Origin of the sequence: Curtobacterium sp. MCBD17_023, assembly GCF_003224415.1 — a bacterium.
In the GTDB taxonomy this organism is placed as follows: Bacteria; Actinomycetota; Actinomycetes; order Actinomycetales; family Microbacteriaceae; genus Curtobacterium.
The window spans coordinates 279,870-335,225 of the sequence record NZ_QKLJ01000001.1; the positions used below are offsets into that span (position 1 = coordinate 279,870).

Annotated in this window: 57 protein-coding genes (2 of these 57 running past the window's edge); 17 read left to right on the forward strand and 40 right to left on the reverse strand. The window is 69.8% G+C overall.

Annotated features, from left to right (window positions below):
- The 9 genes from DEI84_RS01345 to DEI84_RS01385 all read right to left on the reverse strand — a co-directional run.
- Window positions 1–473 carry the beginning of an ADP-ribosylglycohydrolase family protein gene (locus DEI84_RS01345; RefSeq protein ID WP_110889389.1) on the reverse strand. It extends 553 nt beyond the left edge of the window, so 473 of the gene's 1,026 nt are visible here — the first part of the coding sequence; its start codon is at window positions 471–473; its stop codon lies beyond the left edge, outside the window.
- Window positions 470–1,180 carry a GntR family transcriptional regulator gene (locus DEI84_RS01350; protein WP_110889390.1) on the reverse strand — a complete coding sequence of 237 codons (711 nt, stop codon included), beginning with the start codon at window positions 1,178–1,180 and terminating at the stop codon, window positions 470–472. Before DEI84_RS01350 ends, DEI84_RS01345 begins: the two co-directional genes overlap by 4 nt.
- A 62-nt stretch (window positions 1,181–1,242) precedes the next feature.
- Window positions 1,243–1,740, reverse strand: coding sequence for a hypothetical protein (locus DEI84_RS01355; protein ID WP_146236266.1), 498 nt, complete (start codon window positions 1,738–1,740; stop codon window positions 1,243–1,245).
- Between the two features lie 109 nt (window positions 1,741–1,849).
- Window positions 1,850–2,629, reverse strand: coding sequence for a hypothetical protein (locus tag DEI84_RS01360; RefSeq protein WP_146236267.1), 780 nt, complete (start codon window positions 2,627–2,629; stop codon window positions 1,850–1,852).
- Window positions 2,630–2,707: 78 nt separating this feature from the next.
- Window positions 2,708–3,430 carry a hypothetical protein gene (locus DEI84_RS01365; RefSeq protein WP_146236268.1) on the reverse strand — a complete coding sequence of 241 codons (723 nt, stop codon included), beginning with the start codon at window positions 3,428–3,430 and terminating at the stop codon, window positions 2,708–2,710.
- Window positions 3,421–5,373, reverse strand: a complete 1,953-nt coding sequence (locus DEI84_RS01370; RefSeq protein ID WP_110889394.1) for a hypothetical protein — start codon at window positions 5,371–5,373, stop codon at window positions 3,421–3,423. Before DEI84_RS01370 ends, DEI84_RS01365 begins: the two co-directional genes overlap by 10 nt.
- Window positions 5,374–5,452: 79 nt before the next feature.
- On the reverse strand, window positions 5,453–6,175 hold the full coding sequence (locus tag DEI84_RS01375; RefSeq protein WP_146236269.1) for a hypothetical protein: 723 nt from the start codon (window positions 6,173–6,175) through the stop codon (window positions 5,453–5,455).
- A gap of 47 nt (window positions 6,176–6,222) precedes the next feature.
- Window positions 6,223–6,624, reverse strand: coding sequence for a hypothetical protein (locus DEI84_RS01380; RefSeq protein ID WP_146236270.1), 402 nt, complete (start codon window positions 6,622–6,624; stop codon window positions 6,223–6,225).
- Between the two features lie 126 nt (window positions 6,625–6,750).
- A complete protein-coding gene (locus DEI84_RS01385) occupies window positions 6,751–7,788 on the reverse strand; it encodes a zinc-binding dehydrogenase (RefSeq protein ID WP_110889397.1) in 1,038 nt (345 codons plus the stop codon).
- A gap of 39 nt (window positions 7,789–7,827) precedes the next feature.
- Between DEI84_RS01385 and DEI84_RS01390 the strand changes: the two genes are divergently transcribed.
- Window positions 7,828–8,295 (forward strand): hypothetical protein, encoded by a 468-nt coding sequence (locus DEI84_RS01390; protein ID WP_110889398.1) that lies wholly within the window; start codon window positions 7,828–7,830, stop codon window positions 8,293–8,295.
- Here the strand turns inward: DEI84_RS01390 and DEI84_RS01395 are convergent.
- A complete protein-coding gene (locus DEI84_RS01395; protein ID WP_181420296.1) occupies window positions 8,273–8,890 on the reverse strand; it encodes a TetR/AcrR family transcriptional regulator in 618 nt (205 codons plus the stop codon). The genes DEI84_RS01390 and DEI84_RS01395 overlap by 23 nt on opposite strands.
- A gap of 94 nt (window positions 8,891–8,984) precedes the next feature.
- On the opposite strand from DEI84_RS01395, the gene DEI84_RS01400 reads away from it, so the two are divergent.
- Together DEI84_RS01400 and DEI84_RS01405 are read left to right on the forward strand one after the other, a co-directional pair.
- A complete protein-coding gene (locus DEI84_RS01400; RefSeq protein ID WP_110889400.1) occupies window positions 8,985–10,055 on the forward strand; it encodes a zinc-binding alcohol dehydrogenase family protein in 1,071 nt (356 codons plus the stop codon).
- Between the two features lie 219 nt (window positions 10,056–10,274).
- Window positions 10,275–12,191: an IPT/TIG domain-containing protein gene (locus DEI84_RS01405; protein ID WP_258371671.1), complete on the forward strand. Its 1,917-nt coding sequence runs from the start codon at window positions 10,275–10,277 to the stop codon at window positions 12,189–12,191.
- A 151-nt stretch (window positions 12,192–12,342) separates the two neighbouring features.
- Here DEI84_RS01405 and DEI84_RS01410 read toward each other — a convergent pair whose 3' ends face one another.
- The 5 genes from DEI84_RS01410 to DEI84_RS15545 form a co-directional block, all read right to left on the reverse strand.
- Window positions 12,343–13,065, reverse strand: coding sequence for a hypothetical protein (locus tag DEI84_RS01410; RefSeq protein ID WP_146236273.1), 723 nt, complete (start codon window positions 13,063–13,065; stop codon window positions 12,343–12,345).
- An 88-nt stretch (window positions 13,066–13,153) separates the two neighbouring features.
- On the reverse strand, window positions 13,154–13,378 hold the full coding sequence (locus DEI84_RS01415; RefSeq protein ID WP_110824414.1) for a hypothetical protein: 225 nt from the start codon (window positions 13,376–13,378) through the stop codon (window positions 13,154–13,156).
- Window positions 13,379–13,549: 171 nt separating this feature from the next.
- Window positions 13,550–14,386, reverse strand: coding sequence for a hypothetical protein (locus DEI84_RS01420; protein ID WP_110889403.1), 837 nt, complete (start codon window positions 14,384–14,386; stop codon window positions 13,550–13,552).
- Between the two features lie 94 nt (window positions 14,387–14,480).
- Entirely contained in the window at window positions 14,481–15,668 is a 1,188-nt protein-coding gene (locus tag DEI84_RS01425; protein WP_110889404.1) for an adenosylhomocysteinase, read from the reverse strand.
- A 111-nt stretch (window positions 15,669–15,779) separates the two neighbouring features.
- Window positions 15,780–15,923, reverse strand: a complete 144-nt coding sequence (locus tag DEI84_RS15545; protein WP_181420297.1) for a hypothetical protein — start codon at window positions 15,921–15,923, stop codon at window positions 15,780–15,782.
- Between the two features lie 98 nt (window positions 15,924–16,021).
- Here DEI84_RS15545 and DEI84_RS01430 point away from each other — a divergent pair, with 98 nt between their 5' ends.
- Window positions 16,022–16,516, forward strand: coding sequence for an ASCH domain-containing protein (locus DEI84_RS01430; RefSeq protein WP_110889405.1), 495 nt, complete (start codon window positions 16,022–16,024; stop codon window positions 16,514–16,516).
- A 57-nt stretch (window positions 16,517–16,573) separates the two neighbouring features.
- Here DEI84_RS01430 and DEI84_RS01435 read toward each other — a convergent pair whose 3' ends face one another.
- The gene (locus DEI84_RS01435; protein ID WP_110889406.1) at window positions 16,574–17,608 is read right to left on the reverse strand and encodes an aldo/keto reductase; all 1,035 of its coding nucleotides are present in this window, start codon (window positions 17,606–17,608) and stop codon (window positions 16,574–16,576) included.
- A gap of 120 nt (window positions 17,609–17,728) precedes the next feature.
- Between DEI84_RS01435 and DEI84_RS01440 the strand changes: the two genes are divergently transcribed.
- Both DEI84_RS01440 and DEI84_RS01445 read left to right on the forward strand, forming a co-directional pair.
- Window positions 17,729–18,274, forward strand: a complete 546-nt coding sequence (locus tag DEI84_RS01440; RefSeq protein ID WP_110889407.1) for a TetR/AcrR family transcriptional regulator — start codon at window positions 17,729–17,731, stop codon at window positions 18,272–18,274.
- A 121-nt stretch (window positions 18,275–18,395) separates the two neighbouring features.
- Entirely contained in the window at window positions 18,396–18,773 is a 378-nt protein-coding gene (locus tag DEI84_RS01445; protein WP_258371650.1) for an MMPL family transporter, read from the forward strand.
- A 436-nt stretch (window positions 18,774–19,209) separates the two neighbouring features.
- On the opposite strand, the gene DEI84_RS01450 is transcribed toward DEI84_RS01445, so the two are convergent.
- Entirely contained in the window at window positions 19,210–19,605 is a 396-nt protein-coding gene (locus tag DEI84_RS01450; RefSeq protein WP_110824419.1) for a MerR family transcriptional regulator, read from the reverse strand.
- A gap of 54 nt (window positions 19,606–19,659) precedes the next feature.
- Between DEI84_RS01450 and DEI84_RS01455 the strand changes: the two genes are divergently transcribed.
- Window positions 19,660–20,370 (forward strand): SDR family oxidoreductase, encoded by a 711-nt coding sequence (locus DEI84_RS01455; protein WP_110889409.1) that lies wholly within the window; start codon window positions 19,660–19,662, stop codon window positions 20,368–20,370.
- Between the two features lie 196 nt (window positions 20,371–20,566).
- Here DEI84_RS01455 and DEI84_RS15425 read toward each other — a convergent pair whose 3' ends face one another.
- The 4 genes from DEI84_RS15425 to DEI84_RS01475 form a co-directional block, all read right to left on the reverse strand.
- The gene (locus tag DEI84_RS15425; protein WP_146236274.1) at window positions 20,567–20,941 is read right to left on the reverse strand and encodes a hypothetical protein; all 375 of its coding nucleotides are present in this window, start codon (window positions 20,939–20,941) and stop codon (window positions 20,567–20,569) included.
- A gap of 1,267 nt (window positions 20,942–22,208) precedes the next feature.
- Window positions 22,209–24,416 carry an MMPL family transporter gene (locus DEI84_RS01465; protein ID WP_110889411.1) on the reverse strand — a complete coding sequence of 736 codons (2,208 nt, stop codon included), beginning with the start codon at window positions 24,414–24,416 and terminating at the stop codon, window positions 22,209–22,211.
- A gap of 209 nt (window positions 24,417–24,625) precedes the next feature.
- Window positions 24,626–25,285: a response regulator transcription factor gene (locus DEI84_RS01470; RefSeq protein ID WP_110889412.1), complete on the reverse strand. Its 660-nt coding sequence runs from the start codon at window positions 25,283–25,285 to the stop codon at window positions 24,626–24,628.
- Entirely contained in the window at window positions 25,282–26,469 is a 1,188-nt protein-coding gene (locus tag DEI84_RS01475) for a sensor histidine kinase (protein WP_146236275.1), read from the reverse strand. The genes DEI84_RS01470 and DEI84_RS01475 overlap by 4 nt, the downstream gene beginning before the upstream one ends.
- A 133-nt stretch (window positions 26,470–26,602) precedes the next feature.
- Here DEI84_RS01475 and DEI84_RS01480 point away from each other — a divergent pair, with 133 nt between their 5' ends.
- The gene (locus DEI84_RS01480; protein ID WP_146236276.1) at window positions 26,603–26,848 is read left to right on the forward strand and encodes a hypothetical protein; all 246 of its coding nucleotides are present in this window, start codon (window positions 26,603–26,605) and stop codon (window positions 26,846–26,848) included.
- 38 nt (window positions 26,849–26,886) lie between these two features.
- Here DEI84_RS01480 and DEI84_RS01485 read toward each other — a convergent pair whose 3' ends face one another.
- The 6 genes from DEI84_RS01485 to DEI84_RS01510 all read right to left on the reverse strand — a co-directional run bounded on the left by DEI84_RS01485 (window position 26,887) and on the right by DEI84_RS01510 (window position 32,287).
- A complete protein-coding gene (locus tag DEI84_RS01485; protein WP_110889415.1) occupies window positions 26,887–27,807 on the reverse strand; it encodes an alpha/beta hydrolase in 921 nt (306 codons plus the stop codon).
- A 122-nt stretch (window positions 27,808–27,929) separates the two neighbouring features.
- Window positions 27,930–29,627: an MDR family MFS transporter gene (locus tag DEI84_RS01490; protein WP_258371652.1), complete on the reverse strand. Its 1,698-nt coding sequence runs from the start codon at window positions 29,625–29,627 to the stop codon at window positions 27,930–27,932.
- Window positions 29,624–30,247, reverse strand: coding sequence for a TetR/AcrR family transcriptional regulator (locus DEI84_RS15550; protein WP_181420298.1), 624 nt, complete (start codon window positions 30,245–30,247; stop codon window positions 29,624–29,626). Before DEI84_RS15550 ends, DEI84_RS01490 begins: the two co-directional genes overlap by 4 nt.
- 198 nt (window positions 30,248–30,445) lie before the next feature.
- On the reverse strand, window positions 30,446–31,309 hold the full coding sequence (locus tag DEI84_RS01500; RefSeq protein ID WP_110889416.1) for an SDR family oxidoreductase: 864 nt from the start codon (window positions 31,307–31,309) through the stop codon (window positions 30,446–30,448).
- On the reverse strand, window positions 31,306–31,878 hold the full coding sequence (locus tag DEI84_RS01505; RefSeq protein ID WP_110889417.1) for an NADPH-dependent F420 reductase: 573 nt from the start codon (window positions 31,876–31,878) through the stop codon (window positions 31,306–31,308). The genes DEI84_RS01500 and DEI84_RS01505 overlap by 4 nt, the downstream gene beginning before the upstream one ends.
- 46 nt (window positions 31,879–31,924) lie before the next feature.
- Window positions 31,925–32,287, reverse strand: a complete 363-nt coding sequence (locus tag DEI84_RS01510; RefSeq protein ID WP_110826189.1) for a DoxX family protein — start codon at window positions 32,285–32,287, stop codon at window positions 31,925–31,927.
- Window positions 32,288–32,378: 91 nt separating this feature from the next.
- Here DEI84_RS01510 and DEI84_RS01515 point away from each other — a divergent pair, with 91 nt between their 5' ends.
- The 4 genes from DEI84_RS01515 (at window position 32,379) to DEI84_RS01530 (ending at window position 35,030) form a co-directional block, all read left to right on the forward strand.
- Window positions 32,379–32,891: a MarR family winged helix-turn-helix transcriptional regulator gene (locus DEI84_RS01515; protein ID WP_110889418.1), complete on the forward strand. Its 513-nt coding sequence runs from the start codon at window positions 32,379–32,381 to the stop codon at window positions 32,889–32,891.
- A gap of 109 nt (window positions 32,892–33,000) precedes the next feature.
- Window positions 33,001–33,423 (forward strand): DUF6069 family protein, encoded by a 423-nt coding sequence (locus tag DEI84_RS01520; protein WP_220032662.1) that lies wholly within the window; start codon window positions 33,001–33,003, stop codon window positions 33,421–33,423.
- Window positions 33,424–33,661: 238 nt separating this feature from the next.
- Window positions 33,662–34,591 carry a VOC family protein gene (locus DEI84_RS01525; protein WP_110889419.1) on the forward strand — a complete coding sequence of 310 codons (930 nt, stop codon included), beginning with the start codon at window positions 33,662–33,664 and terminating at the stop codon, window positions 34,589–34,591.
- A 28-nt stretch (window positions 34,592–34,619) separates the two neighbouring features.
- Window positions 34,620–35,030 (forward strand): ester cyclase, encoded by a 411-nt coding sequence (locus tag DEI84_RS01530; protein ID WP_110889420.1) that lies wholly within the window; start codon window positions 34,620–34,622, stop codon window positions 35,028–35,030.
- Window positions 35,031–35,499: 469 nt separating this feature from the next.
- On the opposite strand, the gene DEI84_RS01535 is transcribed toward DEI84_RS01530, so the two are convergent.
- The 7 genes from DEI84_RS01535 to DEI84_RS01565 all read right to left on the reverse strand — a co-directional run bounded on the left by DEI84_RS01535 (window position 35,500) and on the right by DEI84_RS01565 (window position 41,385).
- Entirely contained in the window at window positions 35,500–35,901 is a 402-nt protein-coding gene (locus DEI84_RS01535; RefSeq protein WP_110826164.1) for a GNAT family N-acetyltransferase, read from the reverse strand.
- A gap of 120 nt (window positions 35,902–36,021) precedes the next feature.
- On the reverse strand, window positions 36,022–37,386 hold the full coding sequence (dnaB, locus tag DEI84_RS01540; protein ID WP_110825788.1) for a replicative DNA helicase: 1,365 nt from the start codon (window positions 37,384–37,386) through the stop codon (window positions 36,022–36,024).
- Between the two features lie 662 nt (window positions 37,387–38,048).
- Window positions 38,049–38,501, reverse strand: coding sequence for a 50S ribosomal protein L9 (rplI, locus tag DEI84_RS01545; RefSeq protein WP_110825787.1), 453 nt, complete (start codon window positions 38,499–38,501; stop codon window positions 38,049–38,051).
- 14 nt (window positions 38,502–38,515) lie between these two features.
- Window positions 38,516–38,773, reverse strand: coding sequence for a 30S ribosomal protein S18 (gene rpsR / locus DEI84_RS01550; RefSeq protein ID WP_056121021.1), 258 nt, complete (start codon window positions 38,771–38,773; stop codon window positions 38,516–38,518).
- Between the two features lie 55 nt (window positions 38,774–38,828).
- On the reverse strand, window positions 38,829–39,395 hold the full coding sequence (locus DEI84_RS01555; RefSeq protein WP_110825786.1) for a single-stranded DNA-binding protein: 567 nt from the start codon (window positions 39,393–39,395) through the stop codon (window positions 38,829–38,831).
- A gap of 3 nt (window positions 39,396–39,398) precedes the next feature.
- Complete coding sequence (gene rpsF / locus DEI84_RS01560; RefSeq protein ID WP_110825785.1) at window positions 39,399–39,788, reverse strand: 30S ribosomal protein S6; 390 nt, start codon at window positions 39,786–39,788, stop codon at window positions 39,399–39,401.
- Window positions 39,789–39,948: 160 nt separating this feature from the next.
- Window positions 39,949–41,385, reverse strand: a complete 1,437-nt coding sequence (locus DEI84_RS01565; RefSeq protein ID WP_110825820.1) for a CCA tRNA nucleotidyltransferase — start codon at window positions 41,383–41,385, stop codon at window positions 39,949–39,951.
- A 111-nt stretch (window positions 41,386–41,496) separates the two neighbouring features.
- On the opposite strand from DEI84_RS01565, the gene DEI84_RS15820 reads away from it, so the two are divergent.
- From DEI84_RS15820 to DEI84_RS01590, 5 genes are all read left to right on the forward strand, one after another.
- Entirely contained in the window at window positions 41,497–45,702 is a 4,206-nt protein-coding gene (locus tag DEI84_RS15820; RefSeq protein ID WP_220032852.1) for a DUF6049 family protein, read from the forward strand.
- 106 nt (window positions 45,703–45,808) lie between these two features.
- Window positions 45,809–46,804: a thioredoxin-disulfide reductase gene (gene trxB, locus DEI84_RS01575; RefSeq protein ID WP_110825784.1), complete on the forward strand. Its 996-nt coding sequence runs from the start codon at window positions 45,809–45,811 to the stop codon at window positions 46,802–46,804.
- 82 nt (window positions 46,805–46,886) lie between these two features.
- Window positions 46,887–47,213, forward strand: a complete 327-nt coding sequence (trxA, locus tag DEI84_RS01580) for a thioredoxin (protein ID WP_110825783.1) — start codon at window positions 46,887–46,889, stop codon at window positions 47,211–47,213.
- Window positions 47,214–47,431: 218 nt separating this feature from the next.
- Window positions 47,432–48,733 (forward strand): PLP-dependent aminotransferase family protein, encoded by a 1,302-nt coding sequence (locus tag DEI84_RS01585; protein WP_110889421.1) that lies wholly within the window; start codon window positions 47,432–47,434, stop codon window positions 48,731–48,733.
- 43 nt (window positions 48,734–48,776) lie between these two features.
- Complete coding sequence (locus DEI84_RS01590) at window positions 48,777–49,739, forward strand: D-alanine--D-alanine ligase (protein ID WP_110889422.1); 963 nt, start codon at window positions 48,777–48,779, stop codon at window positions 49,737–49,739.
- A gap of 947 nt (window positions 49,740–50,686) precedes the next feature.
- Here the strand turns inward: DEI84_RS01590 and DEI84_RS15880 are convergent.
- The 6 genes from DEI84_RS15880 to yidC form a co-directional block, all read right to left on the reverse strand.
- Window positions 50,687–50,812, reverse strand: a complete 126-nt coding sequence (locus DEI84_RS15880) for a hypothetical protein (protein WP_258371653.1) — start codon at window positions 50,810–50,812, stop codon at window positions 50,687–50,689.
- Between the two features lie 1,152 nt (window positions 50,813–51,964).
- Window positions 51,965–52,951, reverse strand: a complete 987-nt coding sequence (locus DEI84_RS01595) for a ParB/RepB/Spo0J family partition protein (RefSeq protein ID WP_110889423.1) — start codon at window positions 52,949–52,951, stop codon at window positions 51,965–51,967.
- Window positions 52,951–53,883 carry a ParA family protein gene (locus DEI84_RS01600; RefSeq protein ID WP_110889424.1) on the reverse strand — a complete coding sequence of 311 codons (933 nt, stop codon included), beginning with the start codon at window positions 53,881–53,883 and terminating at the stop codon, window positions 52,951–52,953. The genes DEI84_RS01595 and DEI84_RS01600 overlap by 1 nt, the downstream gene beginning before the upstream one ends.
- Window positions 53,884–53,949: 66 nt before the next feature.
- Window positions 53,950–54,603, reverse strand: coding sequence for a 16S rRNA (guanine(527)-N(7))-methyltransferase RsmG (gene rsmG, locus DEI84_RS01605; RefSeq protein WP_110825778.1), 654 nt, complete (start codon window positions 54,601–54,603; stop codon window positions 53,950–53,952).
- Window positions 54,600–55,082, reverse strand: a complete 483-nt coding sequence (locus DEI84_RS01610; protein ID WP_110825818.1) for a R3H domain-containing nucleic acid-binding protein — start codon at window positions 55,080–55,082, stop codon at window positions 54,600–54,602. Before DEI84_RS01610 ends, rsmG begins: the two co-directional genes overlap by 4 nt.
- Window positions 55,083–55,129: 47 nt before the next feature.
- Window positions 55,130–55,356 carry the 3' end of a membrane protein insertase YidC gene (yidC, locus tag DEI84_RS01615; protein WP_110889425.1) on the reverse strand. It continues 748 nt past the right edge of the window, so 227 of the gene's 975 nt are visible here — the last part of the coding sequence; the start codon falls outside the window, past its right edge; its stop codon occupies window positions 55,130–55,132.

Genomic DNA, 55,356 nt, shown 5'->3' on the forward strand with positions numbered 1-55,356 from the left:
CCGTCGGACCCGGTACCGAGCGGCGTCGCGATCCCGACCGGGGTGATCCGCATCGCGGCGCCGTTCGTCGTGCCCGTCGAGCCCGCTTCGGAGGCGGGGACACCGTCGAGGATGCGCTGCACGGCGGTCTTCGTGCTCGGCCCGAGCAGGTCGAGGGAGCCCTTGGCCGCCATCGTCCGCTCCCAGTCGATGAGCGCCCGGGCGAAGTCGACGGGGTCCAGCCGACCCTGCCCCTGCACGAGCAGTTCGGCGACGAGGACCGCCTGCTCGGTGTCGTCGGTGATGCTCCCGGCAGGCATGCCGTGTGCGATGCGCTGGTTCGGCCCGGCGTCGACGAACCCGCTGATCACCCCGTGGTCGGAACGGATTTGCTCGAGCGACAGCGACTGCGTCGGCATCCCGAGGGCGTCGCCGATCGCCAGGCCCCGGAAGGCGGCGAGGGCGTGCTCGGCGGCGGTGCTGGTCGTCGTCATCGTGCGCTCCCGAACGTCATGTGGATGCGGAACCGGCTCGGGTCGAGCAGGCTGTCGACAGCCTCCACGAACGTGCCGTCGGCCGTGCGCGAGACGCGTCGGCTGTGGAGGAACGGGTCGCCCGCAGTCCTGTGGAGGAGCACCGCGTCCTCCTCGGTCAGCGGGAGCACGTCGACCCACTGCTCGGCGAGCGCCGGCACCAGGCCCGTCTCCGCGATCGTGGCGGTGAGCGACCCGTCGACGAGACCCTCGTCGACGGCTCGGGCGAGCCTCCCGAACGGCGGAACCAGGCTGCGTTCCAGGGAGATGTCCGGTCCCCCGGCCACGTGCCGGACGCGGTCGACGGCGACGAAGTCGGCGTCGTCGAGCCCGAGCTCCGCGGCGAGCGCCGGCGCGCTCACCGCGGCGATCCGGAGGACGCGGACGGCGACCTCGGTGCCCGTCGCCTCGAGGGACCGGGCCCAGCCGCTCCGGGGGTCGAGCGCGGCGCCGTCGAACGTGACGACCGAGCCGATGCCGCCGCGGATCGCGATGTACTCCTCGTCCGCCAGGTCGGCGAGCGCCGCCCGCACCGTCCCGCGGCTGACGGCGAACCGCTCGGCCAGGTCGTGCTCCCCGGGCAGACGCTGGCCCGGGGCGTAGCGGCCCGTCGCGATCGCGTCGCGGAGGGCATCGGCGACGAGGCGTCGCTTCGGTGGGACGGGCATGCAGAGGAGACTACATGTACAAGACCTGTCCAGTCACGTCGGGGCCGTTCGGACGCATGCGGTCAGTTCCCCCAGACGTTGGGGACGACCTCGTGCAGCGCAGTCGGCCCCCGGTTGGTGTAGCCGTCGGACACCAGCGAGACCCGGTGTCCGTCGTCGCCTTCCACGGTCACGAGCACCTCCGCAGCCGGCACATCGGTCCCGCCGCACGTCGCCCAGTTGTCCGGGCTGGCCGGGTCGGGGTTCTCCGCGATGAGGCACGCTCCGCCGTTCGACGCCGCAGCCACCCAGTAGGTGGTGCCGTGCCACGCACCGGCACGACGCTGGCTGTTCAGCACCACCTCGTCGAGCGTCGAGGCGGCCGCCTCCGTGTCCGGCAACGCGTCCGTCGCCGCGAAGGGCCGGTGCAGGATCGCCAGGTGCTCCGGCAGCCCCGGCGTCGGCCTCGCTGCGGCTGCCGATGGTGGCGTCCCGCCGTCGGGTGCGTCGGTGCACCCCGTCATGCCGATCGTCACCGTCGCCATGACGACGGCTGCGCAGAGTGTGGTCAGAGTCCGCATCGTGTTCCCCCCCGGTCCGTGCTCGCACCGTAGCAGTGGTCGGCCCACCCTCGGCGGCCGAGGTCAGGAGACGGGCACGCTCACGCCCCAGTCCGCCGTCCGGCGCCCATCACGGGATCGGGACGGGGTCCCACGCGCCGTTCAACCGGAGGGTGAAGCGCAGGGGCTCGTCGTTCGGCCGGAACGACGTGCTGGGCCCGAAGTCGAGTCCGTCCGTCTTCGGCACGCTGGCCCCGACGCTGACCCGCTGAGACGCGTCCACCGGGTCGACCGAGTCGGCCGCTGCGATCTTCTGCTGGAGCTCCCCGACGGACGTGTCCGGCAGGTCGAGCTGCTCGAGGACGTCGCGGTACGCGTCGACGCCGGCCTTCGCGCCCTCCACCGGCACGGCGTTGACGCGGAGGTGGAACAGCCGCCCCTGCGGCAGGATCACCTTGCCCGACTGGTCCGTCATCTCCTGCGCGTTGTCGAGGGCGTCGAAGATCACCTGGGTCGCCTGGACCCGGACCTCCTCGCCGCCGGGGAGCAGGAACCGGACCGGACGTCCCCCGCCGGACTCCGAGCCGTACGCACCGACCCGGGTCCGCGCGCCTTCCGGGACGTCGGTGTCGATCCCGAACGCCTCGACCGAGGGCGGCACCGTCAGGTCCCAGGTCTCGACCCCGTTCTCGACCGTCATCGCCGTCGGTTCGGGGCCGACGTGGCTCACGCTTTGACGAGCCGTGACGCTGTTGCTCGGCTCGCTGACCGAGCCCATGGGTTCGGCAGCCACACACCCTGCGAGCAGGACGGCGAGCAGGACGGTGATCACCGCCGCCGGGAAGCGCCGCAAGCCGCTTCCAGCACCGTTGCTGGTGGCACGTCCCGGTTCCCGGTGTTCCTTGCTCATGTGCTCCCCGATGTCCCGTTGCCATCACCTGACTGGGCGTCCTTGGTCCCGGGTCATCCGCGCCCTTGGAAACCGAGCTCAGGAAACGGGTAGCGGGTCCCAAGCGCCGTGGAACTCGAGGAGGAAGGTCGGATCGTCCCGGTCCGGGCGGAAGGCGGTGCTCACGCTGAACCGGAAACCGTCTGTCTTCGGGATGCTCGCACTCACGCCGACTCGCGGTGAGCTGAGCGGGTCGACGGTTGCGGCACGTTCGATTTGCTCTTGCAACTCGGACACGGTGTCATCTGGCAAGCCGAGTTCTTGCAGGGCTTTACGGTACGCAGCCACACCCGCCTCGGCTCCCTGAGCAGCCGGGGCATCGACGCGGAGGTCGAAGAACCGCCCCGCCGGCGAGAGCTCCTTGCCGGTCGCTCGACTCGTGATCGCCTGGTCGTTCTCGCTGAGCTCGAACACCACCTCGTTCGCTCGGACGTCGACGTCTTCTCCCCCCGGGAGCAGGAAGCGGACAGGACGACCACCGGGGGTGGACGAACTGTAGGCGCCGACCATCACGGTGTCGTCGGGATCGATCCCGAATGCCTCGGCTGTGGGCGGAACCGTGAGGTCCCAGACCTCCACACCGTCCTTGATCGCCATTGCTGTCGGACGGGGACCGTGGTGACTCACGTCGTACTCGCTCCTGTTGGGGTGGCTCGAAGTGCCGGGGCGGGGCGCTTGGAACGACGCACATCCGGCGAACAACACGGCGGACGTCGAGATGGCCATCACCGCGAAGAACCGGCGGCTGGAGATCATTGCCATACGAACTCCGTGTCATGTAAGTCATCGACCAGACCGGGCAGTCGCTTGTCCAGTCGCCGATTGTCGATGCGGTCAGGAACCGGGTCACCGACCATGTCACGGGCGCGCTCCGGGTCGTCGTGCACGAGTTGTTGCCAGGCCGGAAGCGTGTCGTTCTCGATGTAGTCCCAGCGGACGTCGAACTCAGAAATGTTCGTACGCGGCACGTTCCAGGTCTCGATCGATCCCTGCACACCGGGCCTCCCCGGAACGAGGTCCACCGGCACGGATATGCCGCCCTCGTACTGCCCGAGCGTCCTCGTCCCCGGGATCGAAGCGTCACCAACGACGCCGAGCACCATCGTAAGCGCCTTACCCGTCGGTTCGTGGTCCCGCATCTCGTCGTAACTGCGCTGGATCGTGTCGTGTTGCTCGCGGTAGAGCAACGCTGTGTTGCCGTCGTCGACCAGGTCCGACTGGTGCGTCCGGATCCCGGTGTCGATGTCCCGCCAGGCCTGGAGCGTCCGACGCTCCGCCTTGGAGGCGTCGTCCGGCGCTTGGCCCTCCGGTCGCAGTAAACCCGCGGCGGCGAGCTCGTCGATACTGTCGATGCCTCCGTCGAGGTACGCCTCGTGCATCGTGGACGCGTCGAGGAAGATGTCTCGTTGCATTCCGAGGAAAGTCTTCTCGTAAAAGGCGATCTCATCGTCGCCCATGCCCGCCAGCTGATCCGTAAATCTCCGGAGCGACGGCGGTACGAGGGGAGCGACCTCGCCGATGTGGTCGCGCATCGAGTGCAGGTCGAGGAACCCCGCGGCGAAGTCCGGACCGACCATGTTCGCCATCCCGGCCCAGGTGAAGTCCGGGTTGTCGAGGTAGAGCTGTGCGTAGTACTGGTACGACCCCGTCACCTGTCCGAGCAGCGCCTGCGCACCCCGACCGGTGTCCCAGGTGGCCATGTCGATCCCCACCTTCTCCGCCGCCCGAGACACGTACATGCGCTGCAGCACGGTCGCGAAGTCGACCGGGTCGGCTCCGCGGGCGCGCTCAGCCTGGACGATCGCGGAGTACACGGTGGACGGGGTGCCCCACGCTGGCGGTGTCGTCACCAGGGCGTCGAGCACCTCGGGGTGCGCGGCGAGCCACGCGGCACCCACGTCCGCGTCCATGTGCCGGAGGACCTCGACCGGGTCCTGGCCCTGCGTCGTCAGGGAGGCGGCGACCGCGAGGTCGAGCGCGTGGTTCGTGAGGGTGCCGCTGCCGGCGTGCTCGAACGCGGCGGCCACGTGCTCCATCCACGTGACGTCGGCCTCGTTCTCGTCGACGAAGCGCGACCCGTTGTCGAGGAAGCCGGAGCCACCGACCGGCACCCACGAGGAACTCGACGTGAACCGTGTCCAGGCGTCCGCGACCTCCTCCAGGTGCTGCCGCATGGTGGTGTTGCACGACCGGGACTGCGTCGCGAAGGACCGGAGGGCATCCGGTTTCGCGCTGCTGGTCCCCGATGCGTTGCCGCTGCTCGTCCGCGTTCGCTGCGAGGCGGTGAACGCGACGGAGATCGTCGACGGCCGGACCGCGGGCTCGGACGGTCGGGGGTCGAACAGCTCCTCGATGTCGCTGACGACGGGACCGAGCGGCTGGGTCCGTCGACGCTCGTCCCGGTCGGCCTCCCGACCCTCCCAGGCCCGCACCTCGTCGAGCCGTCGGTTCTCCTCCGCGGCCTGCTGCTTCGCCCGCTCGACCTGTTGTGCGAGGTCGTCCATCGCACGAGCGAGCCGACCCCGCTCCGAGGACTCGGTGACGCTCGCCGTCCGGAACAGTTCGGCGTACCCCCCGCGGAACTCCTGCATCGCGGTCTCGACCGCGCCTCGCCGGGCACCGCTCTGCCCGGTGAAGGCTCCGTCCGCGGACTGCGCCGCCCTGATCAGCGCCCCCGCTGCAGCATCGTCGAATTCGACCCCCATGGGTGGCATGGTAGCCACGTTGCCCGGGCACCGGTACGGCACGGTGTTCCCGGAGCCGACGAACGGTCCCCGTCGACTGCTACGGGATCGGGACGGGGTCCCACGCGCCGTTGAGCCGCAGTGCGAAGAGCAGCGGCTCGTCGTTCGGCCGGAACGACGAACTCACGCCGAAGTCGAGCCCGTTCGTCTTCGGCACGTTGGCGTCGGCACCGACTGGTTGGGACGCGTCCACCGGGTCGACCGAGTCGGCTGCTGCGACCTTGTCCTGGAGCTCCCGAACGGACGTACTCGGAAGGTCGAGCTGCCGGAGGACGTCCCGGTACCCGTCGACACCGGCATCTGCGCCCTCGACCGTCAGGGCATCGACCTGGAGGTGGAACAGCCGACCTTCGGGCAGGGTCGCCGCACCCGAGTCGTCCTTCCGCTCCTCTTTGCTGTCGAGTGCGTCGAAGACCACCTGCGTCGCCTGCACCTGGACCTCCTCGCCGCCGGGGAGCAGCAGCCTGACCGGACGACCACCCGGTCTCGTGGAGGCGTAGGCACCGACGAGGGCGGCGGTGTCCTCCGGGACGTCCGTGTCGATCCCGAACGCCTCGACCGACGGCGGCACCGTCAGGTCCCAGGTCTCGACCCCGTCCTCGACCGTCCTCGCCGTCGGCTCGGGGCCGACGTGGCTCACGCCGGCCTGACTCGCTCCGGCGGTGCACCCGGCGAGCAGCGCGACCACGAGAGCGGCGACAGCGGCGGAACGCACACTCCTGGTCGACGCCCCAGCGACGGCATCGTTCGTTCCGACCCCCATGCCGGGCATGCTATCCGTGTCCGGCGGGGACGTCAGGCCGGACCCGTTCAGCCCTCGGAACGCGGACCGCCCCTGACGATGAGCGCGACCATGAGCGCCGCCGCCCCCAGCAACAGGAGACCGAGCGGACCCGCTGCCCCACCGAAGCTCGCGGCCACACCGAGCCAGACGACCCCGCCCAACGCCATCAGCCCGGCCAGGACGCCCGCTCCGGCGTCGAGCAGCTCGCGGGGTGCCGGCACCACCACCAGCGCGATCACCGTGAGCACGGCCGCTGCCGGCGCACCCCACGTGAGCAGCCCGGACGCGATCCCGTTGTACGAGGCCAGTCCGAGCGGGTAGCTCACGATCAGGAAGGGCAGTGGCAGGACCATCAGCACGTCGACGACCACGACGAGCAGTGCGAACAGCCGCCAGCGGCGACGGACGCGCGGTCGCGGTTCCGACATGGTCTCCCCCTCGTCACCGCGCACGGTCGGCGCGGCCCCCGCCCTCAATCTGCCGGACCGGGCCGGTCGCGGCCGGGAGCCCGTGGCGGTGCCGCGGTGCGCCTCCCGGCCGCCACACGGTGGCGACTACAGGACGACGACCGTCGTGCCGGCCGCCGTCGCCGGCCGGTCCATGGCGGCGAGCGCCGCCGGCGCGTCCTCGAGCGCGATCGTCCGCCCGACCAGCGGTGCCGGGTCGAGACGGCCCGCGGCGATCTCGGCGAGCATCGCCGGGTACTCGTGCGCGGACATCCCGTGGCTGCCGAGCAGTTCGAGCTCGAGGCCGATGACGCGGCCGAGGTCGACCTGCGGGCTGGCGTCCGCGCCGGCGAGGAGCCCGACCTGCACGTGCCGACCGCCGGGGCGGAGGGCGGCGATGCCCTGCCGCACCAGGGCGGCCCGTCCGAGCGCCTCGACCACGACGTGCGCGCCGCCGTCCGTCGCCGCTCGGACCTGCTCGTCGACGTCGTCCGTCCGCGCATCGACCGTGGTGGTGGCGCCGAGGGTGCGGGCGAGCGCGAGCGCCTCGGCGGAGACGTCCACTGCGGTCACCCGTGCACCGCGGGACACGGCGACGACGATCGCCGAGAGCCCGACTCCCCCGCAGCCGAACACGACGACGTGCTCGCCGGGGGCGGTTCGGGCGCGGTTCACGACCGCGCGGTAGGCGGTGGCGAACCGGCAGCCGAGTCCGGCGGCGGTGGCGTCGTCGATGGCGTCCGGCACGGCGACGAGGTTCGTGTCCGCGTGGTGCACGACGACCCGCTCGGCGAAGGACCCGGGCCGGTCGAACCCGGGCTGGGTCTGGTTCGGGCAGATGCTCTGGCGGCCGGCGACGCACGTCAGGCAGGTGCCGCACGCGTTCACGAACGGGGCGGTGACGCGTGTGCCGGCCTGCCACTGCCGGACCTCGTCCCCGACCTGCTCGACGACACCGACGAACTCGTGTCCGGGGACGTGCGGCAGCGACACCGTGTCGTCGTGCCCGTGCCAGGCGTGCCAGTCACTCCGGCAGACGCCGGTCGCGACCACGCGGACCACGGCTGCGTGTGTCGGGCACTCCGGGTCGGGGACCTCGGTGACGGCCGGCGTCGCGGAGAAGGCGGTGAAGGTGACGGCGCGCATGGGCACGATCCTCCCATCCCGGCCCGTAGTGTCGACGGCGTGGTGACCGCCAGGACGTTCCCGTTCTCCCCGCGCAGCGCCACCGCGCTCCGGGTCGGGGACCTCGTCCCCGTGCAGGGCGAGAGCGGGCGGTGGTCGTGTCTGCAGGTCCTCGAACTGCAGCCGCGCGTCCGCGTGAACCTCGTCGTCGGGATCCTCGACTGGCGGGCGGACGGGCCGCCGTCACCGGAGACGGTCAGCGGCGTCGCGCCGCTCGAGCGCGCTGCGACCCGGATCGAGGTGTTCACCGAGGGCGGCCTCCAGGTCGTCGGATCGGTGCCTCCGAGTGACGCCGGACAGGAGACCTGGTTCGGCCCGGCGTACATCGGCAAGCGGACGCATGTGTGGGGCTGGATGGCCGCCATCCGGCTGGCTCGCGGGTACGCCGACACCGGGATGCTGCCGTACCGCTCCTCGGGGCCGGCCGGTGAGGGCAACCCGACGGTCAGCGCTCCGGCTGGTCGCTGACCGGACGCGTGTCGGGCGACGGGGTACCCGTCGCAGGGATCACTGCCCGCTCCCGGACCAGCGTGGACACCTCGTCGATCGTCTCGGCCAACGACCGCTCCCCGGTCCCCGCCGCCCACTGCTCGAGGGCGACCTGGAACACGAGCACGCCGAGTTCCGCGACGACGGTCGCCTGCAGCGGGGTCTGTCCACGCTCGACGAAGGCGGCCTGCGCGGCACGGACCAGGTCGGACCGCTTGCGGGCGTCCCGGTCACGGAGTTCGTCGTTCCCCTCGATGATCCGGCGCCAGGCGGCGGTCTGCTCGTGGTGGCCGTCGAAGCGCGCCGCCGCGATCTGGTGCAGCACGTGCCGGACGACCTGCGTCGGGTCGAGGTCCGCCGGTGCGCCGACGATCAGTCGCGCTGTGGTCTCGGGGATCTCGGACCCGGCGAAGACGACCTCGCGCTTGTCGGTGAAGTGCCGGAAGAACGTCCTGGTGGTCAGCCCGGCGCGCGCGGTGATCTGCGGCACCGTCGTGGCGGCGAACCCCTGCTCGGCGAAGAGCTCGAACGCGGCGCGCTCGAGCCGTCCTCGTGCATCCGGAGCCCATCGCATCGTCCGATCGTAGCTGACGACACGACGTGTCATGAGGCGTACGATGACATCACGTGTCATCGCGATGATCGGCACCGGAGAGCGAGGAGCCCGCATGACCGCCGACGACCCCACCACCACGAACGCCGCACTCTTCCTGCTCAGCCCCCGCGGCCCCTTCGAGGTCCGCCCCACCCCGGTGCCGACCCCAGCCGCCGGCCAGGTCGTCGTCCGCGTCCGTGCCGTGGCGGTCAACCCGGTCGACGCGATCACCGGCCCGCTCCGGCGCCTCGTGACCCCGTGGGTGCGCTTCCCGACCGTCCTCGGCAGCGACGTCGCCGGCGAGGTCCTCGCCGTCGGACCGGACGTCACGGCCCTCGCGGTGGGCGACCGGGTGACCGCGTTCGCCGCCGGACAGGAGAAGCCGCGGAACAGCGCGGCCGAGGGCGGGTTCCAGCGGATCGTGACCGTCCTCGAGCGCGTCACCACGCGCCTCCCGGACGACCTGTCCTCCGAGCAGGCCGCGGTCCTGCCGCTCGCGCTGGCGACCGCGGCCGCGGGGCTGTACGAAGCCGACCAGCTCGCCCTCCCCCTGCCGGGCGACCGCGCGGACCGGAGCGACCAGGTGGTCCTCGTCTGGGGCGCGTCGACGAGCGTCGGGAGCAACGCCGTCCAGCTCGCCCGTGCCAGCGGCTACACGGTGGTCGCGACCGCCGGTCGGGCGAACCACGACCTCGTCCGTTCCCTCGGCGCCGACACCGTCCTGGACTACCGGGACGACGACGTGGACGCCGAGGTCGTCGCAGCGCTGCGGGGTCGGCGGCTCGCGGGCACGATCGCCATCGGCAGTGGGTCGCTCGGGCACGCCCTGCGGATCACCCGTCGCGCATCCGGGGCGAAGCGCATCGCGTCCGCCTACCCCGATCCGGTCACCGCGGTGCGGTCACGGATCGCCCGCCTCCGCGGCATCCGCGTCTCCGCCATCTGGGGCGGGACCCCGGTGGTCTCCCCCGTCGGTCCGGCCGTCTTCCGCGACTTCCTGCCCGCGGCGCTGGCCGACGGGCGCTTCCGCGCAGCCCCGGAAGCGATGGTCGTCGGACACGGACTGGAGGCCCTCCCCGGCGCCCTGCAGACGCTGCGGAACGGCGTGTCCGCCCGCAAGGTCGTGGTGTCGATGGGCGATTGAGTGTCCCCGAGGCGCTGGCCACGGAGCGCGGATCCGGTGCCGCGGACCGTGTCGGAAGCAGGCGGAGGGAGCGCGCCAACCCAGAAGATGAGCGATTCTGCAGGTAATGGCCGCCCTGTCCACCCCCCGAAGACGGGTGTCACCGCTCCTCGTACGCCGACCTACCCTCCGTCGTGAGATTCACTCAACGGAAGGAACACCATGCAACGACGCGTGGGAATGCGAGTCGCCGCGATGTCCATCGCCGCCGGGACCGCCCTGGGCGGTGCGCTCGTCGTCGCGAGCCCCGCCGTGGCAGCCCCCGGGGACGCCGCCGCCGTCGGGATCAGCGCCGACGTCGCAGTACCGGATCTCGCGGGCGCCGTCGGGGTCACCGCCGACGTGTCCGCCGGTGCCGTCTCGGTCGCCGGTACCGGGACCGACGAGTTCGCCGACGACGCCGCAGCGCTCGTCACGGCAGCGGTCGCCGACATCGGCGCGGGGGTCGTCACGACTTCCGCGAGCAGCGACACCACACGCTCGACGGCGGCTGCGGAGATCGCCGATGCCTCGGTCGAGCTCTTCGGGCTCGACGTCCTGACCGCGGACGCAGCGACCGCGACCGCCACCTGCCCGGTCGGCGGCACCCCGACGAGCGACGCGCTCCTCACCGGCCTGACCGTGCTCGGCCAGACGGTCACCCTCGACGTCGACACCCCGACCTTCTCGAACGCGACGGCGCTCACCGGCGCACTCGCCGGCGTCACCTTGACGGTCGACCTCGCCCGCACGACCACCACCACGGGCACGACGGCGGCCGCCACCGCGGTCGTCGCCACCGTCACCCTCGACGGCACGGCCGCCGGCATCCCCCTCACCGACGACACCGTCGCCACCGTCGTCCTCGCGCAAGCGAACTGTGAGACCCCCACCGCCGCAGCCGCCCCCGTCACGGTCGCCGACATCACCCCCGGCACCGGCCCCACCACCGGCGGCCAGACCGTCACGATCACGGGCACCGGCTTCGGTGACGACACGACGGTCACGTTCGCAGGCGTCCCGGCCACCGACGTCACGGTCGCGGCCGACGGCACGTCCCTCACCGCGGTGACGCCCGCCGGGACCGCCGGCACGACGACCGCGGTCGTCACGAGCGGCGGCACCTCGGGCAGCCTCCCGTACGTCTACGTCGCCCCGACGGTCACCGCGCTCTCCCCGGCAGAGGGTCCGACCACCGGCGGGACGACGGTGACGATCACCGGCACCGGCCTGCAGGCCGCCGACGAGGTCCGCTTCGGCGACACCCTCGCCGAGGTGCAGTCCGTGTCCGACGACGGCACGACCATCGTCGTCACGGCTCCGGCCGGCACGGGTCTGGTCGACGTCACCGTCGGCTTCCCCGGCGACACCCTGCTCACCGCTCCGGTGCAGTTCCGGTACGCGGCAGCCGCCGCCGCACCGACCGTGACCGGCGTCAGTCCCGCCGCCGGACCGACCGCCGGCGGCCAGACCGTCGTCGTCTCGGGCACCGGCCTCGCCGGCACGACCGAGGTCACCTTCGACGGCGTCCCCGCGACGATCGTCGGCACGCCGACCGACACGAGCGTCACCGTCACGACGCCGGCCGGTACGACCGGCACCGCCGACGTCGCGGTCACCGGCCCCGCCGGGACGGCTGTCGCCGAGGACGCCTACGCGTACCTGCCCGTCCCCGCGGTCACCGGTGCCACGCCCGGCTCCGGCCCGACCACGGGCGGCACGACCGTCGTCCTGACCGGTGACGGTTTCGTCCCCGGAGGCACCACCGTCACGATCTGCGACGTCACCATCGACCCGGCGGACGTCAGCGTCTCGGACGACGGCACGGAGCTGACGTTCACGGCGCCGGCCTGCGCCGAGGGGACCGCGTCGATCACCGTCGGCACCGCCGGCGGGACGAGCGACGACGACACGGCGTTCGCCTACCTGCCCGCCGGTGGCACCACGGGCGGTGCGGGCGGCGGCACCACGGGCACGGTCGGAGGCGGCACCGGGACCACCGGCACCCTCGCCTTCACCGGCTCGGACCCGCGTGCGGGCATCGCGGCCTCGATCGCGCTGCTCCTGTTAGGCGCGGCGACGGCGGTGTTCGGGTCCCGCCGACGCCGATCGGTCTGACCCGGGCGCAGCCCGCGTCGACCGACACGAGGGCCGGCACGCATCCCCTACGGATGCATGCTGGCCCTCGTGGCGTGCGTGGGCAGGAGCCCGCGATCGTGCTGGCACCGTCGCCCTGATCCCAGGTCTCCGGAACACGAGACCAGAGCGGTCAGTGGAGCTGCTCGTGGGCCTTCGTGACAGCAGCATCGACGATCTGTCGCACCTCGTCGTCCTCCGGCAGCTGGAACGTGTACGGGGAACCCGCGGTCACCAGGACGAGGTGACCGTCGTCGGCGACCATGCACGTCTTGCCCGCGACCGCGTTCGACCCGCTGGCCTCGAAACGGATGCACACGGAGGCATCACCCCACGAGCCGAGGTCCAGGAGCGTCGTCGCGATCCGCTGGTCCTCGCCGTCGATCGTGTAGGTACTGCCCGCGGTCGGGCAGCTGCGCACCGCGTCCACGATCGACCGGATGTGCTCGTCGCCGTCCGCATCCGCAGCGACGCCTGTGGACAGGAAGGACGAGGTCGCCTCGCGCGTCCAGTCACGCCCGGCGCTCGCTGCGTTCTCGAGTTCCTCGTCCGGCACCTGCTGCGAGAAGTCCGCAGCGCAGGCCCCCGGACCCTTCGCGTCACTCGACGTCGTGCCGCCGCTGCCGGAACTCGTGTCCGGTTTCTCTGCCCAACCACCGACCGGCAGGTCGGCGGTGGTCAACACCGCAGCCGGGAGCGCCTCGTCTGATGCGGGCGTCGCAGACGGCGTCGGTTGCGCCGAACCAGCACCGAGCGAGTCGGGATCGTCAGCCGAGCTGCACCCGGCCGTCGCTGCGGCGGTGATGAACATGATCGAAGTGGCGAGCACGAGTGCTCGACGCGATGGTCCCCCCATGGCGACCAGTGTGGCAGCCGAAGGAGCGGTCGGTCACAGACGAACGGGAGGCGCAGTGCCGGCTGGTGCGGCGCCTCGAGGCCGTCGATCAGGCGAGCGAACCCACGACGCGGTAGCCGTACCCGTCGGCAGCGAGGGGGCGGTGCAGGCGGGCGTGCGTCGCCGCCCACATCCGTCCCAGGTAGCGGAGTCGTTCCGGGGCCATGCCACGAACGGTCAGGTCCACGTCCTGGGCTCCCGGCTCCTGCAGCACCAGGGTGCGCAGGGTGCCGGTCGGGTCGAGGGTGACGTGCTTGGCGGTGGTGCTGGTCATGGTGGAGCTCCTTCGTCGCGTTCCGTCCGGGACCCGGAGGGTCGGGGGCGCGCGGTGTCCCACGCTCCTCGGTCCGGCGTGCGCGTGGGCACAGGCGCAGGGGACGCACGGTCCCGGTGCGCCTGACGTGCAGCCGCGGTGGAGTCAACGTCAGCCGGGTGCCCGAACTCGTCAGTCCACGACGCAGTGGGTGACCGCGTCCAGTTCGAGTGTCGATGCCTCGTGTCCGGGCGGCGGGACAGGAGACTCCACGTCGACGAACAGGTCTCCGGAGCGCGTCGAGACGACCAGCCGCGAGACGCCACCGGTGTCGTCGTCCGTCTCCACCTCGACGGAGCGGCCGTGTGCCTCGGCGTCCTCGCGGATGGCGTCGAGCGCGTCCTGGACGTCGTCGACCTCGTAGGACTCGACGTTCACACTCGACCAGTCGACGCCGTCGTAGCCGACGGACAGGTCGCAGATGTCCCCGCGCAGCCATCGCATGTCGTCGGACGACTCGCTGCCGGGCTCAGGGGCGGAGCCGGACGGCGGCGGCTCCGGCAGCGTGGCGACGGCGTCGGCGTGGACCTGCTCCAACTCGTCGCGCATCGAGTCGGGGTCCTGCCGTTCTGCGGCCGTGGTGCGGTCGAGTGCGGCCCGGTACTCCTGCGCGTCCGGGATCCGGGTTGCGAAGAGCGCCGGCGCCAGCAGTGCCGTCAGGAGCAGGCCCGCGGCACCGCCGACGAGCGCACCCGCGAAGGACTGCGACCGTCGGACGACGCACAGGACGGCGAGCACGACGGCACCCGCCATCGGGACCAGTCCGCCGAGGACGATCGCGAGGACCCACACGTGGAGGTGCTCGAACGCGTTGGCGGGGTCCCCGAACGACGAGTCGAGGCTGAACCCGACCAGGATGCAGAACGCGACGACCGCGAGCACCGGGCCCAGGACCGCCAGGGCGATCGACCACTGCCGCAGTCGAGTGTCCCGATGGACCACCAGGTCGTCCCGCTGCACGTTCGTCATGATCCCCCCCGACCAGTCAGTCACCACCGTAGCCAGGGAGCACGCTCCGCGTCCGGTCGACGCGGATCTCCCCCGGTGGTGCGGCGCCCCAGCGCTACCGACCGTCCTTCCCGAGCATCGCGACGAGCGCCGTCGCCAGCCAGGTGTCGACGTCCGCCGGCACCGGCCCGATCTCGGTCGCCGGCACGTCCCCGCGCGCGATCGCTGCGAGGCTCCGCGCCTGCAGCGACAGCCCGAGGTCCATCGCCTGGATCGGGTTGCCGCCCGCGGCCGTGAGGTTGATCATCCGCGTCCCGGACAGCGTGACGACCTCGCGCCCGTCGACCAGGCGGTGCAGGACGCGCGCGTCCGGGTCGGAACCCGGCCCCGACAGGGCTGTGGTCTCCGCGGTCACCGTGAGCAGGGCCTCCTGGTCGAGCTCGAGCCCCTCGTGACCGACGCCTGCGATGACCACCCCGTCGCGGAGCAGGGCGATCTCGGCGGAGCCGATGACGCCCCGCGCGCCGGTCGCGAGGAAGAGCAGCTCCGTGCCGGGCAGCACCGCCTCCATCGGGCCGACGCGGTGGCCGCGCATGATCGCTTCGAGCGCGCGGAACGGGTCCGTGTCCACGACGCTCACGACGGCCCCGAGGCTCCGGAGCGTGTCCGCGACGCCCTTGCCGCACGGTCCGTACCCGACCACGGTGGCACGGGCTCCCGGCACCATCGCGTTCGTGGCGTTCATGAAGCCCTGCACGATGCTCTGCCCGACGCCGTGCTCGTTCTCGACGATGAGCTTCAGCCTGCTGTCGTTGATGACGACGACCGGGAAGTCCGGTGCCTGTGGCAGGGCGCGGATCGCGATGCCGCCGGTGGTCGTCTCCTCCGTCGCGCCGAGGAACGTGCTCGACCGCGGCGCTCCCCTGGTCAGCTTCGCGATGAGCTCGCCGCCGTTGTCCATCACCAGGTCCGGCAGGGCGGCGAGCAGCTCGTCGAGGTTCCGGTCGTGCTGCTCGGCGTCGTCACTGCGGCCGCCGATCACCGTGACGCCGAGGCTCCGGAGGGCCTCCGCCGTCTCGGGCACGGTCGTGCCGACGTTGCCGGTGATCGTCACGCGGGCGCCCTGGTCGAGCAGCCACCGGCACAGGACGGCGGTCTTCGGCTCGATGTGGATGCAGATGCCGACGTGCAGGCCGGCGAACACCGGGGCGTCCTGTTCGATGCTGGCCGCGAGGAGCGGCATGGACCGGGTGGCCCAGTCGATCGCCGGGGAGCCGGAGGGGGTGAGGGTGCGTGCGGGCATGACGGTGCTTCCTGTTCCGAGGTGGGTGGTGCGGGTCGTGCCGACGGCTCCCCTGCTGTTGCCGGGTTCTGGGTCGTCGGCCTGGAGGCGCGGTGCGCGCCCGTCACGCATCTACGGATGGAGCTCGCGGCGGCTGTCGTCGCTGCCGTACAGGTCGGCCTTCTCGGCGGAGACGACCGGCATCCAGCGCGGGGCGGCGACCGCTGCGCGCTGGCGCGGCGGCACCGCGCTGATGGTGCGGACGCGCGTGGTCATCGGGACTCCGGGAGGCTCGTGGGGACGGGTCGATCCTGTCACGTCCGGTGCGCCGCGTGGCCGTCTGACCGATCTGGTCCCTCGCTAGGGTCACTGCTGTGAACGCACCCTCGCCGTCCGTGGTCGCCTTCTGGGAGGCGCGTCGCCGCGACTCCCCCGAACTGCCCGACACGATCGCCCCGGCGTGGGCGTTCGGTGCGACACCGGACCACGCGGACGCCCTGCTCGACCTCGTGCTCACCGGTGTGAAGGACGGGACCGCGTCCTCGCTCTGGGACCACGAGGCCACCGGTGAGCCCCTGCCGGAGGTTGGCGAGTACAGCATCATCCTCGACGGCAGCGACGAGCCGCGGGCCGTGCTCGTGACGACCGACGTCCGGATCGTGCCGTTCGACCAGGTCAGCGCCGAGCACGCCCGCGCCGAGGGTGAGGGCGACCGGACCCTCGATTACTGGCGTGAGTCGCACGAGCGGTACTGGCGGGAGCACTCGGAGAACCCGCGGGGCTGGGCGTCGGACATGCCGGTGGTGTGCGAGCGGTTCCGGGTGCTGTGGCCGGAGGAGACCGACGGGCCAGGCTCGTCAGTGCCCTGAGGATGCTGTCGTCACGGCATCCAGGCGCCCGTCGTCTCGCGGGGCCGGCCGTCGCCCTCAGGCCGCTCGGCGCTCAGGTGCCGGACGTCGACGCAGGCTGGCCTCCAGGACCGCCGGCGGCGCGTACTGCTGGTCGAGCCGTCCGACGTCCGTGCCCGGCGGGACGATCGCGTCGATCCGGTCGAGGACCTCGTCCGACAGCGCCACGTCGGCACCTGCGAGCAGGTCGTCGAGCTGCTCCATCGACCGCGGGCCGATCAGTGCACTCGTGACGCCGGGATGCGCGATCGCGAACGCCATCGCGAGGTGGGTCATCGGGATGCCCGTGTCCTCGGACAGCGCGACGACCTGCTCGACGGCGTCGATGCGTCGCTCGTCCTGGTTGTGGCGGAACATGCCGACACGGGCGAGGTCGCTCTGCTGGCCCTTGCGGAACCGACCGGTCAGCATGCCGCCGGCCAGCGGGCTCCAGACGAGGGCGCCCATGCCGTAGCGCTCGACGACGGGCAGGACCTCGCGCTCGATGCCACGGTTCAGGATCGAGTAGGTCGGCTGCTCCGTCCGGAACCGCTCCAGCCCCCGGCGCTCCGAGATCCACTGCGCCTCCACCTGGAGCGACGCCGGGAAGTCACTCGTGCCGATGGCACGCACCTTGCCGCTGCGCACCAGGTCGGTCAGCGCCGACAGGGTCTCCTCGAGGTCGACCGTGTCGTCAGGTCGGTGTGCCTGGTACAGGTCGATGTGGTCGGTCTGCAGACGACGGAGCGAGTCCTCCACCGCGCGCATGATCCACCGACGGGAGTTCCCGCGGCGGTTCGGGTCGTCACCCATCGGGCCGTTGAACTTCGTGGCGAGCACGACGTCGTCACGCCGGCCCGCGAGCGCCTTGCCGAGCAGGATCTCCGACCCACCCTGCGAGTAGCGGTCGGCGGTGTCGATGAGGTTGATGCCGGCGTCCAGTGCCCGGTGGACGATCCGGATCGAGTCCTGTTCGTCACCGTTGCCGATGCGGCCGTCAGTGCCGAGCATCATGGCGCCCAGCGCGAAGGGGCTGACCTGGATGCCGGTCTTGCCGAGGGTGCGGTACTGCATGGGTTCCTCCTGTCGATGGCGTCCCGCGTGCAGATGTCGTAGGCTGACTCGAAGTGGAACGCTCTTCCGGAACTATACGGAACGCCTTTCCGTTTCACAACCCCCATCCGAGGAGGACCCGTGCGTGCCGACGCCCGCCGCAACCTGGACGCGCTGATCGACGCCGCGAAGGCCGTCTTCGCCTCCGACGGCGTCGACGCCCCTGCGAAGGCGATCGCCGACCGTGCAGGTGTCGGCGTCGGCACCCTGTACCGCCACTTCCCCCAGCGATCCGACCTGGTCGTGGCGGTGTTCCAGCAGGCCGTCGAAGCCTGCGCGGACGCCGCCGACGACCTGCGCGCAGCACACGCGCCCGACGAGGCGCTCGCTCGGTGGCTCCAGCGGTTCACGGAGTTCGTCGCCACCAAACGCGGGCTCGCCGCCGCGCTGCAGTCCGGCGACGCCGCCTTCGCAGCCCTCCCCGCCTACTTCGTCGCACGCCTCGGTGGCACCCTGGCGGAGTTGCTCGACGCAGCGTCAGCAGCCGGAACGGTGCGCGCCGACATCGACGCACCCCAGCTGCTCCGGGCGGTCGCCGACCTGTCCCACGGTGCGGCGACGCCCGAGCAGAGCCAGCAGCTCGTCGGGCTCCTCGTCGACGGGCTCCGCTACCGCGCCACCGTGTGACCACCGCTGCCCCGGTGACGAGTTGCTTCGTGCTGTCGGCGATGGGTCCGCCAGTCGGGATGACGGTCAGCAGGGCGGCGTCATCGGACTTCGTGATCTGGCCGGGCACGACGGCTTCGACGTGGTTGAGCCCTGTGATCTCGTCCTCGACGGAGGTGAGCTTGCTGAGGACGCGGTGCACTCCGGCTTCACCAAGTCCGGCGCCGTCCTCGTCGCCGCAGCGACCATCATGGCCGTCGTCTTCGCCGGCTTCGCCACCAGCGAGATGGCCGTCGCTGCCTCCATCGCCGTCGGACTCCTCGTCGGCGTCCTGGCAGACGCCTTCCTGGTCCGGATGATGATCATGCCGGCACTGCTGTCCCTCTGCGGTGAAGCCGCATGGTGGATGCCCCGCTGGATGCAGAAGATCATCCCGAACCTCGACACCGAAGGCCACGGACTCGACCGAGCCACCGAGCGCCAGCGAGGAACCGGCAGCATCTCGGTAGCTGCCCAGTAGTCCCCCGACAGAACGAAGCCGTCCCGCCTGCCACCGCAGCGGGACGACTTCGTTCTGCCACTCCGCCGGTGTCCACTCGACCGTCGGTGGTGTTGTTCGTTCCTCGCCGTGTCCGAGGATGACTCGCTGCGCGCGTTGGTGCAGGGTGCAAGCCCCACCGGGTCGCGAATGGGCTCAGTCGACGACGTCGCAGACCCCGTCGAGTTCTTCGTCGTGCCGCTTGCGCGGTGGGTCAGCGGCAGTCAGTTGCTCGTTGGCGGCGGACAGAACTGACGTCAGCACATCCGTGATCACGACCCCGCTCGAGCCCCGAGTTCGAGCGGGGTTTCTGACACTTGAACAACGACTGTCGACTGTGATGGCTCTCCGCCCTGCAGGTGCAAACACCGCGGCGCCACGCAGGGCGTGGTGCTCACGGGCAGGGGGAACGACCCGGTCAAGCGGCGGCTGCGTTCGCTGAGGAGCGACACTCTTCTGGTGGCCGCCCCGCGACTGATTCCGCCGCGATGTCGCGGAGCCGTGTGAGGCGATCGTGGGTGGCGGTGAGGTCCTCGATCTGGCGTTGGATGCGATCGCTCTCCTCGTCGAAGTGGTCGAGCATCGTCGGTGTCGCGACGCCGGTGTCGAGGAACGGCAAGAGTTCGACGATTCGGCGACTCGGCATGCCCGCTGCGTAGAGCATCTGCATGAAGCGCACACGCGTCACGTCGGAATCGTGGTACTCCCGGTGCCCGCCCGTGGTCCGCTCCGACTCGAGGAGTCCCTGTTCCTCGTAGTACCGAAGCGACCGAACGCTGACGCCAGCGCGTTCTGCAAGTGCACCGATCCGCATTCTTCGGCTCCTGGGCTTGATTCTCACGTTGATGTCAGGTTCTAGCGTAGCGGCATGAACCTCTCTGGAGCCACTGCCCTCGTCACTGGCGCGAACCGCGGTATCGGTCGTCATCTCGCCGCCCAGTTGGTCGCACGCGGGGCGAACGTGTACGCGACCGCCCGACGTCCTGAACTGATCGACCTCCAGGGTGTGGAGCGCCTCGCCCTCGACATCACCTCCCCCGAGTCCGTCGCCGCGGCCGCCGCTCTAGCGACCGACGTTGATCTGTTGATCAACAACGCCGGTATCGCGACCACAGCGACCCTGTTGGGCGATCTGGACGCAGCGCACGCCGATATGGACACGAACGTCTGGGGCACCCTCTCCGTCATCCGCTCCTTCGCACCTGTCCTGGCCGCGAACGGCGGTGGGAGCATCGTGAACATCGCCTCGGGCGCCTCCTGGATGGCGATGCCAGGGGCCTCCGCCTACGCGGTGTCGAAAGCTGCCCTGTGGAACATGGGGAACGCGTTGCGTCATGAGCTGGCCGGGCAAGGGACAACGGTGACGTCCGTGCATCTCGGAGTAGCCGACACGGAGATGGCGGCGGGTGTTTTGATGGCCAAGACCGACCCGGCGGACGTGGCGCGCGCAACCCTGGACGGGGTCGAGCGCGGCGACTACGAGGTCGTGGTGGACGAGCAGGCTGCGTTGATCAAGCAGATGCTCGCCCGGGATCCCAAGGAGCTGTACGCGGTCGTGGCTCAGATGCTCGCATCATAGAAGCAGCCCGAGGACACCTGGCGTGCGTGCGAGGGCGCGTCGGAGAGGTGCTCGCGACCGAAGGCGGCGGGACCAAGAGCAGCGACCATCCCTGAAATGTGTGCGAGATGGATCGCACGCCCGGATCCGAGCGCTGTCGTCTGCGCCAAGCCACCTGCTGCTCGCGTCAGACGAATGAGCGCCGGAGACCTCCTCGTCAGCAGCTCTTCACGTCCGGTGCCATCATCCCCACCCCGACCGGCAGCGTCGTGGTCCGCAGTGTGCCGAGCGGCCCGTCCGTCAGGAACCGCAGCCCGGTCACGTGCCCCGAGTCCGCCCCCGGCCGGAGGTGCATCTCGGCGGCGACCCGGATCGCCCCATTCGCCGGGATGACCGCGCCCCGGGTCGGCAGCACGTGGTCCGCGTCGATGTCGTCGGAGAAGTAGCCGAACATCTCGCCCTCGTCGACGCCGACGATCGGTCGCGCGAGTTGCACGCGCACCGACTTGAGTCCGGCGTCCCACGTCATGCGGGTCCCTCGGATCGTCACCGGCTCGGCCGACGGGTTCTCGACGAGGAACGCGACGGTCATCACCGACTCATCGAACCCCGGCCTGTCCTCGGACCATCCGCCACAACCACCATCGGCAGCGACCGTCCGCAGGTCGGGACGGCCTGGCTGCTCTGCGACGATGAGGCCGGCAAGCAGCACGAGAGCGCCGATCGTCGCGGCGGCGAGAACGACCCGGGCCCCCATCCACCACCGGCCCTCCGCTGTCGGCCGGCCTTCGTTGGCTGTCATCGCGTCGGTCATCGGGTCCCCGTCCGGCCGTCGGCGCGGCCACGCCGCGATCCTGACACACGCGCGATACCAGCGGGTGCCCGACGGGTCGATGGTATCCGTGAACCTCCCGACGGCTCAGTTCGGCGCTGCTGGAGGTAGTACGAAGCTGTCGATGTCCATCCGACCGCCGCCGAATCCCTCAACGCCGACGAGTGCCGGGTCGACGTTTGCGACTGCTGCGAGAGTCGGGTTCCCCCGCCGAACTAGCCCCAAAATCCCTGGCCACGAGAGGAGCAAGACACTGTTTCTGGGAACGACGAAGCGCCTGGGGTGACCCGGGGGCTCCGTCGTGCCGGTCCAGGGGACCGGGCGCCTCGGGTCCGGCCCTGTCGAAGGGCTAGCCGAGGCCACCGACCGGTCGCGCAGTTCAGCACGAACACTGCCCCGAGCACGACGAGGGCCTCATCATCGTCGCTGCCGAACAACCGGTCCATGTCGGTATCTCAGACACGTTGAGAGGCAGTTGGACAAGTCAGTTGGCGGACGACAACTGTGGTCGTCGACGCAAAGTGTCGCGTCACGTCGCATTCCGACTCGGGTTGCAGATTCGTTGTCGTGACCTTTTTGAAGCGTCTCGTGTCGCCTGCGGAAAACCCCAGGTCAAACGCCTTCAAGCGAGACCTGGCAGGGTCGTGTCGCTGGCCGAACTACAGCATCGAAGTCGCGAGCTGACCCATGTCGCGCTCACCGGCGGCGTCGCCCTGCAACAGGGTCGGTCTCCCGTCTGAGCGCTCTGTCTACGGTCGCTCACCACGCACGACTCGGGCAGCGGCTGCCAGCTGCTTCTGTGCTCAGCAAGGCGGTTCGGGATGCTGACCGCTCAGCTTTGGTGCGGAGCCTTCCTCGACGGACGCACGGGCTGCTTCCGCTGCGAGGTAGGCGGTGATGTCGATGGGCTGAGTCGGGGGGAGGTGGATGTCTCCGGGGCGGACGGGGTGCTGCATCAGCTGGTCACTTTCGTTCGACGAGCGGAGGACGAAGGGCCCCGGTGTGTTCACCGGGGCCCTTCGGAGTGTCAGCGGACGAGGACTCGTGGCTGGTCGTGCGCGGCGGGTGCCGCGTCGTCGTGCTTGTCGAGGGCGTGGCCTTCGACGTCGACGTCGGGGAGGACCTTGTCGAGCCACTTGGGGATCCACCAGGCGGAGCGTCCGAGGAGGGACAGCGCAGCCGGCATGAGGACCATGCGGACGATGAACGCGTCCGCGGCGACGCCGATGAGGAGACCGAACGCGATGGAGGCGCCGATCGCGAACTCTCCGGTGGCAAACCCGCCGAAGACGACGATCATGATGCTCGCCGCGGCGACGAGGACGGGTCCGGATCGGGAGAAGCCCTCGCGGATCGCCTGCTTCGGGTCGAGGCCCTTGCGGTACATCTCCTGGATGCGGGAGACGAGGAACACCTGGTAGTCCATCGCGAGTCCGAAGAGCACTCCGACGAGCAGCAGCGGCAGGATGCTCAGCATCGGGTCACCCTGCGGTGCGGGCAGGAAGTCCAGCCAGCCCCACTGGAACACCGCGACGCTCGCGCCGAAGGATGCGCCGACGGAGAGCAGGTAGCCGAGCGTCGCGATCACGGGGATGAGGAGCGATCGGAACAGGACGATGAGCAGGATGATCGAGATGACGACGATGACGATGACGTACTTCACCAGCGCCTGAGCGAGCTGGTCGTCGGAGTCGATGCCGATCGCGGTCTCACCGGTGACCTCGAGGTGCGCGCCGCTGATGGTGTCCGCGTCGTCACGGATCTGGTGCACCAGGTCCTTGGTCGAGTCGTCGATCGGCCCTTCGGTCGGGATGACGGTGATGCGCGCGTAGTCGCCGTCGGAGCTGACCTGAGCGGGAACGACCTGCTGCACGCCATCGAGAGCGGTGAGTTCCTTCTCGATCGCGGCGGTCTTCGAGGTGATGTCGTCGCCCTCGGCCAGGACGATCAGGGGGCTCTGGACGCCGCCGAACTCGTCGACGATGAGGTTGTAGGCGGTGCGTTCGGTGGATTCCGGGTCGGATCCGCCAGGGACGTTGGAGGCGGTCTTCATGCTGAGCATGGGGAGCGCGACGACGACGAGGACGAGCACCCCGCCCAGGAGGGACACGATCGGGCGCTTCACGACGAAGCTGCCCCACGAGCGGAGGACGCCGCGCTTCTGCGGGCCGTCTTCGGTGAAGAGTTCCCCGCGCTGCAGAGCCGCACGGTGCTTCTTCGACAGGGCCTTCACACCCATGAACCGCATCAGTGCCGGCAGCAGGGTGAGCGAGAGCAGGACGGCGACGGCGACGGCGAAGGCGGCGGCGACACCCATCTCGGTGATGTAGCTGAGGTTCGCGACCAGGAGCGCGACGAGGGCGACGACGACGGTCATGCCGGCGAAGACCACGGCGGTGCCGGCGGTACCGGTTGCCCGGGCGATCGCGTCGTCGACCCTCCGTCCGGAGCGGAGTTCGGTCTTGAAGCGGGACAGGATGAAGAGGCTGTAGTCGATCCCGACGGCGAGGCCGAGCATGGTCGCGAGGATGATCGCGTTGTCACCGATCGGGGTGAGTGCGCCGTAGGCGAGGACACCGATCAGGCCGACGCCGACGCCGTAGACGGCGACGAGGAGGTTGATGCCCGCGGCGAGGAGCGAGCCGAACGTGATCGCGAGGATGATGAACGCGATGATGACGCCGGCGCCTTCACCCGGGCCGGTGGCCGGGGCGCCGAGGGGAACGAGGTTCCCGCCGAGCTCGACGCCGAGCGCCGGAGGAGCGTTCTCCTGCAGGTCGAGGGCCGCGTCGTAGAACGTCGTCTGCTGGGCCTTCGTCAGGTCACCGTAGGTCACCGTGGCGACGGCGATCGTGCGGTCTTTCGAGATGTACGGCTGTTCGGCGTTCAGTGGGTCGCTGACGGACTGAACCCCGTCGACCTTGTCGGCCTTCGCGAGGAACGACTCGATCTGCTTCGCTGTCGACGCGTCCGTGACGTCGCCGGACTCCGGTTGGAACACCAACTGCAGGGACGCGGTGTCCGAGCCGGTTGTCGAGGGGAACTCCTTGTTCATCCGCTCCAACGCCTGCGAGGCCTTGGTGTCGGGGATGCTCGTGGTCGCGGCGTCCTTCTCGATGCCGCTGCCGACGACGAAGATGCCGATCAGCACGGCCATGATCAGGAGCCACGCTCCGATCACCAGCCATCGGAACCGGGCACTGAAGCGCCCGAGGTGGGACAGGAACGTGGACATGCGGTTTCCTTCGTCGTCGTGGTCCGCGAGGTGCGGACAACGTCAACGATCCCGTCCGGGACGCTTCGGTACGGCCTCCTTTTGCACCGTCCGAACTACTTCATCTGCAGTAGATCCTGCCCCCCGCTCGCACTGTCAAGACAGGCGACAACGCTCGGGCATCCTCCGCTGGCTGAGCGATGGGTAGAGGAAACGACCAGGTGGTCGGGTCAGGCGATGAGGCCGGCTCGGTAGGCATACGCGACCAGTTGGGCCCGGTCGCGGGCGCCGACCTTCGCCATCGCACGGCTCGCGTGGGTCTTCACGGTGAACGGTGAGACGAACAACTCCGCTGCGATGGAGTCGTTGTCGTGGCCCTCTGCGATGCTGAGGACGACGTCCCGTTCGCGGGCTGTCAGGGCAGTGAACCGGTCGGCGAGGTCGGCGTCGATGACACGGCTCGGGCTGTCGGTGACGTGCCCGATGAGCGCGGCAGAGGCAGCTGCGGACAGGGCACCTCCCCCGCCGATGACTTCCTGCAGGCTCGCGATCAGCTCAGCTGGTCCGACGCCCTTGCCGAGGAACCCGTTCGCGCCAGCCCGGAGCGCGGCGAGGACGGTGTCGTCGTGCTCGAAGGTGGTCAGGACGACGATGCGGGTCTGTTCGGACGGGATCCGCTCCCGGATGCGTCGCGTCGTCTCGACGCCGTCGATCCCGGGCATGCGGACGTCCATGAGGACGAGGTCGACATCGTGGTCCCGGAGGAACGCGAGGGCGGCGAACCCGTCCCCTGCTTCACCGACCACGGCGAAGTCCGGGTGCACGTCGATGATGGTCCGCAGTCCGAGACGGATCATCTCTTGGTCATCGACCAGCAGCACGCGTGTCACGGGGTTGCTCCTTCGTTCCATGGGATCCGTGCCGTGACGGTGAAGACATCATCGTCGGCGCCGAGCTGCTGGGTTCCGCCGGCAGACTCGACGCGTTCGCGCATGCCGACGAGTCCGTACCCGCTGCCGTGGGCGGTCGGCGGCGTGGACGCGACCGGGTTCGTGACGCTGATGATCAGGTCGGCCTCGTCCGTCAGCACCGTCAGCGCGGCCTCACCGGTGCCGTACCGGTGCGCGTTCGTCAACGCTTCCTGCGCCACCCGGAACACCGTCACCCCGACGGCCTCGTGCGCTCGGCGAGCTTGGTCGGTGATCTGCACGTCGATCGACAGGCCGGCGTCCCGGAACGAGGAGACCAGCTCGTCGATGCTCGACAGGCCGGGTGTCGGGCGCCCCGCGTGATCGTCGTCGGCGTCGTCGCTGCGGAGCATGGCCAGCGTCCGTTGCGTGTCACTGAGGATCGACTGCACCGCTGTGCGCGCCGCGACCAGCGACCGCTGGGTCGCGGCGTCGTCACGGCCGGCGGTGACCTCGACCGCGCCGAGGTGCATGCTCACGACGGCGACCTGGTGGCCGACGATGTCGTGCAGGTCACGGGCGATGCGGACCCGCTCCTCCGCCACTCGCCGCTCAGCTTCGGCCTCCCGCGTCGCGATCGCGTCGCGGGTGCGCTGCTCGAGCGACTCCCAGTACTGGCGCTGCAGCCGCAGCGCCGCGCCCACGGCACCACCGGCGACGACGGCGACGATGACCGCGACGGCGTCGAGACCGACCGCGCGGCCAGCGGACAGGAAACTCGCGAGCCCGAAGATGACGGCCATCGCCAGCGCCGTGATCCCGGTGCTGCGCGTGGGCGGCAAGCCGCGCAGAGTGAGTGCGAACAGGACGAACACCACGACGGTGCATTCACCGATCGGGTCCCGCCCTCCGACGATCACCACGACGACGCCAGCCATCGTCAACGCGAGACCGACCTGCGGCAGCCGGACGGCGACGAGCGCTCCGGTGAGGGTCACGAGTGCGCCGACACCGGCGAGCAGACCATCGCCGTCGGTGGCGATGACGACCAGTTCCACGATCATCGCGGTCACGCTCACCCACAGCGGGAGGCGCTCGAGCACAGATTGCGCGCGCAGCCACAGCGGGCGCGGCGTCGCGGACACGCTGGGCGTCGGAACGGTCATCCCTTGAGTCTGAGGGAGGCCGGTGCCGGACATGTACTCCATCTGCATCAGGTTCTCCAGTTCCGGGGAACGACGCCGGCGGGTGTCGCTGCGCTGATGCTGTTCACCAGTCGCACCGATGAAGGGACACCTCATGACCACGCTTCTTCCCGCTCCATCTGCCACGGCGGCGATGTTCGTCTCGACGCCGGCGGAGCTCGATGACGGGTACGACCAGCAGATCCACCGTTCTCGAGCGGGGACGATCGCGCGCGTGCCGTTGCTGCCGCTCTGGGCAGCGGTCGCCACCACGAGCGCGGTGTTGCGGTTCGCGGGCTTCATGGTGCTGGCCACGTCGATGCTCCTCGAGAGCGCAGCGCGGAGCATCATCTCCCGCTGACGAGCCCGCCCGCGCTGCAACGCCCTGGAACGCGCGGGTCAGCGGAGGTGTTCGAGGAGGTGCGTGGTGAACGCGGCCATGAGCGTGTCGAGCGTCGCCTTCGGGGTGGAGCCGGCGTAGTAGAAGTCGTGATCGACCCCGTCGAACCGTCGGGTCTCGACCGGCGCACCGACCTCCACAGCATGCGCGGTGAACTCCTCGATCGAGGGACGGAGCGTGTCGTACTCCGCGGTGACGACCAGGGTCGGTGGCAGTGCGCGGAGCTCCGCCTCGGGGAGGAAAGCGGGCGAGACGAGCGGGTTCTTGCGGTCCGTGCTCGGCAGCGGGTAGGCCGCGTCGACCATCTCGAGCATCCCGGCGTTGACGAACGGCTTCTCGATCAGGAAGGTCGCTCCGGCGGGCGGGATCGACAGGTCCACGGCGGGAACGATGAGGGCGGCAGCGCGAACAGCAGGGCCATGCTCGCGTGTCGATTGCGTGAGGGTGCCGAGGGCGAGGTTCCCACCTGCGCTGCTGCCGGTCACCGCGATCCGGGTACCGTCCCACCCCATGGTCTCCCCGGAGCGGGCGACCCACGTGAGCACGTCGAAGCACTCCTCCAACGCCTGCGGGAACCGGGCTCTCGGTGATGTGCTGTAGTCCACGTTCACGACGACGCTGCCCACTTCGCCCGCGATCCCTCGAGCGAGGTGGTTGTCCTGCAGCGGGTTCCCGATCACGAACCCACCACCGTGGGTGTTGATGACCACCGGCGGCGTGGCACCGTTCACGGCGAGGGGGGCGTCAGCGGGAGGCCGCGTGATGGAGCAGCGGATCGAACCGTGACGGGTGGGGACGTGCACGATCTCGTTGTCGGGAACGGCACGGGAAGTGAGCTCCACCTTCGGTGCCCGGATGATGCGTGTGACGAGGGTCGACATCGCCCAGGTCCGGACGCGCATGCCGAGGGGGGCGGCCATGATGTGCTCTCTCTCATTCGGTCGGGGCTGCTGATGTGATCTGTGGGTCGAGCGTCTCCGCTGGTGCGTCCGACGGACGGAGTGAGGGGGCGCCTCGCAGCGCCCTCCTCACTGCGTCCCGGCTACTCGTCGCGCGGCGCCCCGGATCGGACGGAGTCCGGAACGGAGGGGCCTGCCGTTGCGACTGAGTGCCCACCGGCGGCGGCGTCCTGTCGCGCCTTCTCGAGTTCGTCGGCTTCTGCGCCGCCGATGGCTTCGCCACGAGCGACCATGCCGGCCGTGTCGGAGAGCTTGATCTGCGGCAGGAACAGGGCGAGCAGGAACGCGACGGCGATGAAGGGCAGCAGGTACCAGAACACCGGCGCGAGGGAGTCGGCGTACGCGTTGACGATGCCGTCCTGTACCGCCTCTGGCAGCTTCGCCACGGTCGCCGGGTCGATGCTGCCCGCCGAGGACGCGGCATCGGTCGCGGAACCGCCGGCGCCGCGGAACACGTCGGTCAGCGACGTGGTCAACCGTGCGGTGAACAGTGCACCGAACACGGCCGTGCCGAGCGATGCACCGACCTCGCGGAAGTAGTTGTTCGTCGAGGTGGCGGTCCCGACCTGCGATGCGGGCACCGCGTTCTGCGCGACGAGGACCACGACCTGCATGATCAGGCCGAGGCCCGCGCCGAAGACGAACAGGTACAAGCAGATCAGCCAGATCGGGGTGTCCGCGGCGAGCTGCGTGAGGCAGAGCATCGCGGCCGCGACGAGGATCGTGCCGACGATCGGGAACGCGCGGTAGCGACCGGTCTTCGAGATCAGGTTGCCGGACGCGATGGAGGTCCCGATGAGGCCGACCATCATCGGCAGCATCAGCAGACCCGAGACCGCGGCCGAGGTGCCGGACGCCATCTGCAGGAACGTCGGGACGAAGCCGATGGCGGCGAACATGCCGATACCGAGCACGAGACCGATGCCGGTCGCGAGCAGGAAGGTGCGGTTGCGGAAGAAGGACATCGGGAGCACCGGGTCCTCGACGCGGGTCTCGACGAGCACGAGCAACGAAGCGGCGACGACGAGGCCCGCGAACCAGGCCCACGTCTCGAGCGCATCCCAGCCGTGGTCCTTGTTGCCGCCGAACTCGGAGAAGAACACCAGGCACGTCGTGGCAGAGGACATCAGGAGCACGCCGAGGACGTCGATCCTCTTCTCGGCCTTCTTGGTCGGCAGGGTCAGTGCGAACCAAGCGATGCAGAACGCGGCGATCCCGACGGGGATGTTGATGTAGAACGCCCAGTTCCAGGTGAGGTGGTCGACGAAGAAGCCACCGAGGAGCGGGCCACCGATGGCGGAGAGGCCGAAGATCGCACCGAGCGGGCCGAGGTACTTGCCGCGCTGCGAGGCGGGGACGATGTCCGCGATGATCGCCTGCGACAAGATCATCAGACCACCTCCACCGAGGCCCTGCACCGCACGCCACACGATCAGCTGTGTGAAGTCGCCGGCGAACGCGCAGCCCGCCGATGCGATGGTGAACAGCGCGATGGCGATGAGGAACAGGTTCCGCCGCCCGAGCACGTCACCGAACTTGCCGTAGATCGGCATCACGATGGTGGAGGCGAGCAGGTACCCGGTGGTCAGCCACGCCTGGTGCGCGACACCGCCGAGCTCGCCGACTATGGTCGGCATCGCGGTGGAGACGATCGTCTGGTCGAGGCTGGAGAGCAGCATGCCCGCGATGAGCGCCGAGAAGATGGTCCAGATGCGGCGCTGGGTGAGCAGGAGCGGTCCGTCTGACCGTCCTGCTCGTGTCGCGCTCTTGGTCGAGCTCATGGGGTGTGCTCCAGTTCGTTTGTCGAGTGGGCCGCTCCGAGCGGCGTGCTGGTCGGCACGGTTGCGCCGTCCGAGGTCGCCATCGCCGTGACGAGGCGGAAGTTGGTCCGGAGGATGTCTTCGAACGGTGGTCCGTCCTCGTCGGCGAAGAACCGCCACGCGGTCGCCTTGAGGAGCGCGCCGACGATCTCGGCGACCAGGCGTCCGCGGTCATCGGTCGGGTCGGTCCATCCGAACCGGGAGCGCAGGGCGTCCCCGACGAGCTCCATCTGCCGGTCGGTCGCGGACACGAACCGGGCCACGAGGGACGGCTCGCGATCCAGCACGTCCCGCATGAGGGATTCTTCGCCGCGGTCGAGGCCGACGACGTGCAGGTGCTCGATGGCCAGGGCGACTGCCGCATCGATGGGGGCGAGATCTGGATCGACGGCCGTTCCGGCAGCGAACGCGGTCACCAGGCCGTCTTCGACGCCGAGTTCGATGCCGAGTACGACGTCCTCCTTGGAGGCGAAGTGGTTGAAGAAGGTGCGACGGGACACGCCGACTTCTTCGCAGAGCTGCTCGATGGTGAAGCCGTTCAGCCCATCGGAGATCGTCCGACGACGGGCGGTGGCGATCATGCGACGGCGAAGCAGTCGGGTCCGCTCAGATGTCTTCACACTCTGCAGTTTTGCACTTCCACGGAGAAAGTGCAAGTCCCCCGCACGGCCCTTCCACGGGGAGTTCTCCGAACCTGCAGCGGGTGTCACGAACACGAGAACGCTCCGTGGTGCCGTCTGTCGTCTGGCACCACGGAGCGTTGTCGTTCCGCGGATGGGTCAGGCCGTGTGGAGCCTGCGGAAGGTCTCCTCGAGTGTCACGGTCGGGTGACCGATCAGCGTGGAGAGGACCGGGGAGGGGCCGTCGAGGGCGCCGGCGGCGACGGCTGCGTCGAGGCCGACGAGGAACCCGATGGTGCCCTCGTCGAGACCGGCGGACACCAGAACCTGCTGGTGCTCCTCCGACGAGACGTCGGCGTACGCGACGTCACGTCCGAGGACGCGGCCTGCGGTCGCGGCGAACTCCGCGCCGTCCCAGGCGGTGACACCGGCGAGTTCCAGCGTCTCGCCACGGTGGGCACCCGTCGCAGCGACGACGGCGGCCGCTTCGGCGTAGTCGGAGCGAGCCGCCGAAGCGATCCGTCCGGTACCGCTGCTGGCGAGCCACTGTCCGGTCGCGGCGATCTGAGCGAAGGCCTGCTCGTAGTTCTCGTTGTACCAGTTGTTCCGGAGCACGGTCGCCGTGACGAGCGAGGCCGCGAGGAGGTCCTCGGTGGCCTTGTGCTCGGGAGCGACGAACAGCGTCGACGTGTCGGCGCGGGGAGCACTGGTGTAGACGATGTGCTGTACGCCGGCCTGCTCCGCGGCGCGGATGGCGTTGGTGTGCTGCGGCACACGCTGCCCGACCTCGCTGCCGGAGACCAGCACCAGGGTCTCGACGCCGTCGAACGCGGACGCGAGAGCCGCCGGATCGGCGTAGTCGGCAACGGCGGTGCGGACACCGGAGTCAGCGAACAGCGCGGAGAGGCGCTCGGCGTTCCGGCCGATGGCGACGACGTCGTCGGCTGCGACGCCACGAGCGAGGAGGTGTTCGACGATCAGGCGACCGAGGTTGCCGGTCGCACCGGTGACGGCGATCGTCACTTGATGACCCCGAGGGCGTCGGTCCAGCTGATCTGCTCGGAGACCGCGAGACCCATCTGGAGGTAGCCGATGCCCTCGAGCTCGTGGGCACGGGCGAGGGGGCCGGCGTCGTAGGCGTCGAGGCCACCGGCGGTGATCGCGCCGCCGAGAGCGGCCTTCGCGTCGGCGTCGTCGCCGGCGATGAGCACGGCGGTCCTCTTGCCGCCGACGCTCTTCGCGGCCAGCGCGCCGGCGAAGTTGGTGTTGAACGCCTTGACGACGTGCGACTCGGGCAGTCGGGCGGCGAGGTCCGCGGCGCCGCTGCCGGCGTCGAAGACGACCGGCTGGAAGGTGGCGAAGTCGACGGTGTTGGTGATGTCGACGACGGTCTTGCCGGCGAGGGCGCTCTTGTACTTGTCGGCGATCTCGGGGAGGGCGGCGTACGGCACCGCGAGGACGACGATGTCGCCGGCGAAGGAGGTGGGCTCGTCGCTGTGCTTGATCGACTCGACGGTGGCTCCTCCATCGGAGAAGACGGAGGCGATCGCGGTGCCCATGTTGCCGGTGCCGAGGATGCTGATGCTGGTCATGATGCGTGCTCCTGTTTCAGAGGTGGTGCGGTTGGAGAAGGTGTGGTCAGAGGGCGGCGAAGCCGAGGATCGCGCTGACGATCGAGAGGATCGCCAGGACGATCGGGGCCGCCGGGGACTCCTTGCGGCGCAGGTGGACGACCACGGCGCCGAGCATGAGGACAGCGAGGAGGATCGCGGCGATCGGGGTGAGGACCGGCGCGACGTCGAGCAGCAGCGGCAGGATCAAGCCGATGGCACCGAGGACCTCCGCGAGGCCGATGAGCTTGACGTGGCTGCTGGCGAAGTCGGCCGCCCAGCCCATACCGCTGCTGGCCAGGGCCTCCGCGGGACGGGCCAGCTTCATCAGGCCGGCTCCGAGGAACGCGAGTGCCAGGAGGCCGTTGATGATCCAGAGTGCGATGAGCATGATCTTCCTTGTGCTTGAACGTTGAAGTAACGAGGCCGACAGTACACAGCGTTTTGTTGAACGGTCAAGTTTTTTCTGCGACGATGTGCGCATGGACGAACCGCGCTGGCTCAACAAGACCGAGGCGGCAGCCTGGATGGATCTCCTCGCGATCATCGAGCTGCTGCCCTCGGCGCTCGACGCGCAGCTCAAGCGTGACTTCGCGATGACCCGCTTCGAGTACAACGTCCTCGCGATGCTCAGCGAGTCACCCGACGACAGTGCTCCGATGAGCAGCCTGGCTTTCCTCACCAACGGATCACTCTCCCGTCTGTCACACGCGGTGACGAAGCTCGAGAAGCGTGGGTGGGTGCGTCGCGTGCCGTCCGAGACGGACAAGCGCTCGCTCGTGGCCACCCTGACAGTGGACGGACGAGCACTCATCGAGCGAGCGGCTCCGCATCACGTCGAGGAGGCTCGACGCGCGTTCTTCGATGCGATCCCGCCCGAGCGGGTCCGCGATCTCGCCGAGATCCTGCGGCCGATCGCCGCGAACCTCCTGACGCCGGACGCCGACTGCGGTCCGGCGGCGCGCGCCGCCGCTGCGCCGGTGGCTCACGACTGACCGACGATTCTCCACAGACCCCCGACCGCCCGGACTGGCACTTGCCAGCCCGTTGCTCCGCCGCGCCCGCTCGTCCGATACGGCCGCGCCTCCCAGAACGGAAACTCCCATGAGCACGATCGACACGACAACCCGCCGCCCGAGCCGCCTCCGCGGTGTCCTCGTCGCGACTGTCCTCGCAGCCGTCATCGGCAGCATCGCCAACGCGATCATCGCCGTCAGTGCCCTCGCGGCCGGCGCTGACCCCGCAGTGCAAGGCCTGACGCCGCCGGCCTACATCACCTTCACGGTCGTCGGGGTCCTGATCGGCGCGATCGGGTGGGCGCTCATCAGCCGTACACGTTCGGCTGGGCGCGCGCTCGCGATCCTCGTCCCGGTCGTCCTGGTGCTCTCCCTCATCCCCGACGTGCTCCTCGCCGTCAGTGGTGGCTCCGCTGCGATCACCGCGGGAGTGGCGCTGGGCATCATGCACCTCGTGACGACGGCGGTTGCGGTGCCGATCTACCGCACGTTCCTCCCGATCGCACGCTGACTCCTCTTCCCGCCCGCCAGCTGACGACACCTTCGTCGCCCAGCTGGCGGGCGTCTGCATCCAGGCCCGCTCCTGCCGCGACGAGCAACCAGGAATGGTCTGCACACGGTTGTTGACAGTTCAACAAAATGGCGTACAGTGATGCTCGTTACTTGATCGTTCAAGTAACTCCCTGTTCCGGCAGCAGCAGCTCGCGCGGCCGGGACCCACGCCGACGTCGAACTCTGCAGGAGCAGCAATGAACCCCCTCGACACTTCTTCGGACCCGCGTTCCGCCCCGAACGCGGCCGCGCCTGGCACGCCGGACCGTGAGGTCGCGGAGTTCGGTGCCGTGCACCTCGAGGTCACCGACCTCGGCCGTTCCACCGCGTTCTGGACCGATGTCATCGGTCTCGTCCTACGGTCCGAGTCCCAGGACGAGGTCGAGCTCGGCACGAAGGCACAGACCCTCGTCACCCTCCACCCGGGCGCCCAGACCGGGTTCCTGCAGGGCCACAGCGGGCTCTACCACCTCGCCGTGCACCCGCCGACAGAAGCCGACTTCGCCCGGATCCTGCTCCGCCTCATCCGGGTCGGCTGGCAGATCTCACCGACCGACCACATCATGTCGAAGGCGATCTACCTCCTCGACCCGGACGGCATCACGGTCGAGATCACCCTCGAGACGCCGGAACGTCTCCGCGGGTTCCACTTCGACGACAACGGCCCGTACGTGCTGCGCCAGGACGGCAGCCGTTCCAACGGTCGTGAGCCGCTCGACGTCCGCGCCGTCCTCGCCGCACTGCCCGATGACGACATCACACTCCCGGTGCCGGAGGGCACCAAGATCGGCCACGTCCACCTGTACGTCGGGGACCTCGAAGCCGCCTACGGTTTCTACCGCACGTTCGGGTTCAACCAGGCCGTCTGGGCACCCCGCTTCCACATGGGCGACCTCGGTGGCGGCGGCGCGTTCAACCACCGCATCGCAGTGAACACCTGGCAAGGCGTCGGCGCACCGCAATCCCCCGCAGGGACCGCCCGCATGCGCGCCTTCACCCTCCGCCTCGACACCCACGAGCGCCTCGACCACGTCCTCGGAACCGTCGACGGACCCATCGAGGAATCCGACGCCGGCTTCCTCGTCCGAGACCCCAGCCTGAACACGCTGCTGCTCTCCGCCAACTGACCGACACTCCCAGCCGAAGGACAAGACCATGAGCACCACCGACGACAACAAGACCATCGCCCGTGCCTTCTACGACGCCTACAACACCAGCGATCTGCAGGCCGCGTTCGACACCTACATCTCCCAGGATCTGGTCAACCACACCAACGGCGGTGCGATGGACAGGGACATGTGGATGGGTTCCGACCTCGCCGCGAAGACCGCGGTCCCCGACCAGACCATGACGATCCTCGGCCAGTCCGCCGACGGTGACACCGTCTACACCCACTGGGTCCTCGAGGGCACCTTCAGCAACGGTGACCTGTTCGGCATCCCCGCCAACGGCAACGCGACCCGCCTCGAAGCCGTCGCCGTCGACGTCATCCGCGACGGCCAGATCGTCGAGCACAACGCAATCGGCGACTTCACCGCCTTCATGAGCCAGCTCACCGCTCAGTGAGCATCGTCCACGAACCGATGCGGTAGCCGGCTCACTCGACAGTCGGCGGAAGCGGAATGATCGCTGGCGGGACCGCACCGGATGTGAGGCGGCAGCCGAGGTCGACGTGGTCATCGACCACGTCCGGGGGCAACCGGCCGCGGACGTGATGCGATCCCTCGTCACGGCTCGACAGGACCGGGGGCGTCGGCTGGACTGGATCGCGACCGGCTCGACCGCAGGGCAGGAGACCCCAGTCCCGTCCGCAGCGCTTCGCGCATCTGAACTGAGCATCGTCGGTAGTGGGCAAGGCGCCGCCGGGCGTGCTGCGTTCGTTGCGGAGCTGCCCGGCATCGTCTCGCAACCGCAGACGGCACGGCGACCATCGACGCGCCAGCTGCACCGATCCGGGAGGTCGAGTCCCGCTGGGCCGGCGACGCTGCGACGACGGACGCGTGGTGCTCACGACAGCCGCCCGGTAGAGGATGGGCTAGCGAACGCTCGCTACGTCCATGCCGGGTCCGCTCTCGGCCCGGCGCTCGAAGCCGTGGCGTTCGTAGAACTCAGCCCGACCTCGGGCCGCGAAGAGCTGTACGTCGTCCACTCCGCGGCGACGTGCCTCGTCGACAAGGCGCGCGAGGACTTGGCCGCCGATACCTCCACCTCGAGCCTCTTCGGTGACGATCATCTCGGTCACGAAGGCGTGCAGCGCCCCGTCGCTGATGAGCCTGCCCATGCCGACCAGGCGGCCGGCGTCATCCCTGACGGTGCAGACGATCCAGCTCCCGGACAGGGCGCGCTCGAATCGGTCCAGAGTCCAGTCCCCCCAACCAGTCTCGTCGTAGAGCGTCTTGAACTCCATCGCGGTCGGCGCGGAGAAGGAGTAGTCCATCCCGGAACGGTACTGCGAGACCGTCCTGCAAGCCGCTCGTCCACCGGTACGCGACTGGCGGCGACAACCACGACGACTTCCCTGTCCTGCTTGACCGGGGCATCGCCGTCTCACACTCCACTACTGCGGCATGTCCACGAACCGCGAGAACATCCCGTGGAACGCCACCGTGATGGTGTCCGTCGGCCCGTTGCGGTGCTTCGCCACGATCAGGTCGGCTTCACCCTGCCGCGGGTTGTCCTTCTCGTACGCCGACTCACGGTGCAACAGGATGACCATGTCGGCGTCCTGCTCGATCGATCCGGATTCACGCAGGTCGGAGATCATCGGCTTCTTGTCGGCACGCTGCTCGGGTCCACGGTTCAGCTGCGACAGTGCGATGACGGGGACCTGGAGCTCCTTCGCCATGAGCTTGAGCGCACGGGAGAACTCGGACACCTCCTGCTGGCGGCTCTCGACCTTCTTGCCCGAGGTCATGAGCTGCAGGTAGTCGATGACGACGAGCTTCAGGTTGTGCTGCTGCTTCAGGCGCCGGCACTTGGCACGGATCTCGACGAGGGTCATGTTGGGGGAGTCGTCGATGAAGAACGGAGCGTCGTTGATGCGCCCGCGGGTCTGCGCGATGGTGGTCCAGTCGCGGGTGTCGACGGTGCCCTTGCGCATGTTCTGCAGCGGGACGCTCGACTCGGCGGAGAGCAGACGCATGGCGATCTCGGCGCGACCCATCTCGAGCGAGAAGAACGCGGCGGTCTGGTTGTGCTTCAGCGCGGCGGCGCGGCACAGGTCGAGCGCCAGGGTCGACTTCCCGAGTGCGGGTCGGGCGGCCACGATGATGAGTTGTCCGGGGTGGAAGCCGTTCGTCAGGGCGTCCATCTGGGCGAACCCCGTCGGGACGCCGGTCATCTGCCCGTCACGGCCCTTCGCGGCCTCGATCTCGTCGATGGCGGTGCCGATGGCCTCGGTCAGGGGGACGTAGTCCTCGGTCTGCACGCCACCGGCGACGTTGTAGACCTCGGCCTGCGCGCTGTTGACGAGGTCGGTGACCTCACCCTCGCTCGCGTAGCCCATCTGCACGATGCGGGTGCCGGCCTCGACCAGGCGGCGGAGGACGGCCTTCTCGGCGACGATCGCGGCGTAGTAGCCGGCGTTGGCCGCGGTCGGCACCATGCTCGTCAGGCTGTGCAGGTACTCGGCGCCACCGCCGCGGGACAGCAGGCCCGTCTTCGTCAGCTCGTCGGTGACGGCGATGACGTCGGTCGGCTCACCGTGCGAGTACAGCGACAGGATCGCGTCGAAGATGACCTCGTGCTTGGGGATGTAGAAGTCGACACCGCGGGCGGTCTCGATGACGTCGGCGACGGCGTCCTTCGACAGCATCATGCCGCCGATCGTCGACTGCTCCGCGAGCATGTCGTGCGGGGGAGTCCGGTCGGCGTTCCGCTCGGCGTACTCCCGGGGGGCCGGCTCCAGATGCGCGATCGACACAGGTGCTCCTCAGTGTTCATGGCGGGGCGGTGTTCATGGCGGGGCGGTGCTCACGGCGGGGCGGTGCTCACGGCGGTGTGGTGTCCATGGCGGTGCTGGCGGACGACCCGCCGAACCGTCCCCCACCGAGCAGTTCTACCCCGGGCGACCGACATCCCCGAGTCGCTGGCTCACGCTACGGGTACAGAGTTATCCCCAGCAACAGGCCCTGTGGACAACTCTGTGGAACGATTGCGGAACACGCCGGAGACCTGTGTGGATGGTTGTGCACTCCGCTGTGGAGAACTCCGCGGGAGAACACACTTTCGACTGCTGATCGGGGCTTTCTCGTTCCACACCGTGTGTGGAGAACTCGACTTCAACTGCGAGTCGAAGGTTCACCTACGAGCCTCCCACTGTGCAGAACCGACTTGACAAACGGCCTCGTGATCCGGTTCCACTCGGGTGGCTCCCAGGCGCCGGGCGGGGGCCGGCGGTAACCGGCCATCGGTGTTCCTTGCGCCGGGACCGCTCAGCCGACCAGGGCCTCCGGAGCGGTCCCGACCCCTTCCGACACGCCGGGAGGGCAACCGTGCAGGGCGCAGTCGTGCACCCGGTGCGGGAACGACGGAGGGCGGGCCTCCCGTGGTGGGAGACCCGCCCTCCGGCGGTGCTGTGTGCTGCTACTTCGCGGCGACGACCTTCAGCGAGATGGTCGCGACGATGTCCTCGCGCAGACGCACGGTGGCCTCGTGGTCACCGACGGTCTTGATGGTCGCGGGGACCTCGACCTTGCGCTTGTCGAGCGAGCCGACGCCCTGCGCCTGGACGGCGTCAGCGACGTCAGCCGGGCGGACGGAGCCGAACAGACGACCGTCCTTGCCGGCCTTGACCGACAGCTGGATGGTGGCGTTCTCGAGCTTCATCTTGAGGTCCTGTGCCTCTTCGATGGTGGCGAGCTCGCGCGCGGTGCGAGCTGCACGGATCGACTCGATCTGCTTCTCGCCGCCCTTCGACCACGACACGGCGAAGCCCTGCGGGATCAGGTAGTTGCGGGCGTAGCCGTTCTTGACGTCGACGACGTCACCGGCGGAACCGAGGCCGGAGACCTCGTGGGTGAGGATGAGCTTCGACATGTGTCGACCTCCGATCAGCGGCCGGAGCCGGCGTAGGGGAGGAGCGCCATCTCACGGGCGTTCTTCACGGCACGGGCGATGAGGCGCTGCTCCTGGACGGAGACGCCGGTTATGCGACGGGCGCGGATCTTTCCACGCTCCGAGATGAACTTGCGCAGGGTCGCGACGTCCTTGTAGTCGATGACGCCGACCTTGATCGCCTTCGCGGGAGCGGCGTTCTTGCCGCCCTTGCCGCGAGGCTTCCGGCGGTCGCCGGTGCTCTTTCCAGCCATTGTTCTTCCTTACAGAGAGAGAAGTTGTGTGTCCGTCAGACCGTGTGGTCGCGGATCAGAACGGGGTCTCGTCGTCGTAGGTGCCGCCGGGGGTGCTCCACACGTCGTTCGACTGTGCGTTGCCGCCGCCCTGCTGACCACCCTGCGGGGACCACGGTGCGTCGGACTGACCGCCGCCGCCGGAGTTGCCGCCGAAGCCACCGCCGGAGTTGCCCCCGCCGCCGACCTGGCCGCGCCCGCCGCCACCGCCGCTGCCACCCGGTGCACGGGTGATCTGGGCGGTCGCGTACCGGAGCGAGGGGCCGATCTCGTCGACCTCGAGCTCGATGCTCGTCCGTTGCTGACCCTCACGGTCCTGGTAGGAACGCTGACGGAGACGGCCCTGCGCGATGACGCGCGAGCCCTTCGTCAGCGACCCCGCCACGTGCTCGGCGAACTCGCGCCACACACTCGCACGGAGGAACAGCGCGTCGCCGTCCTTCCACTCGTTCGCCTGACGGTCGAACGTGCGAGGGGTCGACGCGATGGTGAAGTTCGCCACGGCGAGCCCGTTCTGCGTGTAGCGCAGCTCCGGGTCCGCGGTGAGGTTGCCCACCACCGTGATGACGGTTTCGCCGGCCACGGGCTACTCGGCGCTCGCGGTCGTGGCGGCCGAAGCCGACGCGTTGGCGGCCTTGCGGGCGGCACGGGCCTCGTCGCGCTCCTTCTGAGCGGCGACCTGGGCCATGCCCTCTTCGGCGCGGAGGACCTTGGTGCGCAGGACGGCCTCGGAGAGACCGAGCTGGCGGTCCAGCTCCTTGGCGGAGTCGGCGGACGACGTGAAGTTCACGACGGCGTAGATGCCCTCGTTCTTCTTCGCGATCTCGTACGCGAGCCGGCGACGGCCCCAGACGTCCACGTTGTCGACGGTGCCACCGTCGTTGCGGATGACCGCGAGGAACTTGTCCAGGCTGGGAGCGACGGTGCGCTCATCGATCTCGGGGTCGAGGATCGCCATCAGTTCGTACTGGTGCATGCGGAACCCACCTCCTCTGGTCTCAGCGGCCCCGGGCAGTTCCCGGGGCAGGAGGGTTGATGCATGTGTCTCGGCACGCTGCATGCGCGCGAGACAACCTGCCCATCGTAGCGGACGGCCTGGAGGCGCGCCACCGGCTGTGCAGAGCGACCGGTGCCGGTCAGGCGGACGCGTCGCGGGACGCCCACCAGGCGCGGAGGCGCGCCTCGGCGTCCTCGGGACCGAGCGGCCCCTCGTCCATCCGCGCCTCGAGCAGGAAGCGGTACGCCTCGCCGACGGCCCGCCCCGGCGGGATGTCGAGGATGCGCATGATGTCGTCGCCCGTCAGGTCCGGACGCATGGAGTCGAGTTCCTCCTGCTCCGCGAGGACGGCGATCCGGGCCTCCAGGTCGTCGTAGGCGAAGCCGAGCCGGTCCGCCTTCCGACGGTTCCGGGTGGTGACGTCGGAGCGGGTGAGCTCGTGCAACCGCTCGAGCTGGTCGCCGGCGTCGCGGACGTAGCGGCGGACGGCGGCGTCGGTCCAGGCGCCCTCGGTGTACCCGAAGAACCGGAGGTGCAGCTCGATCAGGCGCGCGACCGAGGCGATCGTGTCGTTGTCGAACCGCAGCGCCCGCAGGCGCTTCTTCGCGAGCTTGGACCCGACCAGGTCGTGGTGGTGGAAGCTCACCGCGCCGCCGGGCTCGAGCTTGCGGGTCGCGGGCTTGCCGATGTCGTGCAGGAGCGCGGCGAGCCGGAGCACGGTGTCGGGGGCGTCGCCGGGGTGACGCTCCGCCTCGTACCCGATCGCCTGGGTCAGGACCGTGAGCGAGTGCTCGTACACGTCCTTGTGGTGGTGGTGCTCGTCGATCTCGAGCTTCATCGCCGGCAGCTCGGGCAGGATCCGCTCGGCGATCCCGGTGTCGACGAGGAGCCGGAGCCCCTCGACCGGGTCGGACGTGTTGAGCATCTTCACGAGCTCGTCCCGCACGCGCTCGGCGGAGACGATGTCGATCGAGTCGGCGAGGTCGGACATCGCGCCCCGGACGTCGTCGGACGCCGTGAACCCGAGCTGCGCCGTGAACCGTGCCGCCCGCATCATCCGGAGCGGGTCGTCGCGGAAGGAGATCGGGGCAGCCTGCGGGGTCGCCAGACGCCCGGCGAGCAGGTCCTCGACACCGCCGTGCACGTCGACGAGTTCCCGCTGGGGGAGTCGGAGCGCCATCGCGTTGACGGTGAAGTCGCGACGGAGCAGGTCGTCCTCGATGGTGTCGCCGAAGGTGACCTCGGGCTTGCGGGTCTCGCCGTCGTAGACGTCGCTGCGGTAGGTCGTGATCTCGACCTGCTCGCCCCGGACCAGTGCGGCGATGGTGCCGAACTGGCGCCCGACGTCCCACGTCGTCTTCGCGAGGGGTCCGACGATCGCCAGGATCTCGTCCGGACGTGCGTCGGTGGTGAAGTCGAGGTCGGTCACCGGGCGGCCGAGGAAGGCGTCGCGGACGGGCCCGCCGACGAGGGCGAGCTCGTGACCGGCGGCGGCGAACGCCCGTGCGAGGACGTCGACGGTGTCGGTGGCGGCGAGTGCGTCGAGACGTTCGACGGCCTGGGCTACGGACTGCATGACGCCGTCGATCATCCCAGATGATGACGGCGAGCACCTGCGCGCCCGCCTGTCGTCATGGTCGTGCCTCATACACTCGTCGTGGCCCGCTCACGACCAGGGCCCTCTCACATGCAGATACTCCGTACCGTGCTCGCCGCCGCCGCGTCCGCCCTGGTCGCCACCGGTCTGGTCATCGCGCCCGCCGCGGTGGACGTCGCCGACGCCGCCACCACCACGAAGCCCGCCGATCCGAGCGCCGCACAGTCCGGCACCACCTCCGTCGCGCTGACCCCGTCCGGGCGAGGGGTCCTCGAGCTCGGTGACGACCTCTCGCTGTCCCTCACCGTGACGAACGACACGGACGTCGCGCTGCCCGCGGGGAGCGCCGACCTCGACATCATCCGACCCGTGGTCGGGACCCGGGACATCCTGACCGACTGGTTGGGCGACACCACACCTGACGGTTACCCCGGTGAGCCCATGGGCGAGGTGGACGTCCCGGTCGTCCCAGCACACCGTTCGGTGACGGTCAGTGACATCAGCGTCCCGTTCGCCGACGTCCGACTCGGCACGCTCAACCCGTTCGGTGCACGACGCATCGCGGCCTCGTACGCAGCCGGCTCGACGTTCGCGGTCGGGCGGTCCGCCTTCACCTGGAACCCCGCGCTCGACCGCGCGCCCGTCGACGTCGCCGTCGCGATGCCCGTGACGGTGCCCGCGACCGAGGACGGCGTCCTCACCGCCGGTGCCCTCGCCTCGGCCACCGCGGTCGACGGCACGCTGACCCAGCAACTCGACGCAGCGGAGGACCACAGCGTCGCCCTCGCCGTCGACCCGCGGATCATCGCGTCGATCCGGCTCCTCGGGGACGACGCCCCGAGCACCGCGACGGCCTGGCTGGAGCGCCTGGAGGGCCTGCGGAACGAGAAGTTCCCGCTCACCTACGCGGACGCCGACGTCACCGGACTCAACCAGGCCGGATCGCCGGGCATCGCCGCGCCGATCTCCTTCGACCAGGCGATCGCCGCCGCCGTCGAGGACGACCGCTTCCCGGGCGCGACCCCGAGCCCGACGGCCACGCCCGCGGACGGGGCCACCCCCGGGACCTCGAGCACCGACGCACCGGACCAGGACGGTGTCGGTGCCACCGACGCGGCGACCGGTCCCGCGAGCCCCGGCGACCCGACGGACGACGGCAGCACCACGGAGCCGGACGCCCCGACGACCATCCCCACGTCGGAGTCGCTCGTCGACTTCCCGTGGACGCTCGACACCGTCGCCTGGCCCGCCGACGGCACCGTCGCCACCGACGACCTGCCGGCCCTCAGCGAGGCCGGGTACCGCTCCACCATCGTCTCGAGCGGCAACACCTCCGCTGGTGCCGGTGCCACCGTCGCCGCGTCGGAGTCCATCGGTCCGACGCAGGGGCTCGTGGCCGACCAGGCGATGTCGGCGCTCCTCCGGGACGCCGCCGGTGCCACGAACGGTCGCGCCTACACGGACGCGATGTCGGAACTCACCGCCACCCTGGCGACCGTGGCCGTCCAGGGCACCGCGACCGGGCCGCTCCTCCTCACGCTCGACCGGTCCTGGCCGACCGACTCCAGCCGCCTCGACCAGGCCCTCGACACCCTCGAGAGCACCGTCTGGGTCTCGCCGACGGACTTCTCCACCGTGGTCGACGCCACCCCCGGCTCGCTCACGCTGCAGAGCGCCGGCGTCGACGACGACCGGCTCGAGACGCTCCGCCGCCTGGTCGGGTCGGAGCAGGACCTCACCGACTTCGCCAGCGCCGTGCAGGACCCCGCGTCCGTCACCGCCCCCGCCCGGCTCGCGACCCTCGCGGCGGCCTCGAACGCGTGGCGTGCCGACCCCGAGGGCCTCTCGACGGCGATCGACACGCTCGTCGCCGACAACGACGAGACCGTCAACAGCGTCAACATCGTCAACTCGAGCGACATCACCCTGCTCGGTGACCGGTCCTCGTTGCCGATCTCGGTGCGGAACCGGTCCGACCACGCCGTCACCGTCTTCCTGACCGTCTCGCCGTCGAACTCGTTCCTGCGCATCGAGCAGAACGCGGTCGAGGTCACCATCCAGCCCCGCTCCTCGACCCGCACCACCTTCCCCGTGCAGTCGGTCGCGAACGGCAAGGTCGCCCTGTCGATGTCCCTGACGAGCGCGACCGGGGCCCGGATCTCGACGCCCGCGACGGTCGAGATCAACGTGCAGGCGCAGTGGGAGACGGTCATCACGGCCGTCGCCGCCATCGCGGTCATCGCAGTCTTCGGCTTCGGCATCGTCCGCAACGTGCGGCGCCGACTCCGTCGTCGCAACGGGGAGCCCGAGCCCGAGGAGGAGGACCCGAACCGTCCGCTCGAGGTCCAGCCGCCGGCGCCGGGGGAGCCCGCCGTCGACACCCCGCCTGGAGGCCCGACCCCCGTCCCCGGAGCCGCCACCGTTCCCGGGGCCGCCACCGCGATCGCCGCGGCCAGCTCCGGCACCGACACGGTGGCGGCCGACGGCGACCGGCTCGAGGACGCGATCATGCGAGCCGGGGTGCAGTCGAGCCTCCCGGCAGACCACCACGACGACGACAGCACCCGCGACGACCGTCGCCAGCCCACCGACCGCCGTGCGTCCGAGGAGCCGACCATCAGCACCACCCCGCCCACCACGACCGGGAACGTCGACACCGGAGCGGAGGGCGGACGCGACCTCGGACGGGCGAGTGCCCTGCTCGCGGTCGGGACGATGGTGTCGCGGCTGCTCGGCTTCGCGAAGACGTTCGTGCTCGCGTACGCGATCGGGCAGGCGAACTCCCGTGCGGCGGACGCGTTCGCGGTGTCGAACCAGCTCCCGAACAACATCTACGCGCTCATCGCCGGCGGCCTGCTCTCCGCGGTGCTCATCCCGCAGATCGTCCGCTCGATGAGCCAGAACGGCGACGGCGGGCGCGCCTACGTGAACAAGATCGTGACGCTCGGCGGCTCGGTCTTCGTCGTGATCACGATCATCGCGACCCTGCTCGCCCCGGTCCTGGTCCGCGTGTACGCCGCGCAGGCGGACGACGGCAAGGGCTTCTCCCCGGCGGCGACGGACCTGGCGGTCGCCTTCGCGTTCTGGTGCCTGCCGCAGATCCTCTTCTACGCGATGTACTCGCTGCTCGGCGAGGTCCTCAACGCCAAGCAGGTGTTCGGTCCGTTCACCTGGGCGCCGCTCATCAACAACGTCATCGCGATCGCCGGCCTCGTCGTGTTCATCGCGCTGTTCGGCAACCGCACGATGAACGCGGGGACGGACGACTGGACGCCGCTGAAGATCGCGGTGCTCGCGGGCAGCGCCTCACTCGGTGTCCTCGCGCAGGCGGCCTTCCTGCCGTTCTTCTGGAAGCGCGCGGGCCTGACCTTCCGACCCGACTTCCGCTGGCGGGGCGTCGGCCTCAAGGCCACCGGGACGGCGGCCGGATGGCTGTTCGCGATGATCCTCGTCACGCAGCTGGCCGGGATCGTGCAGTCCCGCGTGGCATCGCTCGGCTCCGGCAACGCCGGCAACGCCGTGCTGCAGAACGCCTGGCTGCTCTTCATGCTGCCGCACTCGATCATCGCCGTGTCGATCGCCACCGCGTACTTCACGCGGATGAGCCACGACGCCGAACGCGGCGACCTGGCCGCCGTCCGCCGCAACCTGTCGCTGTCCCTGCGGATCGTCGGCCTGTTCACGGTGTTCTCGGCCGTCGCGCTCATGGTGGTGGCGGTGCCGTTCGGCCGGATGTTCTCGAACACCTTCGAGGGCGCGGTGTCCATCGGCGGCGTGCTGCTGGCCTACATGCCCGGCCTGGTGCTGTTCAGCATGCTCTTCATCATCCAGCGGGTGTTCTGGGCCATGCACGACCACCGGACCCCGTTCCTCATGCAGCTCGTGCAGTCGGGCCTGTTCGTCATCGGGGCCCTGGCCGTGACCGCGCTGCCCGGGCAGGTCATCGGTCTCGCCGTCGCCGCGTGCACGACCGTCGCCGGGTCGGCCCAGACGATCGTGGCGCTCGTGCTCGTCCGTCGGCGGCTCGACGGCATCGAGGGCCCGGTGGTCGCCCGGTCGCACCTGCAGTTCGTCGTCGCCGCACTCGTGGCCGGCGCCGTCGGCCTCGTCGTCGTCCACTTCTTCGGGGCCTTCCGCCAGGACGGCTTCGCCATGGCGGACTTCACGAGCGCGGCCATCACCGTCGTCCTGGGCGGGGTCGTCATGGTGGCCGTGTACTTCGGCGTCCTGGCGGCCATCCGCAATGCCGAGGTGCGCAGCGCCGTCGACCTCGTCCGCGCACGACTCGGCCGCTGAGTCGGGCCCCGACGGGGGACGTCCGCGGGCCTGACGCTCACGGCTGCCCGGGAATGGCCCGCGGCTACCATGGGTTGTCTCGGTGGCACGCAACGGAAGGGCAGTCATGCGCGAGCTCATCATCATCGGTTCCGGTCCCGCCGGGTTCACGGCCGGCATCTACGCCGCGCGCGCTGAGCTGAAGCCGCTCATCGTCGCCTCGAGCGTCGAGACCGGCGGCGAGCTGACCAAGACGACCGAGGTCGAGAACTTCCCGGGCTTCCCCGAGGGTGTCCAGGGCCCCGACCTCATGATCAAGATGCAGGAGCAGGCCGAGAAGTTCGGTGCCGAAGTCCTGTACGACGACGCCGTCTCCGTCGACCTCACCGGTCAGGTCAAGAAGGTCACCGTCGGCTCCGGCGAGACGTACGAGGCCCTCGCGGTCGTCTACGCGACCGGGTCCGCGTACCGGCACCTGGGCCTCCCGGACGAGGAGCGCCTCTCCGGTCACGGCGTCTCGTGGTGCGCCACCTGCGACGGCTTCTTCTTCCGTCAGAAGAACATCGCCGTCGTCGGCGGCGGTGACTCCGCGATGGAGGAGGCGACCTTCCTCACCCGCTTCGCCGACAAGGTGACGATCATCCACCGCGGGGACACCCTGCGCGCGTCGAAGATCATGCAGGACCGGGCCATGAACGACCCCAAGATCGAGTTCGCCTGGAACAAGACGGTCACCGGCATCACGGGCGACACGGCGGTCGAGGGCGTCACGCTCAGGGACACCGTCACCGGCGAGGAGTCCTCGATGGCGCTGGACGGCCTGTTCATCGCGATCGGCAACGACCCCCGCACCCACCTCGTGCACGGCCAGCTCGAGATCGCCCCGGAGGGCACGCTCGCGGTCGAGGGCCGCTCGTCCCGCGCGGTCGGCGTCCCGGGCGTCTTCATCGCCGGTGACGTGCTCGACCCGACGTACCGCCAGGCGATCACGGCCGCCGGTTCCGGTGCCGTGGCCGCACTCGACGCCGAGAAGTACCTCGCCGACCTCGACCACAGCATCACCGACCAGGCCGAGGGCGTCACCCCGACCGAGGCGATCATCGACGTCACCGCGCGGGTCTGACCCGGGCGCGGCCGACCGGGGGAATGCCCGGTCCGTCGACCACGTTCCCCTCACCGAACCGACTTCCGTCGAAGGAGCAAACATGAGCAACGCCAAGGCCGTCACCGACGCCACGTTCGAGGCCGAAGTCCTCAAGTCCGACAAGACGATCCTCGTCGACTTCTGGGCCGAGTGGTGTGGCCCGTGTCGTGCGGTGTCGCCGATCCTCGACCAGATCGCCGCGGAGCACGCCGACAAGATCGAGATCGTCAAGCTCAACGTCGACGACAACCCGCAGTCGGCCATGAACTACCAGATCACGTCGATCCCGGCGATGAAGGTCTTCAAGGGCGGCGAGGTCGTCAAGACCGTCATCGGCGCCAAGCCGAAGCCGGCCCTCGAGGCCGACCTCGCGGACTTCCTCGCGTAGGGAGCCCGCGCACAGACCCGGACGCCCCGTCCTCCATTCCATCGGAGGGCGGGGCGTTCGCCTGTCCCGGGCCGATGTCCGCGCGCCGGGCGGGGCGGACGCGGGGCGGGCCTCCGGGCCGGAGCGGGCCACCGATCGACGATCGGCCTCGTCGCGGACCGACGGATGCCCGGTTGCATGTCGTACTGTGGCGAGAACGACCGAGTGGAGGAAACTCGATGACGAACGGCAACAGTCTCGACCCCTGGTACGACTCCTACGCCCAGCGCACCGCCGGGCTGAGCGCCTCCGAGGTCCGAGCTCTGTTCGCCGTCGCGTCGAGGCCCGAGGTGGTCTCGCTCGCCGGCGGCATGCCGTACGTCTCCGCACTGCCGCGGGAGCTCGTCACGGGCTCCATCGACCGCGTCATGCAGGAGGACGCCGCCATGGCGCTGCAGTACGGCGGCGGACAGGGACACCGACCCCTCCGTGAGCACATCGTCGACGTGATGAGCCTGGAGGGCATCCGTGCCAGCCCGGAGGACGTCGTGGTCACCACGGGGTCCCAGCACGCCCTGGACCTCGTGACGCGGCTGTTCATCGACCCGGGTGACGTCGTCCTGGCGGAGTCGCCGTCCTACGTCGGCGCCATCGGTGTGTTCCGGTCGTACCAGGCGGAGACGGTGCACGTGGCGACGGACGAGCACGGCCTGGTCCCGGAGGCCCTCCGCGAGACGATCGGCCGTCTCCGGGCCGCTGGCAAGCGGATGAAGTTCCTGTACACGATCCCGAACTTCCACAACCCGGCCGGGGTCACGATGAGCCGCGAGCGCCGCATCGAGGTCCTCGACATCTGCCGCTCGAACAACATCCTCGTGCTCGAGGACAACCCGTACGGGTTGCTCTGGTTCGACGAGCCCGCCCCGCAGGCCATCCGGTCGATCGACGACGAGGGCGTGGTCTACCTCGGCTCGTTCTCGAAGACGCTCGCGCCCGGGTTCCGCGTCGGGTGGGCCCTGGCGCCACACGCCATCCGCGAGAAGCTCGTGCTCGCGAACGAATCGGCCGTCCTCGCCCCGAACTCCTTCGGTCAGTACGTCGTCAACGCGTACCTCGATGCAGCGGACTGGAAGGGGCAGATCGACACCTTCCGCGGCCTGTACGCCGAGCGCCGCGACGCGATGCTGTCCGCGCTGGGGGAGTTCCTGCCCGACCTGCACTGGACGGTGCCGAACGGCGGCTTCTTCGTGTGGCTGACCCTGCCGGACTCGCTCGACTCGAAGGGCATGCTCCCGCGCGCCGTCAAGGAGCTCGTCGCCTACACACCGGGCACGGCCTTCTTCGCCGACGGTCGCGGAGCCGGCAACATCCGCCTGTCGTTCTGCTACCCGACGTCCGACCAGATCCGCGTCGGCGTCAAGCGCCTGGCCTCCGTGGTGAACGACGAGCTCGAGCTCATCGAGACGTTCGGTCCGACGGCGCGGACCGCCTCGTCCGTCAGCCGCTCCACGGTCAGCTCGCCGCCGCCGAACCTGTCCTGATCAGGTATTTCGCTCCACCGTACCCCTTCGCAGAGGAACACACATGGCTGAGTTCGCCCGCCGTCACGTCGTCGTCGTCGCCGGGGGGATCTCGCACGAACGCGACATCTCACTGCGGTCCGGACGACGCGTCGCGGACTCGCTCGCCGGGTACGGCTGGCAGGTCGACCTCCGCGACGCTGACGCGTCGCTGCTGCCGGCGCTGAGCGCGGACCGCCCGGACGTCGTGTGGCCCGCACTCCATGGAGCGTCTGGTGAGGACGGCGCGCTGCGCGGCATCCTGGAGGCCCTCGACATCCCGTACGTCGGCTCACGCTCCACGTCGGCTCGGCTGGCATGGGACAAGCCGACCGCATCGGCGCTCGTTTCTCGGGCCGGCGTCCGGACCCCCCGCTCCGTCACGCTGTCGCACGACGTGTTCCGGGAACTCGGTGCCGTGGGTGTGCTGCAGGCAATCGCCGCGGAGCACCCCGTGCCGCTCGCCGTGAAGCCCGCCCGTGGCGGGAGTGCCCAGGGCGTCACCCTCGTCGAGGACGTCGACGATCTGCCTCGTGCCATGGTCGCTGCGTACACGTACTGCGAGGACGCCGTGGTCGAGCAGCTCATCCGCGGGACCGAGATCGCCGTGGGCATCATCGACACGGGCGACGGGCCGCTCGCGCTGGCGCCGGTGGAGATCGTGCCCCGCAACGGGATCTACGGGTACGAGGCTCGTTACAACGCGGGGGAGACCACCTTCTACACGCCCGCCCGCCTGTCGGAGGAACACTCGAGCGCCGCATCGGCAGCGGCCGTCCTCGCGCACCGCGCTCTGGGTCTGCGGCACGTGTCCCGCGTCGACATCATCGTCGACGGCGCCGGGACGCCGTGGTTCCTCGAAGCGAACGTGCTCCCGGGGCTCACCGAGACGTCCCTCGTGCCGCAGGCGCTGTCGGCGTCGGGGTTCGACCTCGGGTGGACGTACGCCGAACTCGCGGAGCAAGCCATCCGGGACCACTCGGCCTGAGCGGGGAAGGCCCCCGAAGTTCGGACGTCTGGACGTTCCACGTGGAACATCGACCGATCGTGTTCGCGGTGGTCGAGACGCGACAGCCGTCCTGACTCGGAGAACCGGTGCCTCGGGGCGGTCGGGTGCGTCGCCAGGCCCAGCTACCGCCTGTGATCCGCCTGGCTGCCGAGACCAGTCGGCCCGGCAGTGGATGGCTGAGTGCGAACGGCCCACCTGCCCGTTCACGTCACCGGTACCGCAGTGGTGGAGCACGCCTTGTTCCTCCTCGGCACCGGCGGGGCTACTGCGTGCTGATCACAGACGTACCCGCGGCTCGATTCCCTTCGCGCATGCGCATCAGGCGACCGAACTCGGGCCATGTCAGCCCGCCCGGACCTGCGGCTGCCGCGGAAGACCACGGAATTCGGGCTACGCAGCGGCGGGCGCTACGTGGAAGCTCCGGGAGGGCGGAAGCTGACCTTCCAACCCGTGACATGGCGGGGAGCATCGTCTGAGCCCGTCCCCGTGGGTCCGACACTGTGTTTTGAGCGGCAGCCACGGCGCCCGCTCGCGACCATCACCCTCTGTCGGTCGATCAGCACCCTGCCGTCGGCAGGCGGCACCGCGGTGACAGTCCGCCTGCCGTTGTCCACCCGCCGGCGTGCGACCATCCCGCTGAGGAGCCGAAGTACGGCTCGTTCGCTGAGGCGGTGTGAGCAGGACTTCGAAAGAGGCGCCCTTCATCGCCGCTCGCATCGAGGCCCCACCGATGCGGGCTGAGCTCGGCATACTGCACTCCGAGGTCGCAGCCGAGGGAGAAGAACGGTATACGGTCTCACGGCGCGGACCAAGCCCATCAGGCTGCGTCACGGTGGCGACATGGGCGACTCGCTACAGCGCGAGTCGCATGCTTCGCACCGCTTGTTGACCGATCGACTCCGCGCCCCTCGGCCCACACTCATCGCTCAGGCCGCGAGCATTGCGCCGGCCTGCAGGCTGCCCAGGATCCAGCGCGCATCGAGCTTCGGTTGTGCAGCACCGTCCAGATGGAAGGTGCCGAACTGCCAGCTCCAATCACTCTTCCTGGCCATAGGCGTAGTGGATCACTGCTTCGATGGAGCCGGTAGTCCTTGATCGAGCAGCGTTGTGGAGACCGACGTTTCACGTGGAACCTCGCAATTGGCGGCTGCTCCTGGTGATGGTGCCCGCGGTGCCCGGCCTGCCGTCGTCGCGCACAGACACACCGTGGTGCCCCGGCGGGCGTCTCGCGGGTTCGGGCGCTCCGCCGCTCCGGATACGAACGTCCTTCTCGCACGGCGCGCAGGAATCGTCCTGCGTTCCGGACGGAGAGTGTCGCCTGGCGTTCCGCAGGTCCCGACGACAGCGTGTGGTGCCGAGCATCGACCCGCTCGACGGCGGGCCGCCTGGCACCGTGTCCTGACGCGCTCCGGGCGACCGCCGCGCCACACGAAGCAGCCTTGGCTCACATGTTCCACGTGAAACCATCACGACCACCGTCTCCCGGGGCGTGCGGTGAGCACCGCCAGCCCGCATTTAACCCCCGCGGCCTCGGTTCGATGCACGTCGTCGCAACATCAAAGAGCAACGTCTCCGCCGTGTCGATCGGGCTCGGTTCATGGGCACCCTCGACGTCGCTCCGCGGAGTAGCCGCGGGGCAAAGGCGTCGCCTGGTCATTGGCGGAGCGCCTCACGCTCCGGGCACGACAGCAGAACGCCGGAAGAAGAGGCGCGCGGTCTGACCACGTGTGACGAGCGCAGTCGCTCCTCCGTGGCCGCCGAGTACCGAAGAGGATCACCGACCAGCGACGACCGGAATCCCGGGCGCGTGAACCCTCAGCCGCACGACCAGGTCTCGACCTCCGACGGTCGGGGGCAGGGTTGTCGTCCTGGAGCAAGAACTGGCCGAGCAGATTGGCGGCGGGGTAACACTACGCACCGGTATCGACCGCCGATCGTCGGCCGCGCACCTGCCCGGCGAGCCAACCGCCAGTTGGACGTTGCGACGGCCTGGCGCGATCCTCGCGGCGCCATTCCCCCGTGTGCACAGGCCGGATGAGCGCAGGACGCTCCTGACAGCGTCTGACGCCCCTTCTGCGGGCCGAGAAGGACAACCACGTCCTCCGGATCAGCGGCAGCGCCCCTCGCCTCTCAGGGCGCCACACAGCGCTCAGGGGAGGCGTGCTCCTCCTGGATTCTGACGGGGAAGCGACCGGCGGCCGCCGTCAGCCCGCGAGGTCCTGGATCCCGAGCTCGCCGAGGATGCGGTTGAGATCGTCGGCAGTCGCGAAGTCGATCGTCACGGATCCCTTCCGGGCACCGACCGCGATCTTCACGCGGGTGTTCAACCGGTCGCCCAGTCGCTCAGCCATGTCGTTGAAGTGCACCTGCCGCTTCGACGGCTGCGACGGCGTCTTCGCCGGCGCCTTCGTCGACATCTGCTGAGCAATGGCTTCCGCTGCCCGCACGGACAGGTCCTCGTTCACGATCTTCTCGGCGAGGTACTCCATCGCCTCCGCGTCCGGCGCTGCGAGGATCGCGCGAGCGTGCCCGGCCGAGAGTACACCAGCGGCCACGCGCCGCTGTACGGGGGAGGGCAAGCGCAGCAGACGGATCGTGTTCGTGATCTGGGGCCGTGAGCGCCCGATCCGCTGCCCGAGCTGCTCCTGCGTGATGCCGAAGTCGGCGAGCAGCTGCTGGTAGGCCGAAGCCTCCTCGAGCGGATTGAGCTGAGCGCGGTGGAGGTTCTCGAGCAACGCGTCGCGGAGCATCGCGTCGTCGGGGGTGTCCTTGACGATCGCCGGGATCGTGGCGAGCCCGAGCTCCTTCGTCGCACGAAGACGGCGCTCACCCATGATCAGCTCGTACTGCGGCTCGGTGCCAGCTGCACCGGTGATCGGGCGGACGACGATCGGCTGCAGGAGTCCGATCTCCCGGATGGAGTGGATCAGCTCCTGGAGTTCCTCTTCACGGAACTCCTTGCGGGGCTGCTGCGCGTTCGGGACGATGTCGAGCGGGTTGAGGTTGGCGAGACGAGCTCCGGGAACCGCGAGGAGCTCCTCCGCCGTTGCCGACTGTCCCGAGGCGCCATTCGCATCGGCGGCGGAGGTGCCTCCGGTCGGGAAGAACACGTCGACGGGACGCTCTTGCTCGTTGGCGGTGGGGATCAGGGCGCCGATACCGCGCCCGAGTCCGGTTCGCTTGGGTGCCATCAGTGCTTCGCTCCTCGTTCTGCGATCTCGGCAGCAGCCTCCAGGTAGGAGAGTGACCCGCTGGAGTTGACGTCGTAGGACACGACACTCTGTCCGTAGCTCGGTGCCTCGCTGACGCGGACAGACCGGGGGATCATCGCCTTCAGGACCTGATCGCCGAAGTGCGTCCGGACGTCGTTGGCCACCTGGTTGGCCAGGTTCGTCCGACCGTCGTACATGGTGAGCAGGATCGTCGACACCGCGAGGTTCGGGTTGAGATGACGCTCGATGAGCTCGATGTTGCGAAGGAGCTGGCTGAGCCCCTCGAGCGCGTAGTACTCGCACTGGATCGGGATCAACACCTCCTTCGCTGCCACGAAGGCGTTGATCGTCAGCAGCCCGAGCGACGGCGGGCAGTCGATGAACACGTAGTGGTACGGCTCGTCGACGGAAGCGAGGTACTGGTCGAGAGCGGTCCGCAGACGCTGTTCTCGAGCTACCAAGGAAACGAGTTCGATCTCGGCGCCGGCAAGGTGGATTGTGGCCGGCACGCACCAGAGGGTTTCGGACTCGGGGGACCGCTGGACCGTGTCCGCCATCGGTGCCTCGTCGACGATCACGTCGTAGATGCTCGCGACCTCGGCCTGGTGGTCGATCCCGAGTGCGGTCGACGCGTTGCCCTGTGGGTCGAGGTCGATCACGAGCACCCGAGCTCCGCCGTGCGCGAGGGCCGCAGCGAGGTTGACCGTCGTCGTGGTCTTCCCGACCCCACCCTTCTGGTTCGACACTGTGAACACGCGGGTCTTGTCCGGAAGCGGGAACTGCTGCGTCGCGATCGCCCGGCGCCGTCGGTTCAGGTCAGCGATCTCACGCGCCAGGGGCGTCGAAGCGTCGTAGTCGGTCGATGAACTCAACGAGTGCCTCTTCCCCGGTCGGTGTTTCACGTGGAACATGGGCCGCGACCCGAACGCCTCGTCCGGCGCAGGGCGCGGATCCCCGGTCAGACCGGACCGGGAGCGTCAGTCAACTGTAGCCCGGAAGACGCGGGTGGTCTCTTCGACCACTCCGACTCCGAGCTCGAGCACCTCGACGTCTTCGAGGCGCTTGCGGAGGATGACCTTCCGGGCTGCGGCGACCTCGTCGTCGACGCGCGCACCCTTCATGAGGATGAGCTGCCCACCGGACCGGACCAGGGGCACGGTCAGGGGGATCAGCTTCGACAGCGCACTGACGGCTCGGGCCGTGACCTGGTCGAGCACCAACTCGTCTGCGACGTCCTCGGCCCGGGCTCGGACGACCGCCACGTTCTCGAGACCGAGCCGTTCCGCCTCGCCTCGCAACCACTCCACGCGGCGCTCCATCGGCTCGATCAGCGTCATGGAGACATCCGGTCGTGCGATCGCCAGCACGAGGCCGGGCAGGCCCGCACCCGATCCCACATCGCCGACCGTTCCGCCGGTCTGCAGGAGCGGAGCCAAGAGCGCAGAATTGAGGATGTGTCGCGTCCACAGTCGCGGGAGCTCGAGGGGACCGATGAGCCCGAGTTCCTCGCCACGACGCGCCAACTCGTTCGTGAAGGACCGGGCGACCTCGAGGCGGTCTCCGAACAGCGTCGCTGCGACCGCCGGCTCGGTCTCGAGGACCGGAGCGTCAGCGGAGCCCGCTTCCGTCATCGGGTGATGACCGTGTGACGGTCCCGACCCTCGCCCTCGGACTCCGAGTGGAAGCCCTTCTCGGAGACCAGGTCGTGGACGAGCTTCCGCTCGTACGACGACATCGGCGGCAGCGCCGCGGTCGTCGATCCCGCTTCGATGCGCTCGATCGCAGTGTCGACCAGCCGCTGGAGCTCGGTCGCCCGAGCGTCGCGGGAGCCCCCGATGTCGAGGATCAGACGACTGAACTCGCCGGTCTCGGCCTGGACAGCGATCCGCGTGAGTTCCTGCAGGGCGGACACGGTGTCGGGCTTCGCGAGGACGCGCAGCGCCTCACCGTCGTCCGAGACCGTCAGGTAGACACGTCCAGCGCGCTCCTCGATCTCGATGTCCCCGTCGAGGTCGCAGATGTCGAGCAGCTCTTCGATGTAGTCGGCGGCGATGTCCGCCTCGTCGCGGCTCTCGTCGTCGCCGCCCTGCTCGCTCGACTGGCCGAGCACCTGCTCGTCCTCGGTCGCGTCGACGACGGCCGTGGTGTCCTGCTCGGTCACTTGCTCTTCCCGTTCTTCTTCGCGCGCGACTTGCCGACCGGCTGCTGGCGCTGGGTGGTGACACGTGCCTCGACCTCGGCCACCGAGGCGCCCGTACCGGCCTCGGTCAGGACGCCGGCAGTGGCCGGGGTGCCGCGGCGCTGGGCCTTCTTGGCGAGACGCGCCTCGCGCGCCAGGGCCGCCTCCGAGCCCGGCGTCGGCATGCTGCGGATCACGAAGTACT

Excerpts from the sequence above, each read along its gene's own strand:
- DEI84_RS01365 (WP_146236268.1), bottom strand. The coding sequence starts at position 3,430 with ATGGCAATGATCTCCAGCCGCCGGTTCTTCGCGGTGATGGCCATCTCG.
- DEI84_RS01420 (WP_110889403.1), bottom strand. The coding sequence starts at position 14,386 with ATGACGAACGTGCAGCGGGACGACCTGGTGGTCCATCGGGACACTCGA.
- rplI (WP_110825787.1), bottom strand. The coding sequence starts at position 38,501 with ATGTCGAAGCTCATCCTCACCCACGAGGTCTCCGGCCTCGGTTCCGCC.
- DEI84_RS15820 (WP_220032852.1), top strand. The coding sequence starts at position 41,497 with ATGCAGATACTCCGTACCGTGCTCGCCGCCGCCGCGTCCGCCCTGGTC.
- rsmG (WP_110825778.1), bottom strand. The coding sequence starts at position 54,603 with ATGACGGAAGCGGGCTCCGCTGACGCTCCGGTCCTCGAGACCGAGCCG.
- DEI84_RS01370 (WP_110889394.1), bottom strand. The coding sequence starts at position 5,373 with ATGGGGGTCGAATTCGACGATGCTGCAGCGGGGGCGCTGATCAGGGCG.
- trxB (WP_110825784.1), top strand. The coding sequence starts at position 45,809 with ATGCGCGAGCTCATCATCATCGGTTCCGGTCCCGCCGGGTTCACGGCC.
- DEI84_RS15425 (WP_146236274.1), bottom strand. The coding sequence starts at position 20,941 with ATGACCGTCGCGTTCCTCGTCGAGAACCCGTCGGCCGAGCCGGTGACG.
- DEI84_RS01450 (WP_110824419.1), bottom strand. The coding sequence starts at position 19,605 with ATGCGGATCGGTGCACTTGCAGAACGCGCTGGCGTCAGCGTTCGGTCG.
- DEI84_RS01355 (WP_146236266.1), bottom strand. The coding sequence starts at position 1,740 with ATGCGGACTCTGACCACACTCTGCGCAGCCGTCGTCATGGCGACGGTG.
- DEI84_RS15545 (WP_181420297.1), bottom strand. The coding sequence starts at position 15,923 with ATGACCACGCGCGTCCGCACCATCAGCGCGGTGCCGCCGCGCCAGCGC.
- DEI84_RS01465 (WP_110889411.1), bottom strand. The coding sequence starts at position 24,416 with ATGTCCACGTTCCTGTCCCACCTCGGGCGCTTCAGTGCCCGGTTCCGA.
- trxA (WP_110825783.1), top strand. The coding sequence starts at position 46,887 with ATGAGCAACGCCAAGGCCGTCACCGACGCCACGTTCGAGGCCGAAGTC.
- DEI84_RS01480 (WP_146236276.1), top strand. The coding sequence starts at position 26,603 with ATGACCACGCTTCTTCCCGCTCCATCTGCCACGGCGGCGATGTTCGTC.
- DEI84_RS01455 (WP_110889409.1), top strand. The coding sequence starts at position 19,660 with ATGAACCTCTCTGGAGCCACTGCCCTCGTCACTGGCGCGAACCGCGGT.
- DEI84_RS01505 (WP_110889417.1), bottom strand. The coding sequence starts at position 31,878 with ATGACCAGCATCAGCATCCTCGGCACCGGCAACATGGGCACCGCGATC.
- DEI84_RS01385 (WP_110889397.1), bottom strand. The coding sequence starts at position 7,788 with ATGCGCGCCGTCACCTTCACCGCCTTCTCCGCGACGCCGGCCGTCACC.
- rpsR (WP_056121021.1), bottom strand. The coding sequence starts at position 38,773 with ATGGCTGGAAAGAGCACCGGCGACCGCCGGAAGCCTCGCGGCAAGGGC.
- DEI84_RS01485 (WP_110889415.1), bottom strand. The coding sequence starts at position 27,807 with ATGGCCGCCCCCCTCGGCATGCGCGTCCGGACCTGGGCGATGTCGACC.
- DEI84_RS01565 (WP_110825820.1), bottom strand. The coding sequence starts at position 41,385 with ATGCAGTCCGTAGCCCAGGCCGTCGAACGTCTCGACGCACTCGCCGCC.
- rpsF (WP_110825785.1), bottom strand. The coding sequence starts at position 39,788 with ATGCACCAGTACGAACTGATGGCGATCCTCGACCCCGAGATCGATGAG.
- DEI84_RS01360 (WP_146236267.1), bottom strand. The coding sequence starts at position 2,629 with ATGAGCAAGGAACACCGGGAACCGGGACGTGCCACCAGCAACGGTGCT.
- DEI84_RS01585 (WP_110889421.1), top strand. The coding sequence starts at position 47,432 with ATGACGAACGGCAACAGTCTCGACCCCTGGTACGACTCCTACGCCCAG.
- DEI84_RS01520 (WP_220032662.1), top strand. The coding sequence starts at position 33,001 with ATGAGCACGATCGACACGACAACCCGCCGCCCGAGCCGCCTCCGCGGT.
- DEI84_RS01515 (WP_110889418.1), top strand. The coding sequence starts at position 32,379 with ATGGACGAACCGCGCTGGCTCAACAAGACCGAGGCGGCAGCCTGGATG.
- DEI84_RS01475 (WP_146236275.1), bottom strand. The coding sequence starts at position 26,469 with ATGACCGTTCCGACGCCCAGCGTGTCCGCGACGCCGCGCCCGCTGTGG.
- DEI84_RS01375 (WP_146236269.1), bottom strand. The coding sequence starts at position 6,175 with ATGGGGGTCGGAACGAACGATGCCGTCGCTGGGGCGTCGACCAGGAGT.
- DEI84_RS01435 (WP_110889406.1), bottom strand. The coding sequence starts at position 17,608 with ATGCAGTACCGCACCCTCGGCAAGACCGGCATCCAGGTCAGCCCCTTC.
- DEI84_RS01525 (WP_110889419.1), top strand. The coding sequence starts at position 33,662 with ATGAACCCCCTCGACACTTCTTCGGACCCGCGTTCCGCCCCGAACGCG.
- DEI84_RS01380 (WP_146236270.1), bottom strand. The coding sequence starts at position 6,624 with ATGTCGGAACCGCGACCGCGCGTCCGTCGCCGCTGGCGGCTGTTCGCA.
- DEI84_RS15550 (WP_181420298.1), bottom strand. The coding sequence starts at position 30,247 with ATGATCGCCACCGCCCGTCGTCGGACGATCTCCGATGGGCTGAACGGC.
- DEI84_RS01425 (WP_110889404.1), bottom strand. The coding sequence starts at position 15,668 with ATGCCCGCACGCACCCTCACCCCCTCCGGCTCCCCGGCGATCGACTGG.
- DEI84_RS01535 (WP_110826164.1), bottom strand. The coding sequence starts at position 35,901 with ATGGACTACTCCTTCTCCGCGCCGACCGCGATGGAGTTCAAGACGCTC.
- DEI84_RS01490 (WP_258371652.1), bottom strand. The coding sequence starts at position 29,627 with ATGAGCTCGACCAAGAGCGCGACACGAGCAGGACGGTCAGACGGACCG.
- DEI84_RS01350 (WP_110889390.1), bottom strand. The coding sequence starts at position 1,180 with ATGCCCGTCCCACCGAAGCGACGCCTCGTCGCCGATGCCCTCCGCGAC.
- DEI84_RS01590 (WP_110889422.1), top strand. The coding sequence starts at position 48,777 with ATGGCTGAGTTCGCCCGCCGTCACGTCGTCGTCGTCGCCGGGGGGATC.
- DEI84_RS01510 (WP_110826189.1), bottom strand. The coding sequence starts at position 32,287 with ATGCTCATCGCACTCTGGATCATCAACGGCCTCCTGGCACTCGCGTTC.
- DEI84_RS01405 (WP_258371671.1), top strand. The coding sequence starts at position 10,275 with ATGCGAGTCGCCGCGATGTCCATCGCCGCCGGGACCGCCCTGGGCGGT.
- DEI84_RS01600 (WP_110889424.1), bottom strand. The coding sequence starts at position 53,883 with ATGTTCCACGTGAAACACCGACCGGGGAAGAGGCACTCGTTGAGTTCA.
- DEI84_RS01400 (WP_110889400.1), top strand. The coding sequence starts at position 8,985 with ATGACCGCCGACGACCCCACCACCACGAACGCCGCACTCTTCCTGCTC.
- DEI84_RS01415 (WP_110824414.1), bottom strand. The coding sequence starts at position 13,378 with ATGACCAGCACCACCGCCAAGCACGTCACCCTCGACCCGACCGGCACC.
- DEI84_RS01395 (WP_181420296.1), bottom strand. The coding sequence starts at position 8,890 with ATGCGATGGGCTCCGGATGCACGAGGACGGCTCGAGCGCGCCGCGTTC.
- DEI84_RS15880 (WP_258371653.1), bottom strand. The coding sequence starts at position 50,812 with ATGGCCAGGAAGAGTGATTGGAGCTGGCAGTTCGGCACCTTCCATCTG.
- DEI84_RS01530 (WP_110889420.1), top strand. The coding sequence starts at position 34,620 with ATGAGCACCACCGACGACAACAAGACCATCGCCCGTGCCTTCTACGAC.
- DEI84_RS01410 (WP_146236273.1), bottom strand. The coding sequence starts at position 13,065 with ATGGGGGGACCATCGCGTCGAGCACTCGTGCTCGCCACTTCGATCATG.
- DEI84_RS01595 (WP_110889423.1), bottom strand. The coding sequence starts at position 52,951 with ATGGCACCCAAGCGAACCGGACTCGGGCGCGGTATCGGCGCCCTGATC.